Raw genomic sequence first — 57,671 nt, forward strand, 5'->3', positions numbered from 1 at the left:
AGTGCTGCCCCAGCGCATCACTGACGATCTGGTGACCATGCTGAAAAAGCACCACCCGCTGTGGATCAACACCCATTTCAATCACCCCAAAGAACTGACCAAGTCCTCCTGTCGGGCCCTGGCCAAGCTGGCCGACGGGGGCATCCCGCTGGGCAACCAGTCGGTGCTCCTGGCCGGCGTCAACGACTGCCCGCGCATCATGCGGGTGCTGGTGCAGAAACTCGTCGCCAATCGTGTGCGGCCTTATTACCTGTACCAGTGTGATCTCTCTGAGGGCCTGGGCCATTTCCGCACGCCGGTGGGCAAGGGCATCGAGATCCTGGAGAGTCTCATCGGCCACACCAGCGGCTTCTGCGTGCCGACCTACGTCATCGACGCACCGGGCGGCGGCGGCAAAATACCGGTCATGCCCAACTACCTCATCAGCTGGTCGACCAATAAAGTCGTGCTGCGCAACTACGAAGGCGTCATTACGACCTACCGCGAGCCCGATTCCTACGAACAGGCCTTCTGCGACCGCAACTGCGCGTCCTGCGATCTGCAGCTGAATCTCGACAGCGCCAATGAACAAGAGCTCCTCGGCGTCGAAATGCTCCTCTCCGATAGCGACGAGACCATTTCGCTCATCCCCAAGGGCAATGAGCGCTACGAACGCCGTAACTGACCCGCAGCCGCGCAACCCCGGCATGCCGCACAACCCCGGCATTTACTAGTATCCACCAAGGGAGAGAGTCATGGCGACACTCGATTATGTCATTTTCTGCATGTACCTCATGGGCGTCTTCGGTATCGGCGTCTACCATTTTTTTCGCAATAAAAGCGCCGAGGACTACTATGTTGGCAGTCGCTCCATCAAAGCGCCCTACGTCGGCCTGTCCATTGTGGCGACCGATGTCGGCGGCGGCTTTTCCATCGGCTTGGGCGGCGTGGGCTTCCTCATGGGCCTTTCCGGCAGCTGGTTGCTCTTCACTGGCCTTGTCGGCGCCTGGCTCAGCGCGGTATTCATCATTCCCCGCATCAAAGCCATCGACGCCGAAAAGGGCATGCTGACCTACCCGGATTTTCTCCGCAACCGCTATGATCACCGCGTGGCGCTGGTGGCTGCGGCCATCTCCGGCATTGGCTATCTCGGTTTCACTGCCGCGCAGATGCTCGCCGGCGCCAAACTGGCTTCGGCGACCATCCTGCAAAGCAATCCCTTCGGGATGGAACCGCAGATGTTCGCGCTGCTGATCATCGCTGTCGTCACCATCGGCTACACCGTGATTGGCGGCCTCAAGGCGGTCATTTACACCGATGCGGTTCAGTGGGGCGTGCTCCTGGGTGGCCTGCTCTTTGTGATGATCCCCGTCACGGTGTACAAGCTCGGCGGCATGAGCGCCATTTACAACGCCCTGCCTGACGAGTTCTTCTCGCTTACCAACATCAGCGCTATGACCTTCTTCAATTGGATGATCACCATCGTGCCCATCTGGCTGGTCGCCATGACCCTCTACCAGCGCATGTACGCGTGCAAAAACACCAAGGAAGCGCAGAAGGCCTGGTATATCGCCGGCGTCTTCGAATATCCCATCATGGCCTTCACCGGCGTCTTCCTCGGCATGTGCGCGCGTATGGTCTATCCAGAAGCCGATGCCGAAATGGGCCTGCCCATGCTCATCCGCGATATGCTGCCCATTGGCGTCACCAGCATCGTCATTTCGGCGTATTTCTCGGCTATCATGTCCACCGCCGACAGCTGTCTCATGGCATCTTCCGGCAATCTTGTCACCGATGTGCTCGAACGCTATGTCTGGAAAAAACTGGACATGCGCGCGTCCGTGCGCCTGTCCATGCTGGCAACGCTCGTCATCGGCATCGCCGCCGTGGCTCTCGCCCTGTGGTTCACGACCGTCCTCGACGCCATTCTCTACGCCTACGGCTTCATGGTTTCGGGACTCTTCGTCCCGACCCTCGGCGCATATTTCTGGCGCCGCGGCACCGCCACCGCCGCTATGATCGCCATGCTCGCCGGCGGCATCTTCAATCTCCTCCTCGCCAGCAAGCTGTTGCGATTGCCCGAAGTCATCCAGAACATCGGCTTCGACTTCAGCGTCTACGGCATTCTGCTATCGGCCATCTGCTACGTCGGCGTGTCGCTGATCTGGCCGGAAACGCCGACCGCCGCCGAATGCTGCCCAGACAGCCTGGCGGGCAACGCAAAGGAACCGACATCATGACCGCGATAAATACAATAGACAGCGCCCTGACCACCAGCGACCGCGTGGAAAAACTCGCCGGCGCAACGGTCCAGCACGGCCCGTACAACCGCCGCGCGTACTTGATGAAGCTCGGAAAAGGCACGCCCCGCAATGTCCTGCCGGCACTGCTCGATCTCTGCAAAAAACAGCGCTACAGCAAGATTTTCGCAAAGGTCCCCGCTAAACACGAAGAAGCCTTCGGCGAGCTCGGCTTCCAGACCGAGGCGCGCGTGCCGCAGTTCTTCAAAGGCCAGGAAGACGCTGTCTTCCTAGGGCTCTATCTGGACCCCAAACGCCGGCAGCCCAAAAACGAAGACGCCCTACGGCAGATCCGTCGCCTCGCCCGCGCCAAAACGCCACGCCCGGCGCCGGCAACGCCACCCGATCTGGTCGTGCGCCGTTGCGCAGCGGCGGACATTCCCGCCATGGCCGCTGTGTACGCCCAGGTCTTCGACACCTATCCGTTCCCCATTTCCGACCCGGATTTCATCGCTGATACCATGGCATCGCATGTCGTTTATTTTGGCGTCTGGCGCGACGGCGTCCTCCAGGCGCTCTCCTCCGCTGAAACGGACCGCGATGACCTCAATGTGGAAATGACCGACTTCGCGACCCTGCCCGAATTCCGCGGCAATGGCTACGCCACGCTGCTCCTGGCAAAGATGGAAGTCGCCATGCGCAAAGAAGGCATCCGCACGGCCTACACCATCGCCCGCGCGGCATCAGCTGGCATGAATATCACCTTCGCCAGACAGGGCTACCACTACGCCGGCTGCCTCGTCAATAACACCAATATCTGCGGCGGCATCGAAAGCATGAACGTCTGGCACCGTACCCTCAAAACCGGCGCGTGAACCGACGGCATGCCGCGCCGCACGGCATGCCGCGCCGCACGGCATGCCGTGCGGCTACGGAGATTGCGTCATCGCGTCTTTTTATCGGCGGCGTGACTTGCCGCATCGCGGCAAGACATGCCGCCATTCTTTCTTGCCTTTTTCTTCTTCGCGTCTTCGCGTCTTCGCGCCTTCGCGTCTTCGCGTGAGGCAAAAAAGATGGGCGGCCACATAGGTCCGCCCCTACGCGCCTTCGCGCCTTCGCGTGAGGCAAAAAAGAAGGGCGGCCACACCGGTCCGCGCCTACGGATGTCAGCCGCAGACGAGCGGGTCTTTCTTATGTGCTTCGGCGATAGCCTCGGCGAGGGCGTCGATTTCAGTGTAGGTGCCATCGTCGGGCATGCCCTTCTGGAGGATCGTCCCCAGCACTTCCACCTTCAGGTTGGAGATTGCGCCGGCGATCTGTTCGATGGCCTTGCTGCTCCAGCCGTAGCTGACCAGCACAGCCGCGTACTTGGCTTTTGGGCGCAGCATATTGGCCAATTGCGCCGCGTAGAGGGCCATGGGATGCGGCCCGATGTGCACCGTCGGCGTTGCGACCACGATAGTCGCCGCATCCACCAACGTGATGGCCAAGGCGCCGATGTCGGTTACCGAAAGATCGAAGAGATGCACTTTGACGCCGCGTTTCACCAATGAGTCCGCCAGGCGCTTGACCATCAACTCCGTGCTGCCGTGCATGCTGATGTAGGGGATGACGACCTCATTCTTGATGCCCGGCGATACCCAGTCGCGATAGGCGTCAATGATGAATGACGGATCGTCATAGACCGGCCCGTGGCTGGGCGCGATGATGTCTATCGGCAGGGCGCTGATCTTGTCGAGGTTCTTCTGGATGACATTGCGGAAAGGCATCATGATCTCGGCAAAATAGCGCTTGGCGGCCTCGTAGGTCCGTCCGCGATTGGTGACGTAGAGATCGCTGGTCGCCAGGTGTGACCCCAGGAAGTCGCAGCTGAAAAGACAGCGCTCTTCCGGCAGGTAAGTCACCATTGTTTCGGGCCAGTGCACCCACGGCGTGTAGATGAACTGCAATGTCTTGTCGCCCAAAGACAGCGTCTCACCGTCCTCAACCACCTTGATGCGTTCCTTGGCGACATGCAGGTGGCTGATCAGCATCTCCTCGGCCTTGCGGCTGCAGAGCAGCGTCGCCGCCGGGTAGCGTTCCAGCAACAGCGGCAGCAGGCCCGAATGATCCTGCTCGGAATGCTGCGAGATGATGTAGTCGAGCTTCTTGACGTTTGCCAGCGGCCCGAGCAGGTCGTCGGCCTTGGCCGGGTCGGTCGTATCAATCAGCGCCGTGGCTTTCGAGCCTTCCACGAGATAGGCGTTGTAGCTGGTGCCGTCGGGCAGCGGTATGAGCGAATCAAACAGCCGGCGTTCCCAATGCACCGTGGCAATGAGCTGAATACCTTTGCGAATCTCACGAGCAATCATGATGCACTCCTTTCACGAGTGGACGAATGATGCACACGGCGGTAAACCCCACGTCAGGCGTTCCCGGCCATGGCTATTGAACGCGGAAACAGAATGTTGTTCTCCAAATGGATGTGTTCATGCAGGTCGTCTTCGAGCTCGCGCAGCGCGTCGTACAGCGCCATGAAAGTCGGGCAGGCATCCGCCGGCGGCGCGTAGCCGCCCGTCAAAGCCCGCATTTGCGCCAGTGCGGCGCCGGCCGCTTCGTGTTCAGTCTCCATCTGGCGAATGGGATTCAGGACGGTCCCGCAGTGCATGGTCGGCGGCTCGTCGTGCCGCAGTCGCGCCATTTCCAAACGGCGAATGAAAGGAAACAGCACCTGCTCCTCTTTCTGCAGGTGTGGCAGCAGATCGCTCTGCAGAGCCTGAAACAGCGTTTGCAGTTCGCGTAGCATCTGGCCGTGGTGTTCGCCGTGCGCCCGCAGTACTTTTGCCAGCAGGCCCTCTATACGCTGCAGCGCCTCGCGCGTGTAGCTGTGGTGGGTGTACTCAATGTGATTGACCAGCTTGGTCAGCGCTTCGGCCGCCCACGAGGGCTTCGTCGCCTCGCCGGATGCCGTCGTTGCCGCAATCGCCTGTTCCAGTGCCGCCAAGAGCGCAGCCATGTCCGTGCCGGCCTTGGCCGCCGCGTCCTGCAGGGTGCGCGCGCCACCGCAGCAGTAGTCGACACCGCGTTCTTCAAGTACCCGTCGCGTCGCGGGGTAGTTGCTGACGATATCGCCAATCGCTGTCGTCGGACCTATTTTTTGCAGTGTCATAGCGCAGCCTCCTTTTTCATTGTGGCTGATGCGCCGGGGCGCTTTGTCCCGCCGGAGCCGGCGGCGTTGCCTTCGTTCGCAGCAGCCGCAGACCGTTGGCGACCACCAGCAGCGTGGCGCCGGTGTCGGCCAATATGGCCAGCCACAGCGACGCCAGACCCGCGATGGTCAGGATAATAAACAGCGCCTTGAGTCCCAACGCAAAACCGATGTTCTGTTTGATGACGGCCAGCGTCCGCCGCGAGTGCCCGATCAGCCACGGCAGCCGGGTCAGATCGTCGCCCATCAAGGCGATGTCGGCTGTTTCCAGCGCCATATCCGAGCCCATGGCGCCCATGGCGATACCGAGCGTCGCGGCGGCCATTGCCGGCGCGTCATTGATGCCATCTCCGACCATGGCGACCCGCCGATGTTCCCGAACCATGCCGCCGATGGCGGCGACTTTGTCTTCGGGAAGCAGCTCGCTGCGCCATTCGTCTACCCCGGCGGCGACAGCGACGGCGCGGGCGCTGCCTTCGTTGTCGCCCGTAAGCATGACGATGGGCTTGACCCCGAGCGCGTGCAAGGCGGTGATGACGGCGGGCACCTCCGGCCGCATGCCGTCGGCGATGCCGATCAGGCCGCAGACATGCTGGTCGTTGCCGATGGCGACGGCGGTGTGGCCGGCGTCTTCCAGATCGAGCATCAGGCGGTGGATCTCCGGCGTTTCCTGGCCCTGTTCGTGCATGAAGCGGTGATTGCCCAACCAGAAACGGCGGCCATCAAGGAGTCCTTCGACGCCCTTGCCCTTGCTGGCGCGCAGGTCGACGGCCGGCGGGACGCGCAGGCCACGCGCTGCGGCTTCGCGGAGGATCGCCCGCGCCAGGGGATGCTCGCTGTGTGCCTCCAGGGCCGCCGCGCGGGCCAGGAGGCCATCGGCGTCGTGTCCATTGAGGGGCAGGCATTGCTGCACGGCGGGCTGCCCGTGGGTGATGGTGCCGGTCTTGTCCATGGCCACCGCGCGCAGGCGACCGGCGAGTTCCAGGAAGGCCCCGCCTTTGATCAGCACGCCATGCCGCGCTGCCGCCGTCAGCGCCGACACCACGCTCACCGGCGTGGAGATGACCAGCGCGCAGGGACAGGCAATCACTAGTACCACCAGGCTGCGATAAAGCCACGTACCCCATGGCTCACCAAAAAGCAGCGGCGGTAACACCAGCAGCGCCAATGCCAACGCCATCATCAGCGGCGTGTACCAGGCTGCAAAACGGTCCACCCACTGCTGGCTTTGTGCACGCCGGGACTGTGCTTCGCTGATCATGCGCATAATCCGCGCCAGGGTGCTGTCAGCCGCGATTTTCGTGCTGAGCACTTCCAGCACGGCGTCGTGGTTGACGCTGCCCGCATACACGGCGTCGCCCGGTCCCTTGGCGACCGGCATCGACTCGCCGGTCACCGGCGCTTGATTGACCGACGACTCGCCGCGGACGACCTCGCCGTCAAGGGCCACGCGGTCACCTGGACGGATAACGAGCCGCGACCCAACCGGCACTAGCCCCGCCGGAACCTCCCGGATCTCGCCGCTCTCAGGCGACAGCACCCGCGCCGTCGTCGGCGCGAGATTCACCAGGCTGTCGATGGCGCGCCGGGCCCGCTCCACGCTCCAGTGTTCCAGCAGCAGTGACAGGGCAAAGAGGAAGGCCACCGTCGCCGCTTCAAACCACTCGCCGATGGCCATGGCGCCAAGCATGGCGATGACCATCAGCAGATTCATGTCTGGGCGCAGCCGCTGCAACGCCAACGCGGCCTTGGGCATGACCAGCCAGGCGCCAGTCATCGCCGACAACGCATAGAGGATGACGACACTGAGGGGGAAGATGTGGCCAGTGTCGTCCGCGCCGCCGAGAGCGTGCCACGCGCTGCCGTGGTGCAGCCAGTGCACCAGAAAGGCGACGAGGAGTAGCAGGCCGCTGGTTACTGTCAGCAGCAGTTGGCCATGGCGTTCCCACAGTGTGCGCTCGTCGCGCGCCAGGCGTTGCGACCACGGCCGCGCCGTCATGCCCGTGCCGGCTACCGCTGCGATGATGCGCTCGCTGCTCAGCAGCGCCGGGTCAAAAGTCACGCTCATGCGCGCGTTGATGACATCGAATTCTAGGCTGACGACGCCGGCCAGCCCGCCGACTTCGCGCCGCAGGATCGCCACCTCGTCAGCGCAATCCAAACCATGAACCCGATATTGCTCTTGCTGCATGCGGCCTCTTCGTGCAAATGGCCGGAGCGGCCATGAGTGTTCAGGCTCCCTGCGGCTGCGGTGCAGTTACCAGCGCAGCAGCTGCGTGGCCCAGGTCAAGCCGCCCCCGAAAGCCGTCAGCAACAGCAGGTCGCCGCGCTTGATCTCGCCGGCGCGGTTCACTTCGTCCAGTGCGATGCCGATGGTTGCTGCGGAGGTATTGCCATAGCGGCCGATGTTCACATAGACGCGGTCAAGCATGTTCAGCCGCGTCGCCACCGCCGTCAAAATCCGCTCATTGGCCTGATGGGGTATGAGCCAGCGCACTTGCTCGGTCGTCGTGCCGGTCTGCTGCAGCAGTTCGCTGCAGGTATTGGCCATCAGCGCCACGGCCATCTGGAAGGTCTTGGAACCGCCCATGCGGATGTAATGCTGGCGCTCGGCGACGGTCGTTGCGCTCGTCGGCAGGGCGCTGCCGCCGGCGGGGACCTGCAAAATGTCCGCATAACGACCGTCAGCCGAGAGCTTGCTGGCCAGGTAGAAATCCCCGTCGATATCATCGCCCTGGGCCAGCACCACGGCGCCGGCGCCATCGCCAAAGAGCACGCAGGTATTGCGGTCGCTCCAGTCGGTAAAGGCCGAGAGTTTTTCACCGCCGATAACCAGCGCCCGCCGGTAGGACGGCCGGGCCTTGAGTAGCGCGTGGGCGACATCTATCGCGTAAAGCAGGCCGGAACAGGCCGCTTCAATGTCAAAACTCATGCAGGGGCCGGCGCCGAGCTTGGCCTGAAGCAGGCAGGCGGTGTTGGGGAACATCTTGTCAGGCGTGACCGTCGCCACGATGATCAGATCGAGCTCCTCGGGCGCGGTGCCGGCCATATCCAGCGCCCGCCGTGCGGCGTGGTAGGCCAGGTCGCTCGTAGCCATGTCGGCGTCGGCTATGCGCCGTTCCTTGATGCCCGTGCGCGAGATAATCCACTCGTCGCTGGTGTCGACCATCTTCTCCAGGTCAGCGTTGTTCAGAATGCGCTCAGGGACAAACATCCCGGTGCCGGCTATGCGAATGCCCATAATCGTCTAGCTCCTCAAGGAGTCGTTGGCTGTAAGTTATGCGGAGCGCGGAATGCCACTACTGGGACAACACGGAAGCCGCGGTGGCAGGTACACCATGTAGCGCTGCGAACAACTGTCGTTATCTTCCTGTCTGATCAGCCCGGCCTATCACGGCGCGCCCCAATGGCAACGCCGCAGTGACCTCGGCAACGGCCGATCCGCGCTTTGCGAAAAAAAGGCATCTAAAGTTAACTGTTTTTGTCGAAAAATCCAGTTTTCGCCGTTTTGCCGCGCTGGCCCAGTCCACTGCGTCCACGATGTCCACGATGTCCACGATGTCCACTTTTTGGCCTCCCGTGCCTATTCGCATGGAAAGCGGGAAAAGGAACGATACCTTAGGGGGTTTGCGAAATATCCGCCGACATTCTTCCTTACATGGTGATTATTTCATGAAACTTTTGGTCTGCTGTGTTCCCTATGATTCGGGACATTCTGGCGTGTCGGTGTACATCGACCACGTCGTGCGCGCATTGGCGGCGCAGGGTCATGACCTGACGCTGATCACGGAGCACAGCTCCCGCAAGCATTTTGCGGATTACGCGCAGGTCAGTCTGCCGGCGCTGTGTGATAATGCGGTGTTGAGCATGCTCTACTGTCTGTTCGTGCTGCCGTGGCGCATCGTGCGCGGTCGCTATGATCGCCTGCTGATGCTGGCGGCGACGCGGCGGATGGTCGCCTGGTCGCCCTGTCCGGTGGTCGCGGTCGCCCACGACCTCGCTATCTACCACGTGCAGAGCAAATACGACCCAGTGCGGACCTTCTACATCAAGGTGTGTCTGCCTTTTTTTGTACGGCGCGCCTGGCGCGTTGTCGCCATCAGCCGCGCCACCCGCGAGGATCTCATCAGGCACTGGCGCGTGCCGGTCGACAAGATCCGCGTGAACCACAATGGCCTGTCCTTACCGCAGAAACATCGTGACGGCTGGTCGGCCGCGTTAGGCTTGGCTTCAGGCAGGTACATCCTTTACGTGTCACGCATAGAACACCCGGGCAAAAACCACATCAACCTGATTAAGGCCTACGAACAGCTGGCACCGGAGCTCATTGAGCGCTACCAACTGGTGATCGTCGGCGCCGACTGGTCGGGTGCCGAGGCCGTGCACGACTACGCCCGGCAGTCCCCGGCGGCCCTCGGCATTCTTTTCGCTGGCTACATCGCCGCCGAAGATATGGCGGATGCCTATCGCCATGCCGCTTGCTATGTCTTTCCTTCGCGCTTCGAGGGCTTCGGACTGTCTTTGATTGAAGCCATGCACTACGGACTGCCCTGCGCCGCCGCCAATACGTCCTCGCTTAAGGAAATCGGCGAGGGCGTCGCGTTGCTCTTCGACCCCGAAGAGCCGACAGCCATCGCCGAGGCCATCACGGCGCTGCTCACCGACGACGCTGTTCGCGAACGCTGCCGCCAGGACGGCTTCGCCCGCGCCGCCCAATTTACCTGGGAAAAACACGCCCGGCACCTCGTCGGCGACGGCGGCGAGGTCGTGGCCGAAAAAGTGGCCGACGCGTAGGTGGAATGGCTGGCACCGAAACCCCGGCGGCAGTCATGACGTGCCACCCTTGGGAGCGCCGCCGTCCCGGCGGCAGCAGACGTGTTTTGGCCGCCTTGCCTGGGGACGACTGCAGCAGCTGATATCGTCGCGGACCGATCGGACGGATCGGACCGATCGTCGACTTGATCCGTCCGATCGTCGACTTGATCCGTCCGATCCGCTTGCGTTGCTCAGAGATTAGCGACGATGAAGCCGTAGGGGAGCAAATCGACCTTGATGGTCTTGCCCTTGACGGTGAAGTCGGCGCCGCGGGACAGCTCGGGTTCCAAGAAGGGCGACACCGTGTCGTCCAGGCTGACCGTGCCGCTGATGAGCTTGTCGCTGGCGTTGATGATGATCACCATGTCGCCTTCGTAGCCGCGGCGGCGGAAGGACACGATGGCGTCGGCCTGATCGTTCTCCAACCATTCCACCGTGCCGTCAGTGAGGACGCTATTGTCGTGGCGCAGCTGAACGATTTCGCGGAAGAATTCCAGGCGTTCCTGCCCCTCGTTGGTGAGGGCGTTGTGCCAGTGGATGACGAGATTTTTGCCGAAGTTACGGTTGCCGTAGATGCTGTGGCGGTTGCTGTCGGCCACTTCCTGGCCGTTGTAGATGAAGGGCACGCCGTCCATGGTGAAATTGAGCAGCAGAGCGGCTTCGTTGGCGCGGGCGCCCCAGGTGAGTTCGTGGCGCTGGTCGTACTCGTCGTTGCTGATGTCGTGGTTGTCGATGGCACGCAGAAAACGGGCGCCCTTGGGAAATTTGTCCATCATGCCTTGCCAGAAGGCGCGGATGCCGCTGGCTGGCGCTTTTTGGCCGAAGACCTTGAAGAGGGTGCCCTGCCAGCCGAAGCCGTAGTTGACATCGAAGGCGTAGAGCTGATCGTCGACCATGTCGCCTTCGGCGAGCATCATCACGTCGGGCTTGATGACTTCCATGCGTTTGCGGCCTTCCACCCAGAAATCCAGCGGCACCGCCGGCGACACGTCGCAGCGATAGCCGTCCACATCGAATTTCTCGATGAAGTACTCCATGTTTTTCCACAGGTACTCACGGAGGCCGGCGGACTCGAAGTTGAGTTCGGGGAAGTGCCAGCGGCCATTTTTGACCTGGCCTTGCTCGTCGCGTTTGACGAAATCGGGGTGGTCCTTGATGAAGACCGCGTCGGGCCCGCAGTGGTAATAGACCAGGTCGAGAATCACGCGCATGCCTAGCGCGTGGGCCTCTTTGACGAAGAGCAGCAGATCATCATCCGTGCCGTACTCGGGGTCGATCATGTAGTAGTCTTTGACGCGGTAGGGATTTTGGGGATTCTTCAGCTGGGATTTCTTCTGGCGGTCGCTCCAGAATTCTTCGCGGAGATCGTCATCCGCCCAGGTCACCGGGCAAAGATAGACGATATCGACGCCGTTTTCGGCCAAAAAAGGCAGCATCGTCGTGGCGGCGGCGAGGGTGCCTTGCGGCGTAAAGGGCCGCAGATAAAGCTGATAGATGTTGCCATTGGTCACATACGACGGCGCGCGGCGGGCAATTTTTTCGCTCATGATGAAAGTCCTTTCAAATGACTGCGTTCCAGCGGGATTGAGACAATATTACGGGGACCGGTAAATGCAAGAGTGGTGCCGTTAGGGCGCCGGTAATGCCGCGAGGGCGGCGGTGACGCTGACCAAGTCCGGCGGGATGCGCCAGGCGCCGGCCAGCTCCGCCAGCGGCGCCAGCGCAAAATAGCGCGCGCGCAATCGCGGATGCGGCACAACCAGGTCGGGTTCGGCGATGCACTGCTCGCCGAAAAGAAGGATGTCGATATCCAGCAGGCGGCTTTCGCGCTGGGAATGGCGTGCGGGCCGGCCACATTGGCGCTCAATATCCTGACAGAGCGCCAGGAGTTCGCGGGCGCTGCCCGGCCAGTCGCCGACCAGAGCGCTGTTGCAGAAATCCGGCGTGCCGGGAACGCAGTCCACTGGCGTTGTGCGGATGATGGTCGCCAGGCGCTCTTGCCGCAGGCCGCCGGCGACGAGCTGGCGGCGCGCGGTCGCGAAAGTCGCCGCCGGGTCGCCCAGATTGGCTCCCAGGCCCAGTGCCACCGGCACCATCGCTATGCGGTTGCTCATGACGTCCTCCGTGTCTTCATTGCCGGCCGGCGAAGCCGCGTCGCCCCCCGTACTTGTCGCCTACTTCAGGCCGATGCGGCGGCGCGACCACCACAGGAGCAGTAGCGCGCCAGTCAAGACCGCAAAAAGCAGCCAGGACGACGTCATCGGCCGCGTCGTCGTCTGCATCGGCACGCTCGAAGACAGCGGTACGCGTCGCGCACGCCGAAACTCTTCCGGCGCAAAGTATTCGCCGCCGCTGACTCGGGCGATGTCCCGCAGCAGCGCCTCGTTGAAGGCCGTGTCCTCAGCTTCGACGCCGCTCTGGCGGGCGACGAAGGACGTGCCGCTCTCCAATAGCGGCTGTTCTGGCAGGCGGACCTCGTACAGGACCTGGTGCTCGCCCGGCTGCGTGGGAATGTACAGCGCCGTGTAGCGGCCGACTTCGTCGGGCGCGGGCTCCATGGGAATCTGCCGCTCACTGCCGTCGGGCGCGGTGACGCGGGCGCTGACCTGCGCGTCCGGCGCGGGCAGGAAATCCGCGCCGAGCACGGAGACATCAATGGCGAGCTCGTCGCCGAGCGGCGCTTTCACGCCCCGGCAGTGCATGCGGAATTGCGGCTTGCCGACTTCGCCCAGCCAAGTGAGCAGGTGCGTCCAAAAGACCTGGTGCAGCTCATCGCGGCTGTTGTCGCCCAAGTGCCAGCGCCAGGTGCTTTCCACGGCCATGGTCGCAGCGCGGCCGGCGCCGTAGCCCTGCGCTGCCAGGGCCGGCATGCTTTGCGTGGCGTAGGGTAGGGCCAAGGCCACGCGCGCGGCGCGCTTCAAGTCGCCGGCGACCCACAGGGGCGTGTTGTGCGGCAGCCATAGCCCGCGGCCCGTGCGCAGAATGCCGGCAAAATCGCGGTTGAAGACAAAATCCGGATTGGGCTCCAGACGCAACGCCGGCACCACCACGCGCCCACCGGGCAGATGCTGCGGGATGATCGCCGCCAGCGCCGGCGGCAGCAGGTCCAGCGGTCCGCGCAGTAGCAGCCCGCCGCCCTTGTTGGCCACGAAGGACTCCAGCGCCGTGACGCCCTCGGCGCTGATGGCCGCCGCCGCGCGCGCATCCAGTATCACCGCGTGGAAATCCCGGTAGAACGCCGCTTTGTCGGGGAAGGCCGGGGTTTCTTTGCGCTGTTCGTCGTTCAGCCCCGAGTGATAAAAAGATCCCGGGCCCATCTGGATGATGGCCGAGAAGTGCAGCAGCTCGTTGTTTTCCGCCAGCAGGCGCAGGAAGCGCCATTCCCAGTCAAGGCCGCCGCCGAGGTAGAGCACCCGCAGCGTCGGCGGTTCCTGCACATCGACGCCGATGAAGTCGAGATCGTTGTCGGGCCGGCTGTCGCCAGATGTCGGCTGCAGGCGCAGCGCGTAGGTGTGGAAGCCGGGGTTGGCGGCGCTGAGGGTCAGCGCGGTGTCTACGCTGGCGTTGGCGGGCACGACGATAGTTTTTTCAGCCAGGACCATGCCGCGATCGGCCGCCGTGATCACGACGGTTTTGGCTTCGGGGAAGTGGTTGGTGACCGTGGCGTTGACGGCGAAGGACTGATCACGCTGCACGCGGAGGCCGTCCTGCCGGGTGCTGATGCTCAGGTCCCAGGGCGCTCGCGCACTGCCGAAGCCCACGCAGGAAATGGGTATGCCCCTGGCGCGATAGCGCTTGACCACTTCCATCGGCGGCTCGCCGCTGTTGCTGCGGCCATCGGAAAGCAGGACCACGGCGCCGAGGGCCAGGCCTTTTTCCGCATCGCTCAGCAACTGCTGCAGGGTATTGCCCAGGGCTGTGCGACCGGGCAGGGTCTCCAGCAGGGGCTGGCCGTCGGCGAAAGCCATGGCGTGGGTATCTTCGGCGAAACCGTAGTATTCCAACCGACCCTGGCTGGTCAGCGTGTCTAGCGCGGGCGGCCGCGCGGCGAGGACCTCGCCGAGGGCGTCACTGCGGGCCTGCCCCGCACCACCGTCGCGCGTTTCCATGCTCAGGGACTGATCCGCGAGGACGACGCAACGGAAAGACCCCGCCTCCGGTGTGCGCAGTACCCGCATCGGCTGCATGAGCAGCAGCGCCGCCGCCAGCAGGGCGACGAGCCCGCAGACCAGCATGAACAGCCGGTACGAGCGGCCGATCTTGTCGCTGAACTGCCGATAGGACCAGGCCGTGATGGCGATCATGGCCAGCAGCCATAGCGCGATCAACCACCAGGGCATGGCTGGTTCCCAATGTGATATCATGTCGTCCTGACCTTGAACTGCATTCGTCTCATCTCTTTCAGCGCAGCGGCCGCCCGCGCTCTATTCTCGCCCCAGGCTCTTGAAGTATTCCTCGACCAGCCGCTGGTACTTGGCCGGCGGGGGGCTGACTTGCCGGCGGATGGACAACTTGCGCTCCACCAGCAGCTTCTCCAAATGCTGCGCCAGCACGGCCGCAGCCGCACGGAAGCGCTCAATGGTTTCGGCGCCGGCGGCGCTGGGCGAGGCGTCGCCCGTCGGCAGGCGCAGGTCGTCGCTGAGCTGCTGCAGGCGCGGGTCTTTGCTGGCGTCGGCGAGCTGCTGCAGCATATCGGCGGCGCTCTGCCGGGCCTGGTCGATCTGTTGACTGGCGCGCTGCTGATTCTGGTCCTGCATGGCCTGGCTGACCTTCTCGGCCTGTTCGCCGAGTTGCTCAAGCGCTTCGCGTAGGTCATGTTCGCCGATTGGCGGCAGCTGCGCTGACGCGTTTTGCAGGTCCATGGCTAGCGCCTGCAGATAATTGGCGGCATCGACCTGGTCTTTGCGGGCGCGCTCATAGCGTTTGTAGAGCAGCGCGTTGATGGCTCGCTGCTGATGCGCGGGCAGCTCGCGCTGCCGGCTCTGCTCGGCGGCGGCGCGCAGTGCCTTGGCGGCTTCGGGATAATCGTCCTGCAGGCCTTCGGCGGCCTGGCTGATCGTCTGCATGAGCTCGTCGCTCTGCTTTTTGAGTTCGGCCTGCCGCTCGCGCATGTCCTTGGCAGCCGCGTCATCTGGCGGCTGGGGCGCCGCGGCGGCCTCGGCAGACGCCTGTGCGGCTTGCTGCTGCTGCTGCGAGAGCTGATCGGCCTGCTGGGCGAGCTGGGCGATCTGGTTGGCCGAGGCGTTGCGCAGGGCGTCTTCCAAAGCGCGGAGAGCGCTGACCAGCGCCGCGAGGGAGCGGGTACCGTGGATACCGCCGGTGCGCAGGTCGTCGCGCCCGAAGGCCTGTTGGCCATTGTCCATCTCGCGGGCGGCGCGATTGAGGGCCTCAGCGGCGTCCTTGCCTTCTGGCATGGCCTGCATGTCGCGGCGCAGGTCGCCGGTGTCATCGTGAAGCGTGCCCTGCTTGCCGGCCAGGGCGGGCGCCGATGCGTCGGCGCGGCTGCTTTCGCGATTGATCTCTTCCTGCCGCCCGATCAGCCGCTGCAGCGCCTCGCGCTGTTTTTTCATGCGGTCGATCTTGGCCTGTTGGCTCTGCTGTTGTTGTTGCTGTTGCTGCTGGCTGTCCTGTGGTTGTTCCTGTTCTTCGCTTTCGCTTTCGCCCTGCTCTTTGCCGCTTTTGGCTTTTTTGCTGCGCATGGCATTTTTGACCATTTCATTTTCGATCTGGGTCAGCGCGGCCAGCGCCCGTTCCTGCGGGCCGATGCCTTCTTCCAGGAGTGTGCGTTCGACCATCTTGACGGCTTCAAGCAGACCCTGCGAGGCGCGGTCGAAGAGCGTCGTGAAGGGCTCGCCCATCATGCCCTGGGCTTCCTCCTGCATGTCGTGGAAGCGGCTGCGGACGTCCAGTTCGAGCTGTTTGAGATCGCGCAGGAGCTCGTTGCTGCTGCGCTCGCGCTCGGCGTCAACTTGCTGCATGGCGTCCCAAGTCAGGCGCAATAGTCGCTTGGCTTCTGCCAGTAGGTCCGAGATGTCACCCTTCTGCTCCTGGCCGTCATTGCCTTCGCCGTCGACAGTCTCGGGCTCCGGCCGCACCACGACGAAGAATATCTCCGTGCGCGCGGTCTGCGGGTCGGGCTGGCGGTTGTCAGCCACGACGACATAGCAGCTGAGGAGATCGCCGTCCTTGAGGCCCTCGGCCGGCAGATCCCACAACTCGGAATAATGCCATTCGAGCCCGGCAGGTGCGGTGCCGGTGGCGGGTGCGGTGCCGGTGGCGGGTGCGGTGCCGGTGGCAGGTGCGGTGCCGGTGGCGGGTGCGGTGCCGGTGGCGGGTGCGGTGCCGGTGGCGGGTGCGGTGTCGGTGGCGGGTGCGGTGCCGGTGGCGGGTGCGGTGCCGGTGGCGGGTGCGGTGCCGGTGGCGGGTGCGGTGTCGGTGGCGGGTGCGGTGCCGGTGGCGGGTGCGGTGCCGGTGCCGGGTGCCTGTCGAAGCGGCAGCTGGCGGCGTTCGCCGCCATTGATCGCGTAATGGAGGGTGAGTTGGGACAGGCCGAAATCGTCACCGGCGAAAAGCTCGAGTCGCAAGGAATCGCCGGGCTTGACCTGCGAGTCGAGTGCTGGCTGACGCAGCTCGACAATCGGTGGCAGGTCGGGCTCGGCGGTGACCGTAAATGGCGCTTCGTGGCCCTCGCGGCCAGCGGCGTCCGTGAGGACGATCTGGCAGAGCGTGGTTTCGCGGATGACGTGGTCGATGTCCCACCAGCCGGTGTCGCCGCCATCGCTGGCGGCGGCTTTGAGCGGCAGGCGTTGCTCGCCGACGTGGAGTTGGGCCTGGCAGCCGTCGGGAATGCGCACCCGCAGGTGCAGGGTCTCGCCGCTGACGACCTTGAGATCCTGGAACGCGTCGTATTCCTGCGCTTCGCGACGGGTGTAGGGCAGGGGCCGTGTTGCCAGCAGCACTTCCAGGCAGCGTGGTGGCTCAAAGACCACCAGGCGGTACCAGCGGCTGCGCAGGGCCGCCGTGCCGACGCGGTAGTGGACGTCGCGGGTGAGATCGTAGAAGGTGAACAGCATGCGCCCGTCCGCTGTCGCGGTCATGGGGCTGCGGTAGAGTTCGCCGTTGTCGCCTTCGCGGTAGTCGATCCACGCGTCCTTGTCCCAGCGCAGGACGTCGGCTTGTACGGCCGCGTCGCTGTGCGTGGGCAGCTCGTAGTTCCCTGGCTGCACCCGCAGACCGCTGCCGGCACCGCGCAAAAAGTCACCGAGGCCGTAACGGGCTTTTTGCACCACCCGGCTATTGCCGGCGATGGTTAGTAGCAGGAGCACAGCGACAAATTGCGCCAGCAACCGCGGCAACCGCAGGTGCCGCCGGCGAAAATCGCTCCAGAAAAGCTCGTCAGTTGCGAAACGCCCCTGCATGTCCGCTAACAACTCGCTCTCGATGCCCCGCAGGGGCCGTTGCGAGCATTCCAGGCCGACTGCGCAGACAAAGGCGTCCATGAGCTCGGGCCGTTCGGCTTCCACCGCCAGCGCTAGCTGGTAATTGGTCGGGAGGCGTAGCACGGCGCGAACATGGCCGACGGCCAGCGCCAGCATCGTCGCCGTGAGCGCCAACACCATCGTCAGCGTCGCCAAGCCCTCGGTCAAACCGATCTGCCAGTCGCCCAAGGATAGCAACAGAGCCACCACGGCCAGACCGCCAAAAGACCAGAGGACATTGCCAATAACCGCCCGCCACAACAACGCCCGACGCAGTGCGGTCAAACGCGGGCTTATTTTCCGGCTGGGGGTCGGTGAACTCATAGATCGGTCGCTATCCAAGGGGGCTCGTGTAGGCATCGCCGCCAAGATGCAAATTGGCCGGCCGCAAAAAGCCTAATATAGCCCGACAGCGGGCCCGACTGGGGCTTAGGAGCAGGATTTTTGCGATAAGCACTCGGGGCGGGAGTGGGAGAGGGGAGGAGGGAGGAGGATGGAGGATGGTGGATGGTGGATGGGACGTATGGGACGTATGGGACGTATGGGACGGAGGGGTTGCCTGGCCTGCGGGTTGCCTGGCCTGCGGGTTGCCTGGCCTGCGGGTTGCCTGGCCTGCGGGTTGCCTGGCCTGCGGGTTGCCTGGCCTGCGGGTTGCCTGGCCTGCGGGTTGCCTGGCCTGCGGGTTGCCTGGCCTGCGGGTTGCCTGGCCTGCGGGTTGCCTGGCCTGTGGGTTGCCTGGCCTGCGGGTTGCCTGGCCTGCGGGTTGCCTGGCCTACAGGTCGCTGATGAACACATCTTTGATCTGGACCAAGGCGCTGTTGTCCACTTCGACAGCGAAGTTGCAGCTCTGGATGGGCGGGTTGAGGTGGGCGACGCCGGCAATTTTGCCGTCGAGATAGAGCACCAGGCGATTATATTCCAGGCTGAAATCGCAGGCGAGCCACTCCATGGCTTTGCGCTCCGGCAAAAAACCGATGGGGATATTCTGGCGGTCGCTGACCGCTCGGTACAGGCTGCGCCACGTTGCGTTACGCTTCCAGGTGAGCCGGCAACGTTCCCCACTCAGGTCGTAGAGATAGCAGGAAACCTTGCCTGTGGAGGGCAGGCGTATTTTGATATGCAGGGACTGGCCGTTAATGAGCGCCTGCCGGAGTTCCAGGGGCTTGTGGCTCATCATGCCCGTCAATACCGCCGTGTCGCTCTCGGCGTCGCGCTGTTGGCAGGACCAGTCGCTGCGATTGCCGTTCCAAAAATACAGGGACGACGCCAGTGATATCTGCTTGGCCTCAAAATAGCGGCTGCGGATGTGCTTTTCGGCGGGATAGAGCCCCGCCAGGCATATCAGCAAGCCCAGGCCAATGCTTACCGACCGCCACAGATTCAGCTTGCGCTTCTCGACACTGTTGACGCGCAGATACTCGACATCGAAGGCCGACAGCACCTTCTCCAAATCCAGCATCAGGTCGTGGTAGTTGCTGTAGCGCTCATCAGGCTCCGCACGGCCCATTTTGAGCAGAATCTGCGCAAAGGCACCGGATATCTTCGCGCCGACCAGCCGCGGATCGGGAATGTCATGCTGGATTTTGCACTCAATCAGCTTCGCGCGATCTTTTTCCAAAAACGGCGGTGATTGGGTGAGGAGGAAGTACGCCGTGGAAGCCAGCGAGTAAATGTCGGCTCGGAAGTCGACGTTTTCCCAGGCATAGACTTGCTCTGGCGCCATGTAGGTCGGACTGCCCAGCACGCTGTTGCTGTTGCCATTGCCGTTGTTCTGGTCGGCTGCCGCCGGGCTAGTGCCCTCGGCGGCGTTGGCCAGGACCGTTTTGTGCTGCGAGATGCCAAAATCACAGATGGTGACCCGCGTCTGCGTGTCGGCAAAGATCTCGGCGAAGGTCCGCGGCGGCTGTGTTTTGTCCCAGAACAGCATCAAATTGTCCGGCTTGAGATCGCGATGGGTGAAGCCCTTGGCGTGAATGTAGGACAGGCCCTTGACCACGTCCAGCATGATCCGCGCCACCACCGGCTCCGGTAAATTGCCGAGACGCAGGACCAGATCACGCACTGTGAGCTGGCCGGGGATGTACTCCATGATCAAGAAAACGCCCTGGTCCGTCGTCATGATGTCATGGCAGCCCACGACATTGGGGTGGTTCAGGGCCGCCAGGGTCACGGCTTCGCGCAGGAGTTTCTCCACAAACTCCGGATTGGCCGCCACGGCCTTGTTGAGCATTTTGACGGCGACCAGGCGATCGAGGCGCTTCTGCTTGGCCAGGAATACCGCGCCCATGCCGCCGCGGCCAAGGCGGGAGATCATCTGGCAATCCGGCAAGGTCAGCTGCTCTTCGTCGCAGGTCAGGGTTTTGCCGGGTACAATGCAGCCCTGATCGTCATATGATATGACATCAGTTTTATCTCGGACTATCGCCGTCTCGCCAGCGGCAGGCTGAGTTTGGGCTGCTATATCCATGTCGTCTTTGTCGATTTCGCCATCGTATTTTGTTCTTCCCCCCCTCCGACGACTGACAGACACGTCAGAACGTAGCTAATTTTACCCTAATATCACGCAAAAAACAAGAGCATTAGCCGTAAATAGGACTTATATTCGCAATCGGTCAGTTATTGATATCCAAAACTGTGGTGCTTCTACGAGGCACTGTCTGTTGGCAGGCAGCGTCCCCAGGCTGAAGCCTGGGGCTAAGCATGGTTAAGCGCCTACGGCGCAAAAACATGGACATTGAATGATGGTGGTTATCTGGCCGAATCAGACAAAGCAAGTCGTCTGATCGGCCAAGTTCGGCCCGGAGGGCCGGACCATGCATAACCCCTGGTGAGGCGCCCGGAGGGCGCCGCAACCAGGGGTGTGACAACAACTTAAAATTGCGCCTGGAGGGCGCCACATTGGCTTAACACGTTGCGTTTCACCGCGCCGTCGCATGAGGTCGTTACCTCACCTGACCTCCAAACAGCCGCACGTCACTGTTGCTTGATGGCGTCTCGCCTCTTCTATGCCCTGCGAGTGCTGATAACACGACCAAGCGTGGACGGTTGTTATCAATCACTGACCGATTACTGATATTCGAAGACCGGTTGATGCTTATTGGGCCTCTCGGAACGGTGCTCCCGTTAGCGGGCACCCCATCTCCAGGCGCTTTTTCGTAATCCAAAAAACAAAGCCAGGACAGCGACTATGCCCCAGAAGAAAATCATCACCATCGTCGGCGCCGGCATGATGGGCTCCGCCATGGCCACACCCGCTCGGGACAACGGCCACGCCGTCCGTCTTGTCGGCACGCCCTTGGACGACCACATCATCAGCCGCGCCCGGTATGACGGCTATCACCCGACGCTGAAAGAGCAGCTGCCGGGCGGCATCGAGTTTTACACTGTCGCCGATTTGGCCACCGCCATGGCTGGCGCGGACTTGATCATCGGCGGCGTCAGCAGCTTTGGTGTCGACTGGTTCAGCGAGAAAGTCCTGCCCTTGCTGCAGCCGGGGCAGAATGTGCTTTCGGTCACCAAGGGCCTGCAGGATTACCCCGACGGCCGGTTGCGGCCCTTCCCCGAGCTGCTTGCCGAACGTCTGCCGGCGGCCCTGCGCGGCCGCATCAGCTTCAGCGCCATCGGCGGCCCCTGCACCAGCTACGAGCTGGCCCGGCGCCGGCAAACCATGGTGTACTTTTGCGGCACCGACGCCGCAGCGGTCGCGACCGCCAGGGACCTGCTGGCGACGGCGTATTATCACATCACGCCGACGGCTGACGTGCTTGGCCTGGAATGCTGCGTGGCGATGAAGAACGCCTACGCGCTGGGCGTGTCCATGGCCATTGGCCTCTGGGGTGGTGCCGATGAACGCCAGGGCTTCAATCCCCAGGCCGCGCTTTTTGGCCAGAGCTGCCGGGAAGTCACCCGCCTCATCCGCCATCTCGGCGCCGATACCGATCTAGTCGCGAACATCCCCTTCGCCGGCGATCTCTACGTGACCATCTTCGGCGGCCGCACGCGCCGGCTGGGCACGCTCCTTGGCCAGGGCAAAAGCATGGTCGAAGCCGAGGCCATGCTGTCGGGTGTCACCCTGGAATCCGTCGCCATTACCCGCCGCGTGGTCGCGGCTTTGCGGGCCCTGGGCGCCGCTGGCAAAGTCCAGCTGGCGGACTACCCGCTGCTCATGCATATTGACGACGTCATCAACGATAGGCGCCCCGCCGCCCTGCCATGGGACGCACTACGCTGAAACGCCGCTTTCGCCGTAGCGCCTACGCCCTTCTCCTAGCCAAAACCGACAACTGAAAGGATCGACCGTCATGACTATTCGTCTACTGACATTAGCTCTACTCGCCAGCGCGGCCTGCATGGCCCAGGAATTCTTCTTCCGCTGCAACTTCGGCCCCGATGAAATGGCCCAGTGGAAACTCCCCCGCGGCGCTGAAATCGTGCAAACTGAACAAGGCCCCGCCCTGAAAATCACGGCCGCCACTCGTCATGACGGCGATGATGGCCGCGCGACCATGGCGTTTCCCTTCGACCAATATGCGGGCAAGACTATCCGCATGCGCTGCCGCGTCAAATACGAGGATGTCAGCAAGCCCGCACAGAGCTACAACGGCACCAAATTCATGATGGTCTACAAGACGAAGTCCGGCCAAAGTCGCTGGCTGCATGGCGAAGGCGCCTGGGGCAGCAAGGACTGGCATGACATCACCTACGCCGGCACTATTGACGACGACGCGCTGCCCGGCACCATTGAACTCGGCCTCCAGGACAGCACCGGCAGCATCTGGTTCCAGGACCTCCGCATGCGCTTGATTGATCCGGCAAAAGTCTTTCCCCGTGTTGCTCCCGAAGACTACCTGCCGGTATATACCGACCGTGTCCTCAAGGAGCCGCCCCGTCGTGGCGTGATGTCGCCATCCGTTTTCCGCAAAAATGTCACACTGGAGAAGGACCTGCCCGACTTGGCGTCCTGGGGCGCCACGCTCATCCGCTGGCAGCTCATCCGCAATTGGGGCGCCAGAAACAGCGACCAGGATCCCGCGGAGTACCTCGAATGGGTCCGCGCCCGCGTTCCCGAAGTTATACAGGTCCTCGACCGCTGCCAGGAACTCGGCATCAAAGTGGTCCTCGATCTCCATGTGCCGCCGGGCGGCCGCCGCGAGGGCGGCTGGATGCTGATGTTCGAAAATCAGGTCTTCGCCGACGCCTTTGCTGAGGCGTGGCGCATTCTCGCCGCAGGCGTCAAGGGCCACCCGGCGCTCTTCGGCTACAATCTGATCAACGAGCCCTGCCAGCCCAACGACGTCGTCCTCGTCGATTACCTCACCCTGCAGTACAACGTGGCCAAAATCGTTCGTGCCATTGACCCGGTGACGCCGATTATCATTGAGTCCAACAACTGGTCCAGCGCACAGAGCTTCCGCTATCTTACGCCGCTGCCGCTGAACGACATCATCTATCAGGCGCACATGTACCACCCCGGCGGCTTCACCCACCAGGGCGTTCATGGCTCGGCCATCGGCGCAATCTATCCCGACCCCGCCAAGAAACTGGACAAGGACGAACTGCGCCGGCACTTGCAGCCCGTGCGTGACTTCCAGCTCAAGTACAACGCCCGTATCTACATCGGCGAATTCTCCGCCATTCGCTGGGCCGTCGGTGCCGCGCCGTACCTCCAGGACTGTATCGACATCTTTGAGGAATACGGCTGGGACTGGAGCTACCACGCCTACCGCGAATGGTCCGGCTGGAGCGTCGAACACGGCAGCGACCCCAAAGACGAAAAGCCCGCGGCCAGCGACACCGACCGCAAAAAGGTGCTCCTCGAAGCCTTCAAACGCAATCAGCGCTGAAGAACCGCTTTTACGCTCGTGGGTGGAATTGGCGGTGGGCGCCGGCGACGCGTTCCTTGTCGGTGTGGGTATAGATCTGCGTGGTGGCGATGCTGGCGTGGCCGAGCATTTCCTGAATGACGCGCAGGTCGGCGCCGTTGCTGAGGAGGTGCGTGGCAAAGGAATGCCGCAGGGCGTGGGGATAGATGTTCTTGCTGATGCCTGCCCGCACGGCGGCGTCCTTGACGATCATCCACAGCCTCGCCCGGGTCAGCGGCCGGCCGTTGTGCGAGAGAAATAGCGTCAGGCCGGCGCCGCTGTGGTCCAGCAGCGGCCGGGATTTCTCAACGTAGGTACTCATGGCGTCCCAGGCGCTTTTGCCAAAGGGCACGACCCGTTCTTTGTTGCCCTTGCCGATCACCCGCAGAATGCCCTCGCGGAAATTGACTCCGTCCAGACGCAGGGTGACCATCTCCGACGCCCGCAGACCTGATGCGTATAAGAGCTCCAGCAGGGCGCGATTGCGCAGCTCCAGCGGCTCTTTGCCAGCGAAGGCCCGCAGCAGCGCGTCGACTTCTGCCACGGTGAGGAAATCCGGCACCAGCCGCCACAGCCGCGGGCTCTCCATGATCTCAGTGACATCCGCGTGCAACAGGCCCTCTTGCACCAGGAAGCGGAAAAAGACCTTGATGGCCACCAGTCGCCGCGCGATCGTCGCCGCCTCAAGGCCATGTTGCTGGCTGGCTTCGAGGAAATCCAGGATGTCGTCCCGCGTCACCGTCGCGGCGTCGTTGATGCCGGCGGCGTCCAGGGCAGCAAAAAAGACAGCGAGGTCGCTGGCGTAAGCCGTGGCGGTATTTTTTGCCAGGCCGCGTTCGAGACAAAGATGACCGATGAAATCCGACAGGTGTTCGCGCATGCATGCCTTCCGCCACGGCAGGAAAAGATCCTGATGCCGTTGTTGTGTCTCGTGTTTGCTATCATTATATTGCCAGTTTGCGAGTTTGTCTGCCAGGATGTACTAGTACGTCATCGTCTCTCAGCGGGTCAGCCGGCGCTGCCGCCGGTCGTGCTGCCACCGTAACTCATTGATGGGCGAGGCTCGCCGTACACGTCAGTCAAACAGCCATGCCGGAGTCGTTGTTTGCAACGCGCCACTTCTCCGCCGGCTGTTCAGGAAATGCCCAACACCATGCTGGTCCCGATCACATTTTTTTTGCTCATCGTGTTTGCGGCCGGGCAAACCCTGTGGTTTCTGCACCTGCGGCGGCAATTACGGCAGCAGCTGCAGCAGAGTAAAATGCGGGACGAGGCGCACCGACGCTTTATCAACCAGTTCATTCACAAGCTGGCCACTGCTACCGAAGTCGCTGAAGCCATGAGCATCGTCGTCAGCCAGGTCTGCGAGGACCTCGGAGCCGAGTCGGTCGGTATCTTCGTGCCGCTGGAGGGCACGGCCAACGCCGTCCTCCAAGGCAGCGCCTGTACTGGTTTTTTCCCCGTCTTCACGGTCAAACCGTCATTGCTCAATGTCAAAGTCCATGAAAACGCCCGTTACCGCGCCGCCTATTTCCACGCCGAGCAACTGCGGGCCGGCGATGGCCCGCTCGGCCAGATCGCCATCAGCCGCGAGCCGCTGCTGTGGAACAGCGATCCGCGCCGCAACAAGGATTCTGCCCAGCTCTTTCCCCGCGAAGTGCGTAATATCATGGCCTTGCCGCTGATGGTCGAGCAGCATTTTGTCGGTATCATCTGTGCGGTAAATCGCCGGCGCGGCGAGCTCAATCCTTTCACGGAAGAGGACTTGAGCTCTTTCCAGGAATTGTCCTCGCAGCCGGCCTTGGCCTGCAGTCTGGTGGTGGTCTATGCCGATCGGCAGCGGCAGGACCGCATCCGCCGCGAGGTGGAATTCTGCGGGACCCTGCAGAGTTCCATGCTGCCGCAGGTGCCTCCGAGCTGGTCGGACTTGTCATTCAGCCTCTATTACCGCGCGGCTTTCGAGGTCAGCGGCGATTCCTACGATTTCATACCCATTGATGACGACCGGCTGCTGATCGTGGTTGCCGATGCGGCGGGGAAGGGCATGCCGGCCTGCCTGATGTCGTCCATGTCACACAGTTTCATACGCGGGACCATCAGCCACTACACGACCTTGAACGAGTTCATGCTGAACCTCAATCACTTGATTTATAGCAATTCGGACGATGCGCACTTCATCACCATGAATGTCCTGCTCATTGATCGGCGGGATCACAGCTGTGAATTCGGTTGCGCCGGCCATACGCCCCTGCTGCTGCGTCAGGGCGACGGCAGCTGCCGGGCTTTGAAACCACAAGGGCCGGCTCTCGGGATGTGGCCCAATGAGTTCCTGGACGATTTCGAAACCGTGACCTTCACCTTCGCGCCAGGCATGGCCATCTGTCTGTTCTCGGACGGCTTCCCGGAGGCTCTCAATAAAAATCACGAAGAGTTCGGCCTGAAACAACTCCAGATGCTGTGGCAGGACGCGCCAAGGCCCTCCGCCGACGCTGTCAAGTACATGGTCGATACCGTCCGCCAGTACCGCGGCGAGGAACCGCAGTCCGACGACCAAACGCTCTTCGTGATCAGCCGAACCGCTGCCGTCAGTACCAGTTAACAGCCGCCATGAGCGGGCCTGCCGCCGGCAGCCAATACCGCTTCGAATCTCCGCCCTGCCTCGCCTTAGTTTTGCGCTAATCAAGGAGTCCATCACCGCATGCTGCTGATTTACAACATCGTCTTTCCCATCATTTTCCTCTGTTACCTGCCCTTTTATATCGTGCATCTGCGCCGCCGCGGCGGCCTCAGCGCCGACTACTGGCAGCGCTTCGGCTTCTTCAGCAAGGACCGCGCCGTCGCGCTAAAAGCCCTGGACAACGCAGTGTGGATACACGCCGTCAGCGTCGGCGAAACCGTCGCCGCACTCACTTTCATCCGCCGCTGGCGCGAACGCCGGCCCAACGAGCCGATGGTCTTCTCCTGCGGCACAGCCACCGCTTTCGCCACCGCCGCCAAGAAACTCCCCCCGGGCGTCGAGCTCATTTATTGCCCAATGGACTTCTTCTGGGCAGTGCGCCGGGCGCTGGGGCTGATCAGACCGCGCTTGCTGGTGATCTTCGAAGTGGAGATCTGGCCAAACCTCATCCTCATGGCCAAAAAACGCGGCGCGCAAGTCGTGCTCGTCAATGGCCGCATGTCGGATAAATCCAGCCAGGGCTATGCGCGCTGGCGGGGCATCTTCAAGCCGATCTTCGACGCCTTCGCGGCCATCTGCGTGCAGACGCCCAGCGACGGCGAGCGCATTGCCCGAGTCATCGGTCAGGACAGCCGCATCCACGTCTGCGACACCATGAAATTTGACCAGGTGCCTGACGTCGTCAACCGCGATCTGCACCCGCTCTTCGAACAGTGTTTCGGCGCTGGCGAGCGCGTGGTTTTCACGGCCGGCAGCACCCACAGCGGCGAGGAAGAGCTCGTCTGCCGCGCCTACAAGGCCCTCCGCCAAGACTTCCCGCAGCTCCGGCTCGTGCTGGTGCCGCGCCATCACGAACGCAGCAACGAGGTGGAAGAGGTTCTGCGCGCCGAGCAGCTCAGCTGGCGCCTGCTGCAGCCCGCTCCAGGCAGCAAGGTCGCCGACGGCCCCGTCGACGTGCTCGTGGTCAATACCACCGGTGAGCTGATGAATTTCTATGGCGCGTCGGACATCGCTTACGTGGGCAAGAGCCTCGCCGGCCAGACCGGCGGCCATAACATCATTGAGCCGGCTATCTTCGGCAAGGCCATCCTCCACGGCGCCCACATGGAGAATTTCCGCGCCGTCGCCGCGCTTTTCCAGGAACACCACGCTGCCATCGAAGTGCAGCAGGACGAGGATTTCACCCCCGCGTTGCGCCGTCTGCTGGCCAATCCCGCTGAGCGCGAGGCCCTTGGCAGCGCGGCTCGGAAGCTCGTCGACCGCTACCGCGGCGCCATTGACCGCACTCTCGATCAAATCGAGGCGATCTGCCCGCAGCTGCCGCCAACGAAATAATCACCTCGCGTCAGCAGACGCCTTGGGGCGTCTGCTGCTTTTCCGACGAAGGACCCGAACAACCATGTGCACCCAGTCCGCACCCAGCGCTATCGCGGCCCTCATGGCCTATCTTGACGCCAGCCCGACGGCCTATCACGCCACCGCCAATGCCCGTGCTCGCCTGGAACTGGCCGGCTTCACCGCTCTTGACGAAGGCGCCGCGTGGTCGCTGCAGGCCGGCCGCGGCTATTTCGTCGAACGCAATCAGTCGGCGCTGATCGTTTTTCGCGTCGGCACTGGCAGTCTGGCGACGGACGGCTTCCGCCTCGTGGCTGCGCATACCGACAGTCCGGCGCCGAAGCTCAAATGGCGTGGCGCGGCGGAGCGCTCTGGGGTGTTGCGCATACCGGTGGAGAGCTACGGTGGCATGCTGCAGAGCACCTGGTTTGACCGTCCCCTGGCCATCGCCGGTCGCGTTGCGGTCAAGGCTGCGGACGGCGGCGTCCGCTGGCAGCTGGTCTTGTCGTCTCGGCCGCTGGCGATCATTCCCAGCCTGGCCATCCATCTTAATCGCGAGGTTAACCAAGGCGCGGCCATCAATGTCCAGCAACACTTGGCGGCGCTCTGCGGCGCCTGCAGCTTCGCAGACATCCTCAAGGAGCTCTGCGGGGCGACGCCGGCCGAGCTGCTCGATGCCGATCTCTTCCTGGCCGACTGCCAGCTTGCCACGCTTTGCGGCGTCAACCAGGACATCATCAATGCGCCGCGCCTGGATAATCTCTGCTCCTGTCAGGCCGCGCTGGACGCCATCATCGCTGCGCCGCCCGCCGCCGCCACGCCCGTCATTTTCCTGGCGGACAACGAGGAAGTCGGCAGCGAAACCGCGCAAGGCGCGGCGTCGGCCTTCTGGCGGGACACCCTGGAGCGGCTCTGCCTGACGCAGAGCAACGGTGATCGCGAAACGATCTTCCGCGCCTTGAGCCGGTCCTTCCTGCTTTCATTGGACGCCGCACACGCCGTCCACCCGAATTACGAAGAGAAGCACGACCCGGCCTATGCGCCGGTGCTCAATCGCGGCGTCGTCATCAAGAACAACGCGTCATTCCGCTACAGCAGTACCGCTGTCAGCTCGGCGCTGTTCCGGCAACTCTGTCGGGACCAGGGTATCGCCCATCAGGATTTCATCAACCGCTCGGACCAGCCCTGCGGCAGCACTGTCGGACCAACCTGCGCCGCGCGCCTCGGCGTCAAAGCCGTCGACGCTGGCATTCCCCTTTGGGCTATGCATAGCAGCCGTGAAAGCGCCGGCGTCAAGGACCAGCAGGCCCTCACTCAGGCCGTCGCCGCACTCTTCGTTATGCCCTGAACTACGCAGCCGGTGAGCGGTCTGGTCTTCTGTGTTCGCTCGCGGACGGATCGGACGGATCGTCGGGCTTTTTTCGCGGACGGATCGGACCGATCGGACCGATCGGACCGATCGTCGATTTGATCCGTCCGATCCGACCGATCCGTCCGATCCGTCCGATGGTCGGTCGGGTCCACGACGAAAACCGCTCTTTGCCCCCTCAGGGCAGGAAGATATAGCCGGGGATATCGTCGAGGCTCTTCTTGGGTTGTTGCCTGGCCCATGCGGGTGGTGGTCGCCAGTTTTTTGGCAAGAGCGCGCCATAGGCGGCGGCGGCGGGCGCGATAGTTTCCCACACCGTGTATTCATTTTGGGCGACGGCGCGGCTTTCGAGGTTGGCAAAGCGCCGCCAGATGGGCATCTGCTTTTGCAGGATGGCGAAGCACTCGGCGCGGTCCAGGCTGCGGCCCTGCGACCACGAATCCGGCAGCAGCGTGAGTTTCACGCCGGGGAACTGCTGGTCGCGGCGCGGCTCAATGTCAATGGTGAAGATGGACATCGCCGCCGCGTAGTTGTTCGTCCCCGTGAAGGTGTAGGGCGTGATGCCCGGAATGGGGTCGGGGCAGTCCCGCTCGCGGACGAACATGGGCAGGGACAGGATGCGCACCGGATACACGGTCCCCAGCCCGGTGGTCATGCTGCGACCCATGGGATTGGCGCCGGCCATCCAGTCGGCCAGCAGCAGTGCCGCCGCGCGGTAACGCTCATCGCCAGTCAGCCGCCAGGCGACAATGAAATAGGCGCCGCGATTGAAGGGCATCGCCGCGCCCCAACCTAGATGCATGAAAGAGCGGCTGTGTATCGGCCAGTTGATGTTGCGGTAGGCCAGTTCGTCCTGGCTGGTTAGCAACTTCTCGGCTTCGGTCAGGACCTCTTGGCGGAAGCGCGCCCGCAGCGCGGGCAGGGGGCCCGGCGGCTCCGCGAGCTCGCAGAGAAAATAGGGCCGTTGATGCAGGCGCACGTAGCGCATAGTGGCGTCAATCAGCGTCTTGTCTGCCAGCAAAGGCGCAAAAAGGCCGTTTTCGTCCCAGAGGTACAGCGCCAGCGCGGCGCGGAAGCGCAGCTGCGGGGGCAACTCGCCCGGCTCGGTGTAGGTGAGCTCGCCCAGTTTGGGGTGAGTGAAGGTCTTGACAATCAACGGCTGGTCGCCATGCGCGTAGCGCCAGGCCGCCATGGCCGAGGTGTAAAACAGTTCGGCGCGGGCCTGGTCGCCGGCATGGCGCAGGGCGCGCGCCAGCAATGCCGCGTAGCCGGCGTATTCCAGGCTACTCGCGCGCGTCGGCAAGGCCAAATAATAAGGCTGGCTGTTTTTCCAGGGCGCGGGTTCCTCGGGATGGCTGGTCGTCTCAATCCAGCAGCCCACGCCGCCGTCGGCAGCCTGGGCCCGGCGCCACAGGTCCATGCCCCACAGCGCCTCGTCGAGGATGTCGGGCAGGCCATTACCGGACTCCGGCAGGGAAAGCTGGCCGTCCGTAAAGTTCTCTGGGAAGAGCATGTAGGCGCTGAGGAGGCATTCGACGGCGCGGAAGTGCTGGAGGCGCCGGTCAAAATCGCCGGCGTCCCACCAGCCGCCGTGGAGATCGGGCAGGCGCTCGGTGGTGGCGGTGGCCTTGACCATATCGAACCACCTGACTTCGACCAGCTTGCCGCTGCTGTCGCGGATGCAGCCGTCTTCAGCCGAAGCGCCGTACTGGCGGTCATGCGGGGAAAAACCGCCGCGGAAGACTTCCATGCGGTCGGCAGGCATTTCCCAAGCGCTGTGCTCTTTGGTCTTGGCCATGCCCGAACGCTGGTGGAAAAGCCCGCGCATGCTCAGATAGAATGGCCGGCCAATGGCGTCGTCGCCGATGCTGAAACTCCATGACCGGCCGACGCCCGGGACCTGCAACATATAGGTGCCTGGCGTGGTGAAGGCCGAAAAATCCATTTCCAGCACCTCCTCGCCGTTGAGCGGTATCAGTGTGGTGTCCCGCAGGTGATACTGTTCTTCGCTGCGCAGGGCGATGGTGCCGGTGAAGACGGTCTCGCCGTCGCTTTCGCGCAATAGCACGAAGGGATGGCCGACGTAGTCCCTAACTGGCATGGGCCCGAGCTCGGCCAGCCACATGCCCAGGTACGCGTATTTGCGGCTCGCATCGGCCAGATAGCCGCATTGGTTGACCTTGATGGCCCGGGAGATTGTCTCGCGGTCGTGGTAGCGTAGTCGGGCGTTCATGGCGCCATCCTCAGTGCTGATACTCAGCTCTTCGCCGTTGCGCATGGGCCGTTCCAAGCGGATGTAGGCGAAATGCACCAGCTCGCCGCTGAAGGTGTGCACCGCCTCGCCGCCGCTCACCCACGGCAGGCGGAATTCGCCCACGGCATTGATCCAATAGCCTTGCTGGGCAATGCCCAGCGGCTCGGCGCCGGCGCCGAGCGTGACGCGGAAGAAACCGTTTCGGGTGAACCGCGCGCGGATGGCTTCGTGCTGCAGAGGCAGCACCGTCGCCGCGGCATAGTTGTAGAAAAAGCGATGCGCCCACGTGGGCAACTCGCCCGAGCGGAAAAACGCATCTGCCAAGGCCAGACGCTGGCCAAAACTGTCGTGAACTTCTTTGACCAGGAAGTCATTGACATCGCCCGCAAGCACCAGCCACTGGCTGTCCAGCACGAAGACCCGCAGACGACCCGTCGCCGCTCGATTAGTGTCGACCCGCTGGCGCGGAACGGCCAGGACCTGCCCGTAGGCATTCAATTTTTTTGCCGTGGAGGGCGCTGGCGCTGGGGATGCGGTGGCCATGGGCGTCTGCCTGGTGGCCGGTGCTGCCGACTGCAGCCGTGGCGCTGCCGCAGCATCAGCCCGTTCGGCCGCAGCATCATCGTCAGCCCAGTCGCCGGTCGGCGGTGGCAGCTGCGCGGTGGGCAGGGCGCTATGGCTAGCTGCGGCCACCGCACTGCCATCATCTGCGGTCCTTGGCGGATTGGGCCAAAGGTATAGCAACAAAGCCACGATGATGCCTAGCAGGAGAATGATCAAGGCGAGAAGAGGTGGCTGTCCAAGATTCTTAAGTCGCATGCTGTTCGTGACCCTGCTGCTGGAAGACGCTCCAGGCGGCGCGCGTCGGCGCCGCAGCGGTGGCTATGGCGTTGGCGGTTTGCCACCGAGGACATCCTCGGCGATGTAGCGCGGCCGCCGTTTGACTTCGAGGTAGACTTTGCCGATGTATTCGCCGATTAGGCCGATGCCCAGCAGCTGGAAGCTGCTCAGCGCGAGCACGAGCATCACCAGGGTCGTCCAGCCCGGTACCGCCGCGCCAATCCACTTGATGTGCAAATACCACAGTATGAGAAGAAAATTGACCACCATGATGACCAGCCCCAGCAGCGATATCATGCGTATGGGCCGGATGCTGAAAGAACTCACGCCGTCCCAGGCGAGCATGAGCATCTTCTTGAGGGTGTAGTGCGTCTTGCGCGCCGTGGGCTTGCGCACATAACTGACAATCGACTGACGCAGGCCGATCATCGGCACAATGCCCCGCAAAAACAGATTGACTTCGGGGTATTCAGACAATGCCTGCAGTGCCCGCCGACTCATCAGCCGGTAGTCAGCGTGATTGAAGACGACCTTGGCGCCCATGAAGGCCATGAAATGATAAAAGCCCTCGGCGCTCAGCCGTTTGCCCAGGCTGTCGCTGGAGCGGTCTGAGCGCACGCCGTAGACGATGTCGACCCCAAGGCGGTACTCCCGCAGAAAGTCGTCCAGGACGCCGATGTCGTCCTGCAAGTCGGCATCAATGGATATGGCGCAGTCGGCTTCGTCTTTGGCTTTCATCAGCCCGGCTAGCAGCGCTTTCTGGTGCCCGCAGTTGGCGGCGAGCTTGATGCCCAGGACGCGCTCGGGGGCCTGCCGGTGCGCGTCGGCAATGATCGCCCAGGTGTCGTCAGCCGACCCGTCGTCGATGCACAACACCGCACTCTCGGCGCTGGCCAGGCCAGCGGTCTGCAGCGTGTCGAGCTTCGCCAGCAGGGTCCGCATACTGTCACGCAGGATGCTCGCCTCGTTGTAACAAGGCACGGTCAGATAGACCTTGGGCGCTGGATGTTCTTCCATGATCGTGCTCCCGCAAGACGCGTTTCAATGTGCAGTCAATGGCAGTCCATAATATGGATGCAGAACCGCCGCTCTGCCGCCGAATGCCAATTTTTGTTGGCCGCCAGCAAGCGATGGAGCCAGGCGAGGGCACCAGAACTGTGGTGCCTCTATGAGGCACTGTCTGCGGGGGGACTGCGTCCCCAGGCAAAAGCCTGGGGTTAAGCATGGTTAAGCGCCTACGGCGCAAAAATATACGATCGTAATCGACCGCCTTCGGCGTCGCTTGCCCTGGGCTATCATAGATCGTGCTTTCAGCGCTCAAATACCACCGGGATGACGTTATGCGGCGGGACGGTCAAAAAGGCCGCAGGGACAACAGATAGCAATGGCTCCTATGAAACCCGCTGCCGCATAGGTCGGCGGAAATCAAGGTCGAATGACTGGGCGGCGACTGGCCGTGTGTTTCCTGCGAATTGTCCCCGGTGTTTTTCCCTCCGGGGTGGTGACTGACCGATTACGTCTCGCGGCCGTGGAGTGGGCGTCTCGCCCACTCCGACAAGACGGCTCATTAAACCGTCCTCGTCATCCACGCCGACCGTAGCCGGTCCGTCTCCCCCGCCGCACGAGCCGTGCGCACAGCGTCTGGAAGCCGCTGCTACTCTGGGCCCGCTATGACTCCGCTGCCGCAAAGGTCGGCGGAAATCAAGGTCGAATGACTGGGCGGCGACTGGCCGTGTGTTTCCTGCGAATTGTCCCCGGTGTTTTCCCCTCCGGGGTGGTTACTGACCGATTGCGGCGTCGGCGAGTTCCGGTCGGCCGGCCACTGCGTTGCCGCGCCCCTGTGCGCAAATGAAAACGGGGGCGGCCGCCTGTTGTGGTAGCCGCCCCCGTGGGAAGATTCGCGTTCTGGCGTTTACTCGACGCGCTGGAGGCCTTCTGCCAGCTGCGTGTTGGATTCGCGTTCAAGGCGCTCGTAGAATTCTCCCAGGGCGGTGTTCTGCTTGTTGCGCAGGACGTAGCCACGGATGTTTTCCATAAAGCCCTTGCTTTCCTCGTCTTCGGGCACGACGCGATCCTGGAGGTAGACCAGCACGTAGCCGCCGAAGGTCTTCTGGGGCGGCAGAACAGTTTTGAGCTCGGCCTTGCTCAGAGCTGTCAGCAGGCCCATGGAGTCGCGAACGGTAAAGTCTTTCATGTCGCGCATTTTCATGCGGCTGAAGGGCGTTTCGACCGGCTTGAAGGCCAGGTCGCCGGCGGCCTTGGCCAGATCGGGGTCGTTCTTCAGCGCGGTGTTGATCACGTCGGCGGCGGCCGTCGCCCGCGTCTTGGCGGCGTCCATGGCGACTTGGCGGCGATAGACGCTCTTGAGGTTGTTCATCAGCGCCGGGTTTTCCAGCGGCGATTCAAGTTTGGGGGCGACGACTTCGCGCAGGCAGGCCACGAAGGCGCCCTTGTTGCCGTTGATGGCGTTGGTGAAGGGCTCGTCCATGCTGACGGTAAAGACATCCGCCATCAGCGCCCGCTCGCCGTTGAGCAGTTCCTGCGGGACATAGCCGCCGTTCATCACCCGGTTGGCGGTGACCACGCTCAGCTTGTCGTTGCCGGTCGTCATTTCGGTGAACATCGTCTCGGCAGCCACTTTGGCTTCCTTGTCCTGCGCGCGGCCCCAGGTGTCAACCAGTGCTTCGGACAGCTCAATGGCGGCATCGAAAGCCATTTTCTTGCTCGCTTCCGCAATCAGCTCCGTCCGGAGTTCCTCGCGGACTTCCGCAAGGCTGCGTGCCGGCCGTTTCTCCAACAGCTTCACCAAGTAGAACGCATTGTCGGTGGCAATGACGCCACTGATCTGCCCGACATCCATGGCCGAAATTTTTGCTGCCAGGTCTTTGTTAAGCATGCTGGTGTCCATCAGGTCGGTCTCGCCTTTTTTGGCCTTGCTGTTCTCGTCCTCCGAGTATTCGGCGACCAAGTCGTCGAACGTAGTGCCATCGGCGAGCTTCTTGGCTGCCTCGTCAATGCGGGCGCGCTTGGCGGCCTTTGCCGCCTCGTCCATGTCGGCTGTTGTCTTCACGACGATCTGCGCAAAACGAACCTCGACCTTCTGGTACACGTCCTTGCGCTTCTCGTAACCGGCCTCAAGATCGCTGTCGGTCAACACGACCTCCGAAACAAAACTTTCAGGCAGGAATGCGGCGGCAGTGAAGGACCGCTGTTCGGCTTTGAAGAATGGGCGGACGATTTCGTTGAGCATATCGCGGTGGGCGCTGGCGAGGGCGGCGCGTTCCTCGTCGCTGAGGGTGCTGTTTTTCTGCAGTTCCTGTTCGTAGGGTTCTGCGAGGTCGGTGGCGCTGGCGACCTTGGTGGCCTTGTCAGTGTAGGGAGCGATTTTTTCGTTGTAGAACGCCGTAGCCTTTTCGGTGACGACGATGTCGATGATGTTGTCGCGCAATTCGTCATTGAGTTCTTCGGGCATAGTGCCGGGCTCAATGGCCGTCAGCAGTGCCAGGCGGTGGGCGCCGCTGTCCCACAGGGGCTTGGTGACTTGGCCGACTTCATTGAGGCCGCGGATGGCATTAGCCAGATTGGGATGCGCTCCCGGGAGGCCCGGGATGGTCGTGCCCGTGCTGAAGAAGTCGCACTCGGCGACTTCGCCGCCAGCGGCGGTGGCCAGCGCCTTGAATTGCGCGCTGCGCGCGGCGGCGTCAGACCCCGTCACCGTCGCCATCTTTTCGCCCAGCTCGTCAATAATCGCCTTGGCTTTTTCAGCTGCTTTGCGGTTTTTCAGTTGTACACTGATTTGCGCCTTGGCGTCTTCGAAGCTCTTGTCCTTGTAGATGCGGTCCTTCATGGCGTCGTACTGCTTGCGCATCTCGTCCTCGGTCGGTTCCAGCTCGGCCTTGAGGGCCTCGTCCAGCGCGGCCTTGGTCAGCAACTGCGTTGACAGCACCGAGGCCACCAGCGTCGCCCGACGCGGCTCGACCTTGAGCTCGCCGCGGCGCTTGGCGAAGAAGGCCTTGATTTCTTCGTCACTGGGATTGCCGGCCGTCGCTTCGTCGGCCTTGATTTCCGCAAAGCTTACCGTGTAGTTTTCAACCCACTCGTTGACCTCGCGGTCTTCAATCGCTATGCCGTCAATGACCTCTTTTTCCAAGCGGTCGATGATGATGTTCTCCTTGACCATTTCGTCAAAATCGCCGGCAGTCAGACCCGAGCGCTGCAAGAAGTTTGTCTTGAAATTCTGGAAGGCTTCCAGGGAGAAGCCCTTTTCGTCTCGGAAGAACGGCATCTCGTGGATGGCGGTGGCGATTTCTTCCTTGCTGACCTTGTCCATGCCGCGTTTTTTGGCTTCGTGGATGGCGCGCATCCGCCGCAGGGCTTCCTCAAAAAGCTGTTCCTGGCCGCCGTTTTGGGACAGGTAGCGGCCGTAGCGGACGAGGCTGGCCAAATCTGCCTGATTCATCCTCTTCATCATGACCTGCGTCTTCAAGGTCTTGCCGTACATCTTGCCCAGGCTGCGACGGGCGCCGGGGGCGCCGCCAAACATGTCGCCAGGAGTGACAAAGACGACAAACATCAGGCTGATGATGACGCCCAGCACAATGTAGGTCTTGCGACCATGCTTCTCGACATAACGGTTGAAATGCGAAATAATCATTGCTTTGCTGTCCTCCTGCCGCGCCGGCAGGCCATGCCTGACGCGATGTCTGTTGCTAGGAAAATACGTGATCGCTTAAAAATCTAAAAAAAGGCAGCGGCCGGTCGCCTGTCGCCACCGCCCTGCCGACTATACCAAAGCTCTGAGGCCGCTGATGGCGTCCTGGATGCCATTGGGGGCGTTGAAAACACTGCTGCCGGCCACCAAGACGTTCGCGCCCGCTAATATAACCTGCTGCGCGGTCTTGCTACCGACGCCGCCATCAACTTGCAGCAGCATGTTGTCGCGGCCGCGATCCCGCATCATTCGCCGGATCGCGGTAATCTTTGGCAGCTGCCCAGCCATAAACGACTGGCCGCCGAATCCAGGCTCGACGGTCATGACCAGCACCATCTCGACCATCTCCAGATACGGCGCCAGCGCGATGGCCGGCGTACCAGGCCGAAGCGTGATGCCCGCCGAACAGCCCAGGCGGTGGATTTCCGCGATAATCGCCGGCAGATCCCCGCGGCTCTCGACATGGATGGTGAGGTGATCTGCACCAGCGGCAACGAAGGGCTCCAGATACCGGCCGGGTTCGCTCAGCATCAAATGGACGTCGAAGGGCAGCGCCGTGACCGGCCGGATAGCCTGGACCACGCCTGGCCCCATGGACAGATTCGGCACGAAATGCCCGTCCATAATATCAATGTGCACCATGTCCGCGCCGCCGGTGCTAGCCTGCCGCAGGTCATCGCCCAGGCGGCTGAAGTCCGCCGCCAGGATGGACGGCGCAATATACAAGGCCTTGCCAGGCAAGGACGTGAGCGGCTGTTTTGCTTGTGGCGTCTCTGTCATTGTCCACATGTCCTAAAAAAACAAAAAAAACGGACACAGGAAACTGTGCCCGTTTCATCAAGTCATTGACCCATACCGGTGCTTTGTGTCGCCAAGCGACTGGCTGGGACCAGCTGGGAAGTCATCGCGACTTGCCTTGAACCCGCTGGCACACGCACTTAGGCTTTGACAATTTTATTGGAGCGAATGCACGCGGTGCAAACCTTCAGGCGCTGCACGCGGCCATCAACCAGTGCGCGGACGCCCTGGAGATTCGGGCTGAAGGTACGCTTGACGTTCTTGACGACGTGCATACCAATACCGCCCTTTTTCTTGGCCAAACCACGACGAGTGATGTGGCCGCCAACGGTCTTGCCTTTGCCGCAAATATCACAGACTCTGCTCATTTCACACCTCAATCAACCCGTGGGGGCAACCATGAGCCTGAACGTATCCAGGCCACTCAGACAAAATAAAAACACCCGTGACAGCCACGGGCAAACAGTTTATTGGTGGGATGGCCGGGACTCGAACCCGGGACCCCCGCATTAAAAGTGCGATGCTGCTACCGACTGAGCTACCATCCCAATAAACACTCCAAAACCGAAGGCGTGCGCCTTGGAAAAAGCGCGAGTAAGAATATACACCCCATGCTGCGATCGGCAAGCAAGTTCCGTAAAAAAAGCATTTTCCGACGTGATCGGTCAGTCATTGATCCTGGCCGATCTCAGGGGACGCCTGGGACCGTGGGGACGACTTGGCGACTGCGCGCATTGGGGCGAGGACTCACGGACTCCTGAGGCATGGCCCCATGGATTGGACCGTGGGGACTTTCTGGACCATGGGGAAGGACGCCTTGGACACTGGGGCCGGTTGTGGACTGCTTTGGACGCCGGGGACTGACTGGCGGTGTCCATAGCGTCCATAGCGTCCATAGCGTCCATAAAAACGCCCAGTGTCCCCCTTGCCACGGTGACTGTCGGCTCCCAGTAGAGTCGCCATGGTACTGCGTTCGTCACAGAATACTATATTAGCCGCGCCGGCTGGCTGTCGTCATACTACGGCGTCGTTAGCGCCGGCGTAACTGTCCCAACATTATGAGGCCCTGACCACCATGATACAAGCCGCACTAGAGGAATTTCGCCGCCGTCGTTTTGGGATGTTCATTCACTGGGGGCTCTATGCCGCTGCGGGTGGGCACTGGCGCGGTCAAAGCATTGGCGACTACATCGGTGAATGGCTGCAGGCTCGTCTGCGCATTCCCAACCGTGATTACGCGACCTTGGCTGACAGCTTCAATCCCACGGGCTTTTCGGCCGACGACTGGGTGCGCAAGGCTCGCGACGCCGGCATGCACTACATCGTCTTCACCGCCAAGCACCACGACGGCTTTGCCATGTACCACAGCGCCTACAGCGCCTTCAACATTGTCGATGGCACGCCATTCGGGCGCGACCCCCTCGCCGAACTGGCAGCGGCCTGCCGCAAATACGACGTCAAATTGGGCATTTACTATTCGCATGCCCTCGATTGGAGCGAGCCTAACGGGGCTGATCCCGGCGACAGCAGCAAAAATCTCCACGGCGTTTCCTGGGGCAATGACTGGGATTTTCCCGATCGGAGCAGAAAGGACTTTGCGGCCTATTTCCGGCAGAAGGCGCTCTTTCAGGTCCGCGAGTTGCTGACCCGCTATGGCGATGTCTTTCTGCTGTGGTTCGACTGTCCGCTCTGCGTCACGCCGGAGCAGAGCCGCGAGCTGCGCGACCTGGTGCACGGCCTGCAGCCGTCCTGCCTGATCAACAGCCGCATCGGCAATCAGTGCTGCGACTACTATTCGCTTGGCGACAACCAGCTGCTGGTTGCCAAGGAGAAAACCGCCTTTGAGTCGCCCGGCACCCTCAATGACACGTGGGGATACAAAAGCGACGACCACAACTGGAAGACGCCGCGAACCATTATCGGCCAGCTGCTCGCGTTAGCCGAAAATGACTGCAACTACCTGCTCAACGTCGGCCCGAAACCCGATGGGACTTTTCCGGCGGCAACGGATGCGCTTCTTGCCGCCCTCCATCAGTGGTTTCAGGAGAACGGCGACGGCGTTCACGATAGCTGCGGCACGCCCTTTCCCCAGGAACTCCCGTCCGTCCTCTGCACCCGCCAGGGCACGACCATCAACTGCTTCCTGCGCCAGAATGCCGCGTCCGTCCGCATCAGCGGTCTGCTCGCCAAAGTCCGGCAGGCCAATGTGCCCTTCGTGCAAGAGGATGACGAGCTCCACCTCGACTGCAGCCAGCTCCACGGCGACTACCCGCGCGTCACCCTCCAGTTCACCGAAACGCCCCGCGTCCGCCCCGAACTCATCCCCCAGGACGGCACACTTACGCTCAAGCCCGCCGCCGCCCAAATCTGCCAGCACAGCGGCGAAGAGAGGGGCCGCGCCGGAACGGCCGCCGGCCATAGCGTCGTCGATGTCGATGGCACCACCCGCGCACAGCCGACGCAGGCGCGCATTGAGCGCGGTCGGCTGCTGGCCTGGCACGACCCTGACTGCGTTATCCGCTGGCAGCTGCATTTTCCCGGCGCCGGCCGCTACGCCTTGAGCTGCCGCACGGAAGCGCCCGGCCATTCAGCACCGTGGGTAGGCGGTCGAGAGCTGGAAATCAGCGTGGGCGGACAGCGCATCCGCAAGGAACTCCAAGCCGACGTCGCCGCCGATACGAGATACTACGCGACCGCCGAGTCGCTGTTGGGCGAAGTCGCTATCGCTGCAGCCGGCCCCGTCGAACTCTCCCTGCGCACAACCAAGACGACGGCGCCCGGCGCGGCGGCCATGGCATTCATTTACCTCAAGCTAACAATAATTCCCCAGTAACCCGCCCTGGCCCGGCCGCATTTGAGAGTGTTTTTTTTATCCGACGGATCGGACTGATCCGACGGATCAAATCGACGATCGGTCCGATCGGTCCGATCCGTCCGATCGGACCGCGATAACCAGAACGACGATCGGTCCGCGATAAGAAGAAAACAGACCAGCCTACGCAACGGGGCGGTGTAAATGTACGTAATCGGTCAGCCATTGAGAATAGCCGGCTGCCAACGCCGCCTCTTGACTGGCGGGATACGGGGCGTTTTTATGGACACCATGGACGCTATGGACACCATGGACGCCGGCAGTCAGTCCCCGGCGTCCAAGCAGTCCACAACCGGTCCCCTGAGTCCAAGGCGTCCTTCCCCATGGTCCAGAAAGTCCCCACGGTCCAATCCATGAGACCATGCCTCATGAGTCCGTGAGTCCTCGCCCCAGTGCGCAGCCGCCAATAAGTGCCGCCGGGACGGCGGCGCTCCCAGGAGTCCTCGCCCCAGTGCGCAGCCGCCAATGAGTGCCGCCGGGACGGCGGCGCTCCCAAGAGTCCAAGTCGTCAGTGCGCAGCCGCCAATGAGTGCCGCCGGGACGGCGGCGCTCCCAGGAGTCCCAGTCGTCCCCATGGTCCCAGTCGTCCTCTGAGACTGGCCATTATCAATCACTGACCGATGACAAATTTATTACCCATGTTGGTGAAAACGGCGTGGTCTTTGCGCGGAAAAGGGATATAGTACCCGGTTCAGTTTCGTGGCCGTAACTATCGTGGCTGGAAGCCACGGCGTCATGGCGCAACTGCTGATCACAAATGGGTGCGACGACATGTTTTTCGGAATACCGGCACAGGCCCAGGAAGCGCCAGGAAGCCGGAGTAAACGCATAGACAGGGACACACCATGGCTATACTAGAACGCTGGCAGGAACTGCGGGATTTGGCGGCGAAGAAGCCACCGGCGAGCGAGCTCTTCGAGGCATTCATTTCCTGGACTGATGCCTTCACGGCTGCCTCTGAAGACCACGAGGCGCTCTTTGCCCCCTGGCGGCTCCTTGACGGCGCCACACAACGGCGGTTTCTGCAGCAGGCCCTCGCTGACAAGATCCCCGCCGTGGGCAGCGGCCCGCAGTTGGAACTCAGTGTGCTTGTGGCGCTCTACCGTTTTCTGGAAGGCCGGCGCTGTTACATCATCACGCCGTTTTATATTGCCAGTCCGGTTGTGCGCAGTGTGGAGAAGGCGTTGTCGGCGCTTCCGGGCGTCACGGTGCGTTCGGCCGGCTTCATGTGCGGCAGCTCCCAGCTGAAGCTCAGCGACTGCCTGCAGGCGGCCATTGTCATGGTTGACTATTACGTGCTGGCGGCGGCATTCCGCGGCAAGCCCGACCTGCTGGCGGCGCCCCTGGCCCTGTTTTTCCTGGAACTGGACATGTGCCTGTATCACAACCGCCTCCTCTTCTACGAACGCGGCATGCCTAAGGCCGCTGGCATGATCTTCAAGGCGACTACCGCCGAGCCATTCGACAAAGACGGTGACAAGCAGAAACTGGTCTTCGACGTCCTCGGCAATCTAGTCAAGCAAGGCGTGCGTTGTGGCGGCGTCCTCAGTCGCATCTCGCCTTATGTCGCCGGCGAGCTGGACAAATGGGGGCGCGACGCGCTGCTGCCTAAGGCCGTCACGCCCGCAAAAGCCGCGCCCTATGCCGCTTTCACCTACCGCAGCAACAAGGAGCGCACGGCCGCGTTGGCGCAGGACATCATGAAGAGCCCGCACAACGCCCTCGTCGTCGGTTTTGCCGAAGCGACCATCAAGGCCCTGCAGGAGGAACTGCGCAAGAGCGGTCAGGATTGCACCAGCAGCAATAAAACCAGCGACATCCCGACCTTTTTCGCCATGGTTGGCGGTCCAAAGCGCGTCATGCTCTTCCGCGGCATGCCGTCGACGCTCATCACCCGCACGGCCGACTGCCCCCCCGGTGTCCTGTACATTGCCGAGCATTTCCTTTGCGCCGACCACCATCTGAAAATCCTATCCGCCTGCGAAAAGGTGCTCACCCTGCAGCAGCCCATGCGCTTGTTCTGCTCGCTGGAAGACCCGCTGTTCGACATGTACAGCCAGGAGGCCGGCTTCAGTCGCTTCTTTGACATCATTGATTTCACCGAGCGCTACGATCCGTGGCGGCAGATCCGCCGGGTCTTGGCCAAGGCCATGATCCGCAAAGTCCAGCGCCTGCGCGAGCTGTCCCTGCACGAGGACTCGCCGATGATCACCACGACGCTGCTCAACCCCTCCTCCGTGATTGTGCCCCAGAACAACAAGGGCACGCGCCACGCCGCCAGGATGGACGCGCCGTGTTTCTGCGGTAGCGGCAAGCCATTCAAAGAATGCCACGGCCGACCCAAAAATGCCGGCATGCTCGGCCGGAACTGAAGCGACCAGACGCGCCCGGCACGACCGGCACGACAAGGGAGAATACGACCATGTTCATCACATTCGGATTGTGCGGCTCCGATACGCCCGAAATGATCGCCAAGTACGCCGAGCTCGGCGCCAAAGAATTTTTCGCCGGCTTTGTGCCGCGGGCGTGGCTGGAGAAGTACGGCTGGGAAGTCTGCCCGAACCGCCGGCCGCTGGGCTCGTCTTACAACTATATGCAGATTGAGGACTTGGCCGAGGCGCGGCAGGCCGCCAAAAAGGCCGGCTGCCGCTTTAATCTGGCGCTCAACGCCCACGACAATGGCTCCGAGCGCCTCAACGACTTGCGGGCGCTGGTGGAGACCGTCGAGAAACTTGAGCCCGACGGCTACATCGTCGCCGACCCGGCGCTGATGTTCTCGCTCAAGAGCTGGGGTATCAGCCGGGCGCTGCACCTCAGCACGGGCGCCGGCTGTTTTAACAGCGCGGCCGTGCGTTTCTACTGCCGCCATTTCAATGTCCAGCGCGTGGTCATTCCCCGCAAAGTCACGTTGCGCGAGGTCCGCACCATGGTCACGTCACTCAAGGACCTCAAGCTCGAATTCGAGGTGATGATCATCGGTTACCGCTGTCATTTCAACGACGAGAACTGCCATTCCATCCACAGTGGCGCCCGCTGCAATCTCTGCGGCGACGTCCTCAACGGCCATTTGCAGGTCAGCAGGCGCTTTCCCGACAACTGGAAAGACGTCGTTCAAGCCATGTATGACGACCCCTATGGCCAGCTTGTCGAAGGGTCCGCGCTGGACGAATTCCGCAAGACCATGAACAAAGAGCCGCTGCCGCCGGCGCCCGTGTCGGATACGCCCTATTTTGCGCGCGGCATGGACGGCGTGGTCACCCGGGCCATCTATCACCACTGCGGACTCTGCGCGATCAAGGAGCTGCGCGATATCGGCGTCGATGCCCTCAAAGTGCCGCTGCGCGGCATCGACTCCTTCAAGATGCAGTCCATCAGCACCGTGTACGACGTCATGACGGCAGAAAATCCCACGCCGGAATACTGCCGCCGGCTCGTGAACAGCCCGTCCTTTTGCGCTGACCCGCAAAGCTGCTATTACCATGTCCCGGAGGCCGAGTAATGGAACTGGCAATCTATTTCACCAACATCGACCGGCTCAGCCAGATCGACGAGGCGCTGCGCTTCATCAACCTGGAGAAAATACCGTCCTTCGTCAGTTCGGCCATGTTCTCGCCGGACCCGAATCACAACGACTACATCTGCAATATGAACGCGCTGACCTGGCTCAATGTCTTTACGGAGCGCGGTCTGGATTTCAGTCGCCTGTATTTCGGCCAGGAATTCTGCCCCAATCTCATCCCCTCGGCCAGCGAGGTCGAGCAGGCGTTTTATTACAGCCGGCAGATGGAATGGGCCTTCACCTACGTGACCGGCGGCTACCTGCCGGACGCCGAGCTCAAGCAGGTGCAACGCAATCTGGAAAAACTCGCCGAACTCACGGACCAGGCCGAAGTCGTCGTCAACGACTGGGGCGTGCTGTGGCTGCTCCAGGAGCATTTTCCGCAGTTTGAGCCCGTGATTGGGCGCCTCCTCAACAAACAGACCCGGCTGAATCTCTTCACCAAGCCCGGCTTGCCTTTGCCTATGCACGTGGATGACATCACGACGCCCGTCGACGAACTGCGCACCAGTCAGCTGAACGCCTATCAGGATGTCAGTCTCAGCAATCCCGATTACCTCGCCGCGCTGAAAAGCTGGGGCGTCAAGAAGATTGACATGGACGTCACCCCCCAGGGCGTCAAACGGCCCGCCGACGGCTGGGGCCTTGATCTGGGCTTCTACTACCCCTGGGGCTTCCTGGGCACGGGCAGAAACTGCCCCACCGCCGGCATCGCCGATCCCCGCCGCATGTACATCGTCGTCGACTCGCCTTGTCCCAAGCCCTGCCGCAAGTACAACTGCAGCCCGACTTTCCCGCAATTTCCGCACAAGATCGTCCAGCGCGGACCGACGCTGTTCATGTTCCATGACGACTACGCCGAGGCGATCTTCGCCGTTGACGCCCGTTACGAACGCTTCATTTTCGAGCCGTGGATTCCGCTGTAGCGCGCTGATCGTTCTCGGACTCCCCCCCACCACGTGTCCCGTTCCTCTCCTCTCACAACCCCAGGTGCTGCCCCAAACATGTCCACGTTCCATATCAAAACCTACGGCTGTCAAATGAACGAGCGCGATTCCGAGGCGCTCAGCTGCCTCCTCGAAAACAGCGGCCACCAGGCCGTCGCCAGTGAAGAAGAGGCTGACATCATCATCTTCAATACCTGCAGTGTCCGCGATCAGGCCGAGCGCAAAGTCGTCGGCAAGCTCGGCATCCTCCGTCGCCTGAAGCGCGACAAGCCCGGGCTGATCCTCGGTCTGGTTGGCTGCATGGCGCAAAACCACGGCGACGCACTCCTCAAAGAGCTGCCGCAGCTAGATTTTGTCACCGGCACCGACCGCCTCCACACGGTCCCCGACAGCATCCGCCGCATCCAGCAACGACAGGGCCGCAGCGCCGAAATCGCCATGGGCCCCGATCAGTTCGTGGAACTCACCGGCCATCACCCCGGCCAAATTTGCGCCTTCGTGTCCGTCATGCGCGGCTGCGACCAGTTCTGTTCATACTGCATCGTGCCCCATACTCGCGGCCGGGAAAAAAGCCGCCCGCAGCAGGACATCGTTGACGAAGTGCGGCGCCTGGTCGACAATGGCACCCGCGAGATACTCCTCCTCGGCCAGAATATCACCGCCTACGGCATCGCCGAAACGCGGCATGACGACAGTTACCGGCCGGACTACTCGCCCTTTGCGGACCTGCTGGCGGCGCTGAACGACATCCCCGGCCTGGTGCGCATCCGCTTCACCTCGCCCCACGTGCGCTTCATGAACGATCACTTCATTGACGCAATCTGCAGCTTGCCCAAAGTCTGCAAGGCCTTCCATGTGCCTGTGCAGGCCGGTTCCAATCGCATTCTCAAGCTCATGCGTCGCTCCTATACCGCCGAAGAGTACCGCGAACGCATCGCGGCCATCCGCAGCCGACTCCCCGAACAGGCTTTCTCCACCGACGTCATCGTCGGCTTCCCCACGGAAAGCGACGACGATTTCGCGCAGACCCGCGATCTCATGGCCCAGGTCGATTTCGACATGGCCTACATCTTCCGCTATTCGCCGCGCAGCGGCACCAAGGCCGCCAAGGACTATCCCGACGACGTGCCCGATGAGGTCAAGCACCAGCGCAACCAGATTCTCCTCGACGACCTCGCGGCCGGGTCGGCCCGCCGCAATGAGCGCTTTCGCGGCCGCGTGCTCGACGTCCTTGTCGAAGGCGTCAGCAAGCGCAACGCCGAGCGTTGGACCGGTCGCACCGACCTCAACAAGGTCTGCAATTTCGTTCCCGTGCCGGGCATCAAACCCGGCGACCTGGTGAAAGTCACCATCACCCGCACGACGGCCAATTCGCTCTTCGGCGAGGCCGTCATGGGGTCCTGATCACCCAGCACGCGGTGGGGTGGGTCACTCCCGCGCCACCGCGTCGCAATAGCCCGTCTGGCAGGTAGTTCCATTCATGGATGATCTTCTCAGTAGCACGTTCAAAGAGCTCCGGATCCTGCTCGCCTTAATCCAACATCCAACACGGATTGACGATCTCGAACAGCTCAGCAAAGCCCTGGCGCAGTTTTTCCCGCAACTGGCGGCGCTGCCCACGGGTGCCTGGCATAAACTCATCAGTCAGGCTGAAAATTACACTCTCGTACTCTGCAGCGACGGCTTCTGCGTCAATCGCGACGAGTACAGTGAAGTCAACGCCCGGGCTTTCCTCGGCCAACGCAAACACGCCGCCGCCGCCGACATTATCGCCCGCGTGCTCGCCAGCCAGGCCGATGCCCAGCAGGGCCAATTGCGCCTGGCCCGCGATCTGCGCAACGCCTTCTACGCCGGCAATGCCGAGCTGATCAAAAACAGCCTCAACAGCCTGAACCAGAACTACCCGGAAAGCTTCGCCACCGGCGAGGCCTTCCAGTTCATCCTGCCGCAGCTGGATGACGACTGGGTCCTGAATCTCTCCCACGAGCGCCTCGCCATCTGCGCTTGGCAGGTCATACCGCGACTCATCGCGCAGCTGCGCAACGCGCCCCGCTTCCTCAAATGCCTCCTGAACCTCGCCCCGCATCTACCCCAGGCGGCGCTGTTCCCCCTCGCAGACTGGCTGATTCTGCGCGGGCAGTTCAGTGACGCGGAAAAAATCCTCGCCGCCTGCGATGGCGAGGCCAAAAAGATGCGCCAAGCCTGGCTGGCCTTCATCCGCGGCCGTAATTCCCAGGCCATCAGCATGTTCATCGACACCCTCTACAGCATCAGGCACAGCGACAGCGCCCCGGATTACTACTTTCAGACCGTCGGCGGTATCTTCCTCATTTTCGCCTTCATCAAAGACAATACCGCGAGTTCGCTGGCGGCGGCTGAGAACAACGCCGTGCTGGGCAGCCGGATCAGCAGCTGGTCCTCCGTGTACACGCACTTGCTCGCCTACGTTCGCAAGCGCATCAACCGCGTCGAGGTCATGCCTTGGGATCCGGCCCGCCGCAATGGCGGTCTCCCGGCCTTCTTCCATCTGATCTGCGACTACTGGGAGCAGGGCAGTCTCGGCGACGGGCTGCTAAAACGCGCCGAGACCATCGCCCAAAACGCCGAAGAACAGGGCTACGCCTGGGTCGCCGACCAATGTCGCGAACTCCAACGCCGCCTGCAGCCCGGCTGGACGCCCGGCGCGGCGCCCCGGACCGGCGCCGCCGCGCCCGATCCCAGCGTCCTCTGCATCCTCGACTGCGTTGAGGTCCAGCCGCCCTGGCTGGCCGCCATGGAGCGCTTGGAAGAGCTGCTGAAGAAGCCCGTGGCCGACGCCCGCAGCCGCCTGGTGTGGTTCCTCGATTTTGCCGACGAAACGACGGGCGTCATCAACATCAAGCCCATGGAACAGCGCCAGACCAAAACCGGCAAGTGGAGCAAAGGACGGATCTTTCCGCTCTGCAAATGCGCCCAGACCGGCATCTGGCCGGACTACCTCAGCGCTCAAGACCTCTGGGCCTGTAATGTCATCAGCAAGTCGTTGCAGGAACAGCCTGGCGTCTTGGAGAGCAACCCCAGTTCTTTCGTCTGCCAGGAGGCCATCAAGGCCCTCGTCGGTCATCCCCTGCTTTTTTGGGATGAACAGAAGTCGTCGCCGATCAGTTGCGTGCGCTGCCAGCCCTACTTGCACATTCGCAATCTCGCAGATCAATTCTGCCTGCGACTGGTGCCGACGCCACCATCACCCGGCCACATCGTCATCGCCAAGGACAGCGACGCGGCCCTGCGCGTCTACAGCTTCAATGAGCAGTATGTCCGCCTCGCCGAAGCCCTCGGCGAAGAGCTCGTTCTGCCACCAGAAGCGCAACGAAACCTGCCCGATCTGCTTGACAAACTCAGCGGCGACTTCATGCTGCTGTCCGATATTCCCCTGGACGTCCTTCGTGGCGCCACGGCCAAGGCCGCCGAGATGCCCTATCTGCGCCTGGCGCCGATGGATCAGGGCCTCAAAGCCGAGCTGCTTTTCATGCCGTTCACAGACATTGGCCGTTTCTACCCGCCAGCGGCCGGCCCCATCGAACTGGTGATCAATGACAACGGTCGACAGCAGCGCATCCGGCGTGACGTCGAACGCGAGCGGGAGCTCGCACAGCAAATTCTGGCGTCCTGCCCCGCGCTGCAGGATGCGGCGACGGGACCGCATGACTGGGCCTGGACCATCACCGCCCCCATGGCCTGTTACGACTTCGCCCTGCAGCTCCACGACGTCGCCAGTCTCTGCCAGATCCAATGGCCGGAGGGGTCGCACCTGAAAGTCAGCCGCGCCATCACCATTAAGGACCTCGTGCTGCGCACCCAGCGCCAGAATGACTGGTTCGCCATCAACGGCGAAGTCCGCGTCAACGAAAATCTCACGCTGTCCCTGCAGGAAATCCTCCACGCCGCCAAAAACCGCCAGGGCAATTACATCACGCTCGAAGACGGCCAAGTCATCGCCTTGGCCGACAACTTCCGCAACCGCCTGGAAGAACTGCAGAATCTCGGCGAGCTGCGCGGGGATCATTTCCGCCTGCACCGTTTCAGCCTGCCCGTGGCGGACCAGCTGCTGGCCGAATTCAGCGGTTTCGAACGCAGTGCTGACTGGCAGCAGCACGTCGGCGCCATCGCCGCGGCCATGCAGCTCACTCCGGCGTTGCCGGTGGAGCTCCAGTCGCGTCTGCGCAGCTATCAGCGCGAGGGTTTCACTTGGCTCAGTCGGCTTGATGCGTGGGGCGCCGGTGCCTGTTTGGCTGACGACATGGGCCTGGGCAAGACCCTCCAGGCCATCACCATGATGCTCAGCAAGGCCACGGAAGGCCCGGCGCTGGTTATTGCGCCCACCTCCGTATGCCATAATTGGCTCCTCGAATGCCAGCGCTTCGCGCCGTCGTTGCAGGTGTCCATCTTCGGCAACGGCGACCGCCAGCAGCAGCTGGCCGACATGGGCCCCGGGCAGGTCCTCATCTGCAGCTACGGGCTCCTGCAAAGCGAAAATGCCGCCTTCCAGAAAGTCCGCTGGCGCATTGCCGTCCTCGATGAAGCGCAGGCCATCAAGAACTACCAGGCAAAACGCTCACAGGCCGCCCTCAAAATCAACGCCCAGTTCCGCATGGTCACCACTGGCACGCCCGTCGAGAACAACCTCAACGAGCTGTGGGTGATCTTCCACTTCATCAATCCCGGGCTCCTCGGTAGTCGCGACAGCTTCCAGAAACGCTTCGCCGCACCCATCGAAAAAGAGAACAACCGCGCGGCCGCCCAGCAGCTCAACGCGCTGCTCCGGCCTTTCCTCCTTCGTCGCCGCAAAGACCAGGTGCTGCTCGAACTGCCGCCCAAGACCGAAATACCCCTCTACGTCGAATTGTCGGACAGCGAACGGGCCTTCTACGAAGCCCTGCGCCGCGAGCTGATCGCAGAGGTGTCACCGCACCGCGAAGAGAACTCCACCCAGCTGCGCATTCGCGTGCTCGCGGCTATCACCAAGCTGCGGATGGCCGCCTGCAACCCCCGGCTCGTCCAGGCTGGCCTGGACATCCCCAGTGCCAAAATGGGCGCCTTCACCGAGTTGCTCGACGAGTTGCTCGCAGGCGGCCACAAGGCCCTCGTCTTTAGCCAATTCGTCCGGCACCTCGATCTGATCCGACCGCTGCTTGACGAAAAAGGGGTGCGCTACCAGTATCTTGACGGCAGCACCAGTACCAAAGACCGCAGCGCCGCTGTCGAGGCCTTCCAGGCCGGCAAAAGCGATTTGTTCCTCATCAGTCTCCGCGCCGGGGGCCTCGGCCTCAATCTCACCGCGGCGGATTACGTCGTGCATCTTGATCCGTGGTGGAATCCCGCCGTGGAAGACCAGGCGTCTGACCGCGCGCACCGCCTGGGCCAGACCAAGGCCGTCACCATCTACCGGCTCATCGCCAAGGACACCATCGAGGCAAAAATCCTCGAGCTGCACCAGCATAAACGCGACCTCGCTGACCAGCTCCTCGCTGGCAGCGATACCCCCGGGGCTATCTCCGCCGATGAACTCGTCCGGCTCCTCACCGAACACTGAGGATAGCGGCTGGGCGTTTTTATGGACGCCATGGACGCCATGGACACCATGGACACCATGGACGCTATGGACACCGCCAGTCAGTCCCCGGTGTCCAAACAGTCCACAACCAGTCCCCGGTGTCCAAACAGTCCACAACCAGTCCCCGGTGTCCAAACAGTCCACAACCAGTCCCCGGTGTCCAAACAGTCCACAACCAGTCCCCAGTGTCCAAACAGTCCACAACCAGTCCCCGGCGTCCAAGGCGTCCATCCCCATGGTCCAGAAAGTCCCCACGGTCCAACCCATGGGATCATGCCTCATGAGTCCGTGAGTCCTCGCCCCAGCGCAGCGCCAACCGGTCCCTGAAGTCCAGGAAGTCCCCGTGGTCCCATTCGTCCTTTGAGACCGGCCATGATCAATCACTCCTATGAAACTTGCCGCCTCGTTAGCCTCCCATATGTGCGGCGGCGGGCCGTGGGTTTCCTGCAAATTGTCCCAGCGGAGCGCCGGGTTGTGCACTGACCGATTAAGTCTCGCGGCCGTGGAGTGGGCGTCTCGCCCACTCCGACAAGACGGCTCATTACACCGTCCTCGTCATCCACGCCGACCGTACCCGGCCCGTCTCCCCCGCCGCACGAGCCGCTGCTACTCTGGGCCTGCTATAACTCCGCTGCCGCAAAGGTCGGCGGATATCAAGGTCCAATGGCTAGGTGGCGGTTGGCCGTGGGTTTCTTGCAAATTGTCCCCGGTGTTTTCCCCACCGGGGTGGTTACTCCTATGAAACACGCCGCTTGATTAGCCTCCCATATGGGCGGCGGCGGGCCGTGGGTTTCCTGCAAATTGTCCCCGGTGTTTTCCCCACCGGAGTGGTTACTTACCGATTACGTCTCGCGGCCGTGGAGTGGGCGTCTCGCCCACTCCGACAAGACGGCTCAATAAACCGTCCTCGTCATCCACGCCGACCGTACCCGGCCCGTCTCGCCCGCCGCATGAATAGTTACTCCTATGAAACACGCTGCCGCAAAGGTCGCGGAAATCAAGGTCGGATGGCTGGGCGGCGGCGGGCCGTGGGTTTCCGGCAAATTGTCCCAGCGAAGCGCCGGGGTGTACACTGACCGATTACCCCTGGGCGCGGATTTTTACGCCTTCGCGTTCGTGTTGGCGTTTGACGACGATGACGGGGCAGTCGGCCTGGTCAAGCACGAGCTGTCTTTCCACGCTGGACAGGTCTTTTTGCACGGAGCTGTCTTTCCAGCCGCAGATGATGATCGCGTCGACCTTGCGTTCGGCGACCAGTTGGAGGATGCTCTGGTGGAAACGGCCCTTGCACATGATCGTTTCGACCTCGACGCCGGCCTTGGCGCCGGCGTCCTGCACGTGGATCAGCACGCGCCGGCCCTTGCGCTCCAGGTCCTCTTCGAACTCTTCGCGTTCTTCCTTGACGAAGATGCGCATCTGCATGAGGTAGTCCATCACGGCGACGTCAATGACGAATGCCGCCAGTAACTCGCAGGACAGATTGGCCGCCAGGCCGACCGCGAACTGTGCCGCGTCCTGCGACGGTTGTGAGCCATCCACAACCAACAATGCCCGTCGCATGACTGCCGGCGCAGCCGGCGCGGGTTGGTCCTCACCCGCCGACTGATCATTTTTGCCGTTTTTCTGCGAGCGTCCAAATAACATCATTGGCCTCCAACTTGTTGCTGCTGTTCGGCACGATGCCGTGCTCCGGGGCGGTTCATGGCGTCGTATCCGGTGCGTCGCCGTCGCTCAACTGCGCCTGTTCGGCGGCTTCGGCGGCTTCGGCGGCTTCGGCGAGGCGCTTTTTGACCATCTTCATGGTAAAAAACGAATCGAGGTCTTTGCCTTCGAGGACCTCGCCGATGTAGCGCAGGGTATCTTTGTAGTTCGGGATGAAAATATGTTCAAGAGCATTGACCCGGCGTTGGGTCTTTTTCAGTTCGCGGGCCAGGAGCCACACGGCGGTTTCCAGTTCAGCGAGCTTCCCGGCGCTTTCCAGCAGCGCGAGAAAGTCAATCATGGTCTGGTCCACGAGCGAGTCCGTGTCGGCAAAGCCGTATTGCGAGCGGAAGGCGCCCTGTTTGACGCTGAGCGTCGGAATACGGATGCCGGCCACGACACGCGTGTCAGAATGTACATCATGTTCGTAATTTATGCCATTGGCGATATTGCGCATGTGGTAGTAGCCGTTATGCGATGCGGCTTTGCGCAGTGTCGCGTAGGCCTTGTGCCGACGCTGGGCCAGCTCCTGCTGCACGACTTTGACGCGGTCGAGGAGCCGCATCAGCTCCATGACCAAGATCTCGCGCTTCTGCTCCAGCAGGGCAAAGCCCTCGCTGGTCATTTTCAGACTGCGCTTGAGATTGAGCTGGTTGCTCTTGGTTGGGGCGATGTTCAGACGGCTCATGCTGTTTTTTCCTGATCACGCACGCTGTTCACGGTTTGAATACCGTCGTTGCGGTGTTGCCTTGGTCGTAGTACTGCTTGAGCTCTTCCTCGCTTACCCGCAGCAGCTCCGCCCGCGGCAAGATCTTGAGCACGTCCCAGCCCAAGGCGAGGGTCTGCTCAATGCTGCGGTTCTCGTATTCGCCCTGGGCCACCACGCGGTTCTCAAAGGCGTTGCCAAATTTGACGAAGAGCTTGTCCACCGGGCTGAGTTCTTCCTCGCCGATGACTGATGCGAGCGCGCGCACGTCCTTGACCTTTGAGTAGGCGGCGAAGAGCTGCGAGGCGACATGCGGGTGGTCGTCCCTTGTCCGGCCTTTGCCGATGCCGTCCTTCATCAGGCGCGACAGGGACGGCAGGCCCGCCACCGGCGGGTAGATGCCGCGCTGGAACATGTCGCGCTCAAGCACGATCTGGCCTTCGGTGATGTAGCCAGTCAGGTCCGGGATGGGGTGGGAGATGTCGTCGCTGGGCATGGTCAGGATCGGCATCTGGGTGATACTGCCGGCGCCGCCGCGCAGGCGCCCGGCGCGCTCGTAGAGGGACGCCAGGTCGCTGTAGAGGTAGCCCGGGTAGCCTTTGCGGCTGGGAATCTCGCCGCGCGCCGTCGCGATCTCGCGCAGGGATTCGCAGTAGTTGGACATGTCGGTGATCAGTACCAGTACGTGCATGCCCTCGTCAAAGGCCAGGTATTCGGCCAGAGTCAAGGCCGAGCGCGGGGTGATCAGCCGCTCCACCGACGGGTCGTCCGCCAAACTCAGGAACATCGCCACGTTGTTGAGCACGCCACTTTGCTCGAAGGAGTCAATGAAAAAGCGCGCGACGTCGTGCTTCACGCCCATGGCTGCGAAGACGATGGCGAAATCCACGTCCTCGTTGAGCAGCTTGGCTTGCCGGGCGATCTGCGCGGCAATGCGGTTGTGGGGCAGGCCGTTGCCGGAGAAGATCGGCAGCTTCTGCCCACGCACCAGCGTGTTCATCAGGTCGATCGCCGAGATGCCCGTCTGGATGAAATCCCGCGGGTATTCCCGTGCGTAGGGGTTCACCGGCAGGCCGTTCACGTCGCGCCGTTCAGCGCGCAGCAGCGACGGCAGGCCGTCCTTCGGGCGGCCCAAGCCGTCAAAAATGCGCCCGAGCATGTCCTTGCTCACTGGTATGCGCAGGGACGAGCCCAAAAAGCGTGTGCGGGTGCCGGCCGGCGACAGCGCGTCTGAGCCGCCGAAGACCTGCACGACTGCGCTGTGGGACGTCACGTCCAGCACCTGGCCCAGACGCAACTCGCCATTGGGCGCCGTGATCTCAACCAGCTCGTCATAGGCGACATTGCTGACGCCGTCGACAAAAACCAGCGGGCCGTCGATATTCTTTACCCCGCAGTATTCGAGACCGGCCATCTTCATGCGCGGAGGCTCCTTTCCAATGCATCCAAGCCAGTGCTGATCTGCTGTTCCAGCGCTGCCATGGTCTGCGTGTCGTCATTCTTGATTTCGCTTTTCATGCGCATCAGCCGTTCCAGGCCGGGCAGGCCGTGGATGTCTGCCAGCGTCGCCCCTTTCTGGATGATCACCAGCGTCCGCGTCGCAAATTTCACCAACAGCCGCATCATCCAGCTCTGTTTTTCTGGCGAGCAGTACATATCGATGTCATCGAAGGAATTCTGCTGCAGAAAGGCGTTTTTGATGATCTCGGCGGTGAAGAGGGTCAGGCGCTGCGAGTCGGGCAGGGCGTCAGGTCCGACCAGCTTGGCGATGTGCTGGAGATTGCTTTCCTCCTGGAGGATGTCCATGAGGATATCGCGGTTGTTCTTCCAGTTGTGGTCGTGGTTCTTCCACCAGTCGGCAATTTCCACCAGGTACTCGCTGTAGCTGTTGCGCCAGCTGATCGCCGGGTAATGCCGGGCGTTGGCCAAATCCCGGTCCAGTGCCCAGAAGCAACGGATGAAGCGGCTGGTGTGCTGCGTCACCGGCTCGGAGAAATCGCCGCCGGGCGGCGACACGGCGCCGATGACGGACACCGACCCCTCGCCGCCCTGCAGGGTTTCCACCCGGCCGGCGCGTTCGTAGAAGCCTGCCAGGCGCGCCGGCAGGTAGGCCGGGAAGCCCTCGTCCGCCGGCATTTCTTCCAAGCGGCCGGAGAGTTCGCGCAGGGCTTCCGCCCAACGCGAGGTCGAGTCGGCCATGATGGCGACGTCGTAGCCCATGTCGCGGTAGTATTCCGCCAAGGTGATGCCCGTGTAGATGCTCACTTCGCGGGCGGCCACCGGCATGTTCGAGGTGTTGGCGATGAGGATGGTCCGTTCCATCAGTGACCGGCCGCTGCGCGGGTCGACCAGCTCGGGGAATTCCCGCAGCACTTCGGTCATTTCGTTGCCGCGTTCGCCGCAGCCGACGTAGACGATGATCTGCGCGTTGGACCACTTTGCCAACGCCTGCTGGGTCATGGTCTTGCCCGTGCCAAAACCGCCCGGGATCGCCGCCGCGCCGCCTTTGGCGATGGGGAAGAAGGTGTCGATCACGCGCAGGCCTGTCAGTAGCGGCTCGGCCATCTGCAGGCGCGCGCGGACCGGTCGCGGTTCCCGCACCGGCCAGTACTGGAACATGGACAGCGGCCACTCGCGGCCATCGGCATCACGCAGGGTCGCGATCGTCTCGGTGCCGCGATAATCGCCTTCGGTCGCGATGCTCAGCAGCTCGCCGCTGATGCTCGGCGGCACCATGATCTTGTGCAGGATGCTGAGCGTCTCCTGGACCTGCCCGAAAGGCTCGCCCGCCTGCAGGCGCTGCCCAACAGTCGCCAGCGGCTGAAAGTGCCAGCTCTTCTCCGTGTCCAGCGGCTCGGCCTTTTCGCCGCGCGCGATCATGGCGCCGCTCTGCGCCGCAATGCGGTCCAGCGGCCGCTGGATGCCGTCGTAAATTGTGCCCAGTAGGCCGGGGCCCAGCCGCACCGACAAGGGCCGGGAGCTGCAGCGTACCGCTTCGCCGGGTCGCACGCCGCTGGTGTTCTCATAGACCTGGATGGTCACCGCGTTGCCGCGCACTCGAATGACCTCGCCAATCAAATGCAGGTCGCCGACCTCGACCACTTCGAGCATGCCGGCATGTTCCATGTGCCGAGCCTCCACGATCGGGCCATTTACCCGCGTGATCTCACCGAGGCGCTCGCTGCTGTTCTTTTTCACTGTATCGCCGGGCATGTTCTTCTCCACTAATCCTGGTCATGCGGCCGCCGTTGCCGGCTGCCGGGTGTCGCATCGCATCGGGTGCCTGCCGCCGCCATCACTGGCAGGCGAGGCTCCGCAGCTCTTCCCAGAGCCGTTTGAGGCGGACGGCGTAGCTGTTGTCAAAGCGCCGACGGCCATCCGCCGAGCTGATAATCAGGCCGCCGCGCTGGGCCGGGGCCGTCCGCACCGTGTAGCGGCTGGCATCGTTAGCACCAAAGAGCTCACGGGCCTGCGCCACCAGCCACTCGGGGGTGGCCTGCGCCGCATCGGCGGGGCCCACTACGACCTCGCAGTCGCCGGGGCCAATCGCCGCCAGGGCTTCGCGCGCCAACAGCGTCAGCGACCGCGCACGGTCAATGCCGTCGCTGCGCTCGACCGCGGCCAGCGCCTCGCGCAAAAAACCCGCCAGGCACGACTCGCTGGCCAGCAACCAGCGCCGCCGCGTTTCCTGCTGGATGTCAACTAGTATGGACCGGCATTTCATCTCAGCCTCCGCCGAGGCCTCCGCGAGGCGCTCCTGGCGGTTGCGCTCGATTTCTTCGGCGGCCTGTTGCAGCGCCTTGTCGGCATCATTGTTGGCTCGGGCGATAATGCGCTCGGCACGCGTCTTGGCGTCGCTGAGTATCTCGGCCTGTAATTTGTCTTCCTGGGGATTCATCGCGCTGTCCCTGGTACTGATGACTGATCGGGGGAGGGGTGAATGTTTTCTGTCGTCGTGCATATCAGTTGTCCTGGACGATACGGATGCCAACGGCTTCGTAGATGAGTTCCTGGAGGCTGCGGCGTTTGCCGCGGGGCCCCCAGATATCCTGCATGACGGCGAGGTACGGCGGTTTGGAGCTGAGGCGGTGGGCGGTCACGTCGTCTGCCAGCATGTCTTCGACAGCCTCGGTGATCAGCAGCACGCCCTTGCGGTGGTTGGCGATGGCGGCCTTGAAAGCCACGCGGGCTTCTTCGGCCGTCTCGACCACGTCGCCGCTCAGGCCAGCAAAGCGGTAGCCCAGCACGGTGTCGGCATCGCCGATAATATGAAATCCCATACTCGCTGTCTCCTCATGCCTGTACGGCCGTCACGCGAACGCGTCGTCGTCAGATCTTGAAGACCAGGAAGAGGCTCACCAGGAAGCCGAAGAGGGCGATGCCCTCGCCCAGACCCACGAAGGCAATGGCCTTGCCCAGTAATTCCGGCTTCTCCGCCGCGGCACCCATGGCCGCCGCGCCGACTTTACCGACCGCAAAGCCCGCGGAGAGACTGCCGACGCTCATGGTCACGGCAATCGCGTAGAAAATCGCGGGGTCGACTGGCGCCTTCGCCACGCCGGCGGCCGCTTCGGCCACCGCCGCGTCGCCGCTGGCGTAGGCCATGCCGGCCGTCACCAGGCCCAACAGGAACAAGCCGGTTTTGCCGGCGCGGACGAGCCTTTGGAACGTGTGCAGATTCATGCTTTCTTTTCTCCTTTGTTGTCCTTCTCGGCGGCCTCGGCAGCCCCGTCCCCAATCTGGAAAGGA

39 protein-coding genes and 1 tRNA gene (2 of these 40 running past the window's edge) are annotated in these 57,671 nt (G+C 62.5%); 15 read left to right on the top strand and 25 right to left on the bottom strand.

Annotated features, from left to right (window positions below; translation table 11 throughout):
• From kamA to ablB, 3 genes are all read left to right on the top strand, one after another.
• A protein-coding gene (gene kamA, locus J3R75_RS08895; protein ID WP_307261175.1) for a lysine 2,3-aminomutase crosses the window boundary here: on the top strand, nt 1–664 show its 3' portion. The gene continues 644 nt to the left of window position 1, outside the view; the window shows 664 of its 1,308 coding nt (coding positions 645–1,308); its start codon lies off the left edge, out of view; it ends in the stop codon at nt 662–664.
• A gap of 70 nt (nt 665–734) precedes the next feature.
• The gene (locus tag J3R75_RS08900; RefSeq protein WP_307261176.1) at nt 735–2,219 is read left to right on the top strand and encodes a sodium:solute symporter family protein; all 1,485 of its coding nucleotides are present in this window, start codon (nt 735–737) and stop codon (nt 2,217–2,219) included.
• Complete coding sequence (gene ablB / locus J3R75_RS08905) at nt 2,216–3,094, top strand: putative beta-lysine N-acetyltransferase (RefSeq protein WP_307261177.1); 879 nt, start codon at nt 2,216–2,218, stop codon at nt 3,092–3,094. Before J3R75_RS08900 ends, ablB begins: the two co-directional genes overlap by 4 nt.
• 291 nt (nt 3,095–3,385) lie before the next feature.
• Here ablB and J3R75_RS08910 read toward each other — a convergent pair whose 3' ends face one another.
• The 4 genes from J3R75_RS08910 to J3R75_RS08925 form a co-directional block, all read right to left on the bottom strand.
• Nucleotides 3,386–4,570 (bottom strand): FprA family A-type flavoprotein, encoded by a 1,185-nt coding sequence (locus J3R75_RS08910; protein WP_307261178.1) that lies wholly within the window; start codon nt 4,568–4,570, stop codon nt 3,386–3,388.
• Nucleotides 4,571–4,623: 53 nt separating this feature from the next.
• Nucleotides 4,624–5,367, bottom strand: a complete 744-nt coding sequence (gene ric / locus J3R75_RS08915; protein WP_307261179.1) for an iron-sulfur cluster repair di-iron protein — start codon at nt 5,365–5,367, stop codon at nt 4,624–4,626.
• Between the two features lie 16 nt (nt 5,368–5,383).
• Nucleotides 5,384–7,597: a heavy metal translocating P-type ATPase gene (locus J3R75_RS08920; RefSeq protein ID WP_307261180.1), complete on the bottom strand. Its 2,214-nt coding sequence runs from the start codon at nt 7,595–7,597 to the stop codon at nt 5,384–5,386.
• 66 nt (nt 7,598–7,663) lie between these two features.
• The gene (locus tag J3R75_RS08925) at nt 7,664–8,647 is read right to left on the bottom strand and encodes a beta-ketoacyl-ACP synthase III (protein WP_307261181.1); all 984 of its coding nucleotides are present in this window, start codon (nt 8,645–8,647) and stop codon (nt 7,664–7,666) included.
• 431 nt (nt 8,648–9,078) lie between these two features.
• Here J3R75_RS08925 and J3R75_RS08930 point away from each other — a divergent pair, with 431 nt between their 5' ends.
• Nucleotides 9,079–10,200 (top strand): glycosyltransferase family 4 protein, encoded by a 1,122-nt coding sequence (locus J3R75_RS08930; protein WP_307261182.1) that lies wholly within the window; start codon nt 9,079–9,081, stop codon nt 10,198–10,200.
• Between the two features lie 212 nt (nt 10,201–10,412).
• On the opposite strand, the gene J3R75_RS08935 is transcribed toward J3R75_RS08930, so the two are convergent.
• The 5 genes from J3R75_RS08935 to J3R75_RS08955 all read right to left on the bottom strand — a co-directional run bounded on the left by J3R75_RS08935 (nt 10,413) and on the right by J3R75_RS08955 (nt 20,166).
• On the bottom strand, nt 10,413–11,768 hold the full coding sequence (locus J3R75_RS08935; protein ID WP_307261183.1) for an alpha-amylase family glycosyl hydrolase: 1,356 nt from the start codon (nt 11,766–11,768) through the stop codon (nt 10,413–10,415).
• Between the two features lie 81 nt (nt 11,769–11,849).
• Nucleotides 11,850–12,335 (bottom strand): 2-amino-4-hydroxy-6-hydroxymethyldihydropteridine diphosphokinase, encoded by a 486-nt coding sequence (folK, locus tag J3R75_RS08940; protein WP_307261184.1) that lies wholly within the window; start codon nt 12,333–12,335, stop codon nt 11,850–11,852.
• Between the two features lie 60 nt (nt 12,336–12,395).
• Nucleotides 12,396–14,585 (bottom strand): hypothetical protein, encoded by a 2,190-nt coding sequence (locus tag J3R75_RS08945; RefSeq protein ID WP_307261185.1) that lies wholly within the window; start codon nt 14,583–14,585, stop codon nt 12,396–12,398.
• A gap of 60 nt (nt 14,586–14,645) precedes the next feature.
• The gene (locus J3R75_RS08950) at nt 14,646–17,984 is read right to left on the bottom strand and encodes a hypothetical protein (protein ID WP_307261186.1); all 3,339 of its coding nucleotides are present in this window, start codon (nt 17,982–17,984) and stop codon (nt 14,646–14,648) included.
• Between the two features lie 487 nt (nt 17,985–18,471).
• Nucleotides 18,472–20,166, bottom strand: coding sequence for a serine/threonine protein kinase (locus tag J3R75_RS08955; protein ID WP_307261187.1), 1,695 nt, complete (start codon nt 20,164–20,166; stop codon nt 18,472–18,474).
• A gap of 720 nt (nt 20,167–20,886) precedes the next feature.
• Here J3R75_RS08955 and J3R75_RS08960 point away from each other — a divergent pair.
• Both J3R75_RS08960 and J3R75_RS08965 read left to right on the top strand, forming a co-directional pair.
• The gene (locus J3R75_RS08960) at nt 20,887–21,930 is read left to right on the top strand and encodes a hypothetical protein (protein WP_307261188.1); all 1,044 of its coding nucleotides are present in this window, start codon (nt 20,887–20,889) and stop codon (nt 21,928–21,930) included.
• Between the two features lie 70 nt (nt 21,931–22,000).
• Nucleotides 22,001–23,542, top strand: coding sequence for a glycoside hydrolase family 5 protein (locus J3R75_RS08965; RefSeq protein WP_307261189.1), 1,542 nt, complete (start codon nt 22,001–22,003; stop codon nt 23,540–23,542).
• Between the two features lie 10 nt (nt 23,543–23,552).
• Here J3R75_RS08965 and xerD read toward each other — a convergent pair whose 3' ends face one another.
• Entirely contained in the window at nt 23,553–24,440 is an 888-nt protein-coding gene (gene xerD, locus J3R75_RS08970; RefSeq protein WP_307261190.1) for a site-specific tyrosine recombinase XerD, read from the bottom strand.
• 273 nt (nt 24,441–24,713) lie between these two features.
• Between xerD and J3R75_RS08975 the strand changes: the two genes are divergently transcribed.
• The 3 genes from J3R75_RS08975 (at nt 24,714) to J3R75_RS08985 (ending at nt 28,920) form a co-directional block, all read left to right on the top strand.
• A complete protein-coding gene (locus J3R75_RS08975; protein WP_307261191.1) occupies nt 24,714–26,159 on the top strand; it encodes a GAF domain-containing SpoIIE family protein phosphatase in 1,446 nt (481 codons plus the stop codon).
• A 99-nt stretch (nt 26,160–26,258) separates the two neighbouring features.
• Entirely contained in the window at nt 26,259–27,572 is a 1,314-nt protein-coding gene (locus J3R75_RS08980) for a 3-deoxy-D-manno-octulosonic acid transferase (RefSeq protein WP_307261192.1), read from the top strand.
• Nucleotides 27,573–27,636: 64 nt separating this feature from the next.
• Nucleotides 27,637–28,920 (top strand): M18 family aminopeptidase, encoded by a 1,284-nt coding sequence (locus tag J3R75_RS08985; RefSeq protein WP_307261193.1) that lies wholly within the window; start codon nt 27,637–27,639, stop codon nt 28,918–28,920.
• Between the two features lie 199 nt (nt 28,921–29,119).
• Here the strand turns inward: J3R75_RS08985 and J3R75_RS08990 are convergent, their stop codons facing one another.
• From J3R75_RS08990 to J3R75_RS09015, 6 genes are all read right to left on the bottom strand, one after another.
• Nucleotides 29,120–32,014 (bottom strand): glycoside hydrolase family 9 protein, encoded by a 2,895-nt coding sequence (locus J3R75_RS08990; RefSeq protein ID WP_307261194.1) that lies wholly within the window; start codon nt 32,012–32,014, stop codon nt 29,120–29,122.
• 63 nt (nt 32,015–32,077) lie between these two features.
• Nucleotides 32,078–33,052, bottom strand: coding sequence for a glycosyltransferase family 2 protein (locus J3R75_RS08995; RefSeq protein ID WP_307261195.1), 975 nt, complete (start codon nt 33,050–33,052; stop codon nt 32,078–32,080).
• 895 nt (nt 33,053–33,947) lie between these two features.
• Nucleotides 33,948–36,689, bottom strand: a complete 2,742-nt coding sequence (locus tag J3R75_RS09000; RefSeq protein WP_307261196.1) for a peptidylprolyl isomerase — start codon at nt 36,687–36,689, stop codon at nt 33,948–33,950.
• 129 nt (nt 36,690–36,818) lie between these two features.
• Nucleotides 36,819–37,526 carry a ribulose-phosphate 3-epimerase gene (gene rpe, locus J3R75_RS09005; RefSeq protein ID WP_307261197.1) on the bottom strand — a complete coding sequence of 236 codons (708 nt, stop codon included), beginning with the start codon at nt 37,524–37,526 and terminating at the stop codon, nt 36,819–36,821.
• A gap of 158 nt (nt 37,527–37,684) precedes the next feature.
• Complete coding sequence (rpmB, locus tag J3R75_RS09010) at nt 37,685–37,912, bottom strand: 50S ribosomal protein L28 (RefSeq protein WP_307261198.1); 228 nt, start codon at nt 37,910–37,912, stop codon at nt 37,685–37,687.
• Nucleotides 37,913–38,015: 103 nt separating this feature from the next.
• Nucleotides 38,016–38,092: transfer RNA gene (locus tag J3R75_RS09015), tRNA-Lys, on the bottom strand.
• Between the two features lie 518 nt (nt 38,093–38,610).
• Between J3R75_RS09015 and J3R75_RS09020 the strand changes: the two genes are divergently transcribed.
• The 6 genes from J3R75_RS09020 to J3R75_RS09045 all read left to right on the top strand — a co-directional run bounded on the left by J3R75_RS09020 (nt 38,611) and on the right by J3R75_RS09045 (nt 50,494).
• Nucleotides 38,611–40,377 (top strand): alpha-L-fucosidase, encoded by a 1,767-nt coding sequence (locus tag J3R75_RS09020; protein WP_503167938.1) that lies wholly within the window; start codon nt 38,611–38,613, stop codon nt 40,375–40,377.
• Between the two features lie 884 nt (nt 40,378–41,261).
• On the top strand, nt 41,262–42,788 hold the full coding sequence (locus tag J3R75_RS09025; protein ID WP_307261200.1) for an SEC-C metal-binding domain-containing protein: 1,527 nt from the start codon (nt 41,262–41,264) through the stop codon (nt 42,786–42,788).
• A gap of 50 nt (nt 42,789–42,838) precedes the next feature.
• Nucleotides 42,839–43,915, top strand: coding sequence for a U32 family peptidase (locus J3R75_RS09030; RefSeq protein WP_307261201.1), 1,077 nt, complete (start codon nt 42,839–42,841; stop codon nt 43,913–43,915).
• Nucleotides 43,915–44,901 carry a hypothetical protein gene (locus tag J3R75_RS09035; protein ID WP_307261202.1) on the top strand — a complete coding sequence of 329 codons (987 nt, stop codon included), beginning with the start codon at nt 43,915–43,917 and terminating at the stop codon, nt 44,899–44,901. Before J3R75_RS09030 ends, J3R75_RS09035 begins: the two co-directional genes overlap by 1 nt.
• 78 nt (nt 44,902–44,979) lie before the next feature.
• A complete protein-coding gene (gene miaB / locus J3R75_RS09040; protein ID WP_307261203.1) occupies nt 44,980–46,326 on the top strand; it encodes a tRNA (N6-isopentenyl adenosine(37)-C2)-methylthiotransferase MiaB in 1,347 nt (448 codons plus the stop codon).
• Nucleotides 46,327–46,402: 76 nt separating this feature from the next.
• On the top strand, nt 46,403–50,494 hold the full coding sequence (locus J3R75_RS09045; RefSeq protein ID WP_307261204.1) for a DEAD/DEAH box helicase: 4,092 nt from the start codon (nt 46,403–46,405) through the stop codon (nt 50,492–50,494).
• Nucleotides 50,495–51,408: 914 nt separating this feature from the next.
• On the opposite strand, the gene J3R75_RS09050 is transcribed toward J3R75_RS09045, so the two are convergent.
• The 9 genes from J3R75_RS09050 to J3R75_RS09090 form a co-directional block, all read right to left on the bottom strand.
• Entirely contained in the window at nt 51,409–51,588 is a 180-nt protein-coding gene (locus tag J3R75_RS09050; RefSeq protein WP_307261205.1) for a hypothetical protein, read from the bottom strand.
• A gap of 7 nt (nt 51,589–51,595) precedes the next feature.
• Nucleotides 51,596–52,162 (bottom strand): universal stress protein, encoded by a 567-nt coding sequence (locus J3R75_RS09055; protein ID WP_307261206.1) that lies wholly within the window; start codon nt 52,160–52,162, stop codon nt 51,596–51,598.
• 52 nt (nt 52,163–52,214) lie between these two features.
• Nucleotides 52,215–52,904, bottom strand: a complete 690-nt coding sequence (locus J3R75_RS09060) for a V-type ATP synthase subunit D (RefSeq protein WP_307261207.1) — start codon at nt 52,902–52,904, stop codon at nt 52,215–52,217.
• 28 nt (nt 52,905–52,932) lie between these two features.
• The gene (locus J3R75_RS09065; protein WP_370882392.1) at nt 52,933–54,336 is read right to left on the bottom strand and encodes a V-type ATP synthase subunit B; all 1,404 of its coding nucleotides are present in this window, start codon (nt 54,334–54,336) and stop codon (nt 52,933–52,935) included.
• A gap of 2 nt (nt 54,337–54,338) precedes the next feature.
• Nucleotides 54,339–56,135, bottom strand: a complete 1,797-nt coding sequence (locus J3R75_RS09070) for a V-type ATP synthase subunit A (protein WP_307261209.1) — start codon at nt 56,133–56,135, stop codon at nt 54,339–54,341.
• Nucleotides 56,136–56,217: 82 nt separating this feature from the next.
• Complete coding sequence (locus J3R75_RS09075; protein ID WP_307261210.1) at nt 56,218–56,883, bottom strand: V-type ATP synthase subunit E; 666 nt, start codon at nt 56,881–56,883, stop codon at nt 56,218–56,220.
• 1 nt (nt 56,884) lies between these two features.
• The gene (locus tag J3R75_RS09080) at nt 56,885–57,202 is read right to left on the bottom strand and encodes a V-type ATP synthase subunit F (protein ID WP_307261211.1); all 318 of its coding nucleotides are present in this window, start codon (nt 57,200–57,202) and stop codon (nt 56,885–56,887) included.
• A 49-nt stretch (nt 57,203–57,251) separates the two neighbouring features.
• Entirely contained in the window at nt 57,252–57,605 is a 354-nt protein-coding gene (locus J3R75_RS09085) for an ATP synthase subunit C (RefSeq protein ID WP_307261212.1), read from the bottom strand.
• On the bottom strand, nt 57,602–57,671 hold the 3' end of the coding sequence (locus J3R75_RS09090) for a V-type ATP synthase subunit I (protein WP_307261213.1). It continues 1,973 nt past the right edge of the window; 70 of the gene's 2,043 nt are visible here — the last part of the coding sequence; the start codon falls outside the window, past its right edge; it ends in the stop codon at nt 57,602–57,604. Before J3R75_RS09090 ends, J3R75_RS09085 begins: the two co-directional genes overlap by 4 nt.

The organism is Oligosphaera ethanolica, assembly GCF_030814695.1.
In the GTDB taxonomy this organism is placed as follows: Bacteria; Verrucomicrobiota; Lentisphaeria; order Oligosphaerales; family Oligosphaeraceae; genus Oligosphaera; species Oligosphaera ethanolica.

Excerpts from the sequence above, each read along its gene's own strand:
- folK (WP_307261184.1), bottom strand. The coding sequence starts at position 12,335 with ATGAGCAACCGCATAGCGATGGTGCCGGTGGCACTGGGCCTGGGAGCC.
- J3R75_RS08945 (WP_307261185.1), bottom strand. The coding sequence starts at position 14,585 with ATGATATCACATTGGGAACCAGCCATGCCCTGGTGGTTGATCGCGCTA.
- ric (WP_307261179.1), bottom strand. The coding sequence starts at position 5,367 with ATGACACTGCAAAAAATAGGTCCGACGACAGCGATTGGCGATATCGTC.
- J3R75_RS08995 (WP_307261195.1), bottom strand. The coding sequence starts at position 33,052 with ATGGAAGAACATCCAGCGCCCAAGGTCTATCTGACCGTGCCTTGTTAC.
- J3R75_RS09045 (WP_307261204.1), top strand. The coding sequence starts at position 46,403 with ATGGATGATCTTCTCAGTAGCACGTTCAAAGAGCTCCGGATCCTGCTC.
- J3R75_RS08935 (WP_307261183.1), bottom strand. The coding sequence starts at position 11,768 with ATGAGCGAAAAAATTGCCCGCCGCGCGCCGTCGTATGTGACCAATGGC.
- J3R75_RS08985 (WP_307261193.1), top strand. The coding sequence starts at position 27,637 with ATGTGCACCCAGTCCGCACCCAGCGCTATCGCGGCCCTCATGGCCTAT.
- J3R75_RS08955 (WP_307261187.1), bottom strand. The coding sequence starts at position 20,166 with ATGGATATAGCAGCCCAAACTCAGCCTGCCGCTGGCGAGACGGCGATA.
- rpe (WP_307261197.1), bottom strand. The coding sequence starts at position 37,526 with ATGACAGAGACGCCACAAGCAAAACAGCCGCTCACGTCCTTGCCTGGC.
- miaB (WP_307261203.1), top strand. The coding sequence starts at position 44,980 with ATGTCCACGTTCCATATCAAAACCTACGGCTGTCAAATGAACGAGCGC.
- J3R75_RS09085 (WP_307261212.1), bottom strand. The coding sequence starts at position 57,605 with ATGAATCTGCACACGTTCCAAAGGCTCGTCCGCGCCGGCAAAACCGGC.
- ablB (WP_307261177.1), top strand. The coding sequence starts at position 2,216 with ATGACCGCGATAAATACAATAGACAGCGCCCTGACCACCAGCGACCGC.
- J3R75_RS08910 (WP_307261178.1), bottom strand. The coding sequence starts at position 4,570 with ATGATTGCTCGTGAGATTCGCAAAGGTATTCAGCTCATTGCCACGGTG.
- J3R75_RS09065 (WP_370882392.1), bottom strand. The coding sequence starts at position 54,336 with ATGGCCGGTCTCGAATACTGCGGGGTAAAGAATATCGACGGCCCGCTG.
- J3R75_RS09055 (WP_307261206.1), bottom strand. The coding sequence starts at position 52,162 with ATGATGTTATTTGGACGCTCGCAGAAAAACGGCAAAAATGATCAGTCG.
- J3R75_RS08980 (WP_307261192.1), top strand. The coding sequence starts at position 26,259 with ATGCTGCTGATTTACAACATCGTCTTTCCCATCATTTTCCTCTGTTAC.
- J3R75_RS09070 (WP_307261209.1), bottom strand. The coding sequence starts at position 56,135 with ATGCCCGGCGATACAGTGAAAAAGAACAGCAGCGAGCGCCTCGGTGAG.
- J3R75_RS08975 (WP_307261191.1), top strand. The coding sequence starts at position 24,714 with ATGCTGGTCCCGATCACATTTTTTTTGCTCATCGTGTTTGCGGCCGGG.
- J3R75_RS08990 (WP_307261194.1), bottom strand. The coding sequence starts at position 32,014 with ATGCGACTTAAGAATCTTGGACAGCCACCTCTTCTCGCCTTGATCATT.
- J3R75_RS09035 (WP_307261202.1), top strand. The coding sequence starts at position 43,915 with ATGGAACTGGCAATCTATTTCACCAACATCGACCGGCTCAGCCAGATC.
- J3R75_RS09030 (WP_307261201.1), top strand. The coding sequence starts at position 42,839 with ATGTTCATCACATTCGGATTGTGCGGCTCCGATACGCCCGAAATGATC.
- xerD (WP_307261190.1), bottom strand. The coding sequence starts at position 24,440 with ATGCGCGAACACCTGTCGGATTTCATCGGTCATCTTTGTCTCGAACGC.
- J3R75_RS08965 (WP_307261189.1), top strand. The coding sequence starts at position 22,001 with ATGACTATTCGTCTACTGACATTAGCTCTACTCGCCAGCGCGGCCTGC.
- J3R75_RS09025 (WP_307261200.1), top strand. The coding sequence starts at position 41,262 with ATGGCTATACTAGAACGCTGGCAGGAACTGCGGGATTTGGCGGCGAAG.
- J3R75_RS08920 (WP_307261180.1), bottom strand. The coding sequence starts at position 7,597 with ATGCAGCAAGAGCAATATCGGGTTCATGGTTTGGATTGCGCTGACGAG.
- J3R75_RS08930 (WP_307261182.1), top strand. The coding sequence starts at position 9,079 with ATGAAACTTTTGGTCTGCTGTGTTCCCTATGATTCGGGACATTCTGGC.
- rpmB (WP_307261198.1), bottom strand. The coding sequence starts at position 37,912 with ATGAGCAGAGTCTGTGATATTTGCGGCAAAGGCAAGACCGTTGGCGGC.
- J3R75_RS09000 (WP_307261196.1), bottom strand. The coding sequence starts at position 36,689 with ATGATTATTTCGCATTTCAACCGTTATGTCGAGAAGCATGGTCGCAAG.
- J3R75_RS08900 (WP_307261176.1), top strand. The coding sequence starts at position 735 with ATGGCGACACTCGATTATGTCATTTTCTGCATGTACCTCATGGGCGTC.
- J3R75_RS09060 (WP_307261207.1), bottom strand. The coding sequence starts at position 52,904 with ATGAGCCGTCTGAACATCGCCCCAACCAAGAGCAACCAGCTCAATCTC.
- J3R75_RS08960 (WP_307261188.1), top strand. The coding sequence starts at position 20,887 with ATGCCCCAGAAGAAAATCATCACCATCGTCGGCGCCGGCATGATGGGC.
- J3R75_RS08925 (WP_307261181.1), bottom strand. The coding sequence starts at position 8,647 with ATGGGCATTCGCATAGCCGGCACCGGGATGTTTGTCCCTGAGCGCATT.
- J3R75_RS09075 (WP_307261210.1), bottom strand. The coding sequence starts at position 56,883 with ATGCACGACGACAGAAAACATTCACCCCTCCCCCGATCAGTCATCAGT.
- J3R75_RS09080 (WP_307261211.1), bottom strand. The coding sequence starts at position 57,202 with ATGGGATTTCATATTATCGGCGATGCCGACACCGTGCTGGGCTACCGC.